This window comes from Novosphingobium mississippiense, assembly GCF_044029535.1.
Lineage (GTDB): Bacteria > Pseudomonadota > Alphaproteobacteria > Sphingomonadales > Sphingomonadaceae > Novosphingobium.
On sequence record NZ_CP147001.1, the window covers coordinates 1,649,994 to 1,705,410 of the forward strand.

Sequence of the window (55,417 nt, forward strand, 5' to 3'; positions counted from 1 at the left end):
ATAGAACCGCTCGCCTCTATCCTCCCCCGTCCAATAGGACGCCCACCGTACCCTCATTGTCGTGCATTGCGGCACCATCACTTCGGCCGGCAAAGCAGCAAGTTGCCTGTCCTGCTCCGATGTTCGCTGGCAGCCGGACAGGAATAAGCCAATCAGCAGCAGCGAAGCACGGATCAATGATCCCGCTCAACGATGTAACGTGCCACCGCCCTCAGCAGATCGGCCTCCTTGCCGTGCTGGGCCAGATGGCCGATGGCCTGCTCGACCAGCATACGCGCCTGTTCGCGGGCACGTTCCGGACCCAGCAGTGAGACGAAAGTCTCCTTGCCGGCCGCTGCATCCTTGCCGACGGCCTTGCCGGCGACTTCGGCATTGCCCTCATGATCGATGAGATCGTCGGCAATCTGGAAGGCCAGCCCGATGTCGCGCGCGTATCCGCGAAGGTGTGTGCGGCCTTCTGGCGGAATACGCCCGAGGATCGCGCCCATTTCCACCGACGCCGCCAGCAATGCGCCCGTCTTAAGCTGTTGAAGTCGAGTGACCGTCTGCAAATCGAACTCGCTGCTCTCGGCAACGAGGTCCATCATCTGCCCGCCGGCCATGCCCTGCGCGCCGCTGGCATGGGCCAATGCCTGAACAAGCTCGATACGCGTGAACGGATCGGCGCTGGTGCCCGGATCGCCCAGCACTTCGAATGCGAACGAGAGCAGGGAATCGCCCGCCAGAACGGCCGTCGCTTCATCGTAGGCGATGTGAACGGTGGGCTTCCCGTGGCGCACGGCATCGTCGTCCATGCACGGCAGATCGTCATGGATCAGCGAATAGGCGTGGATCGATTCGACGGCGATGGCCGCGCGAATCGCCGCTTCGCGAACGACGCCGTACATTTCCGCGACCCCGGTCAGCAGCAGCGGCCGCAGCCGCTTGCCACCGCCGATCGCCGCATAGCGCATGGCCTCGACCAGGCGGCTGCGTGCATCGTCCGGCACCGGCAGCAATGCATCGAATGCGCGGTCGATCTCGTCCGCAATCCTCGCCAGCCCTTCGGCCAGCAGCGGGTCGCTCACCACGACCTCTGTCACGGTATCAGCGATCCGCCGCGTCGAACGGCTGAACGCCGGTCGGTACGCCGTCGGGGCCGGCCACAATGCGTTCGATACGGGCCTGCGCGGCATCGAGCCGCTTCTGGCAATGCTGGCGCAACCGTTCACCCTTTTCGTAAAGCGTGATCGAATCCTCAAGCGGCACATCACCGCTTTCAAGCCGCCGCACGATGCCCTCAAGCTCGCGCAGCGCGTCTTCGAAGCTCAGGCTTTCGATGGTTTCTGTATCTTCGACCATCGCCCAGCAATGGGCTTGCCGCACCGGCCGGTCAAGGGAGCAATCGGCGCTTTTCCGGTTTCGTCGCCGATGCTTGTCGGAACGAGCGCCTCCCTACCGGAAAACGCCCCGTTTCCGGGCTATTGCGCCGCCTCATCCTGGTAAATGTAGTCCTTGAAGGTGGCCATCGTGTCGGTCCAGAATTCCAGCGTATCCAGGAACAGTTCCTGGCTCATCCCGCCCTCGTCCAGATCGAGGTCGTACTGAATCACGCAGTCCTTCTCGCTATCCACCAGCGGGGTGACGAAGCGATACTTCTGGGCGAACGTGTTCATCGTATCGAGACTGCAATGCGTCGCCTCGGTCCAGCCGGCATAGAATTGCACGCTGGCACAATCGGCGCCCTCGGTGCAGCCGTAGAACATGATCGTGAAGTTCGACCCCGAAGACGCACTCTTGATCAAGGGATCACCGGTCGAATCCTTGGACAGTTGCGCGCGGTATCCCGCGTCCTGCAATGCCTTCACGATGCTGTCCGGCGACTTGGCGGTCACCATCTGCACTTCGGCCTTCGCGTCCGCAGGGGCTGCCGCCGCCTCTGCAGATCCGGCCGCCGCCAGCCCGAATGCCATGACGAAAGCTGCAATGATTTTTCGCATAAATCCCCTGATTCATTCGGACAATCACAGTTCTTCGTGTGACACATCGCCCCCTTGCCCGAAAGTGAAAGTTCATGTCAGGGTCCGTGCCGTCTAGCGCAGCGCGACGGACATGGCTAAGGGCCACGCATGACCGGAATCACCCCTGACGTCGTCGAGGCGCATGGCCTCAATCCCGAAGAATACGAGCGCGTCCTGAACGCCCTTGGTCGAGAGCCGAACCTTGTCGAACTCGGCATCTTCTCGGTCATGTGGTCGGAGCACTGCTCGTACAAGTCGAGCCGCTTCCACCTGAAGAAGCTGCCGACCAAGGCACCCTGGGTCATCTGCGGCCCCGGCGAGAATGCCGGCGTGATCGACATCGGTGACGGACAGGCCGCCATCTTCAAGATGGAAAGCCACAACCACCCCAGCTACATCGAGCCTTTCCAGGGCGCGGCCACCGGCGTCGGCGGCATCCTGCGCGACGTCTTCACCATGGGCGCCCGCCCGGTCGCCAACATGAACGCACTGCGCTTCGGCCGGCCCGATCACCCGAAGATGAAGCACTTGGTTCAGGGCGTGGTCGAAGGTATCGGCTCCTACGGCAACTGCGTGGGCGTGCCCACCGTCGGCGGCGAGACGAACTTCCACAAGGCCTACGACGGCAACATCCTGGTCAACGCCATGACCGTGGGCGTCGCCGAGACGGACAAGATCTTCTACTCGGCCGCCACGGGCCTCGGTAACCCGATCGTCTACGTCGGTTCCAAGACCGGCCGCGATGGCATCCACGGCGCCACCATGGCCTCTGCCGACTTCGACGAGAAGTCCGAGGAAAAACGCCCGACCGTGCAGGTGGGCGATCCGTTCACCGAAAAGCTGCTGATCGAAGCCTGCCTCGAACTCATGGCCACCGACGCGATCGTCGCGATCCAGGACATGGGCGCAGCCGGCCTCACTTCCTCGTCGGTCGAAATGGCCAGCAAGGGCGGCGCCGGCATTCGCCTGAACATGAACAAGGTGCCCTGCCGCGAAGAGGCGATGACGCCTTACGAGATGATGCTCTCGGAAAGCCAGGAGCGCATGCTGATGGTGCTTCAGCCGGGCAAGGAAGCCATGGCCGAAGCGATCTTCAAGAAGTGGGAACTGGACTTCGCCGTGATCGGCGAAGTGACCGACACCGGCCACATGGTTCTCGAATTCAATGGCGAAGTGGTCTGCGACATCCCGCTCGGCCCGCTGGCCGACGACGCACCGGAATACGAGCGCCCCTACGTCACGGCTGAGGAATACAAGGCCTGGGCCAAGGTTCCGGCCATGGGCGACGTGGCGGAAAGCGTCGACGTGGGTGCCGACCTGCTCAAGCTGATGGGCACGGTAGACCTCGCCTCGCGCAAGTGGATCTGGGAACAGTACGACAGCCAGGTCGGCGGCGACACGATGCAGAAGTCCGGCGGCGACGCGGCCGTGGTGCGCATCCACAATACGCAGAAGGCGCTGGCGATCAGCACCGACTGCTCGCCCCGCTATTGTTATGCAGACCCCTATGAGGGCGGCAAGCAGGCCGTGGCCGAGACCTATCGCAACATCAGCGCAGTCGGCGGCCTTCCGCTCGCCATCACCAACTGCCTGAACTTCGCGAACCCGCAGCGCCCTGAGATCATGGCGCAGATCGTCGGCTGCCTGAACGGCATGGGCGATGCGTGCCGCGCGCTCGACTATCCGATCGTCTCGGGCAACGTCTCGCTCTACAACGAATTGAAGGCCACCGGCGGTGGCTCGGCGATCCTGCCGACCCCGGCCATCGGAGGCGTCGGCCTGCTGGGCGACCACGAGAAGATGGCGACCGTCGCGTTCAAGAACGCCGGCGACGAGGTCTTCGTGCTCGGCGGACAGGGCTCGCACCTCGGCCAGTCGATCTGGCTGCGCGAGATTGCCGGTCAGGAGGCGGGCGAAGCGCCCAAGGTCGACCTCAAGGCCGAAGCCGAGAACGGCGCCTCCATCCGCGACTGGATCGCGGCAGGTAAGGTTTCGGCAGTTCATGACATCAGCGACGGCGGCCTGCTCGTCGCGCTGGCGGAAATGGCTTTGGCCAGCGGCCTTGGCGTCGAACTCGACGCTGCGCTGACCACGGCCGAAGCCTTCGGTGAAGACCAGTCGCGCTATGTCGTCACCGCTCCCGCCGGCACCGCCCTGCCCGGCGCGGTGAAGATCGGCACTGTCGGCGGCACCACGGTCGCCGGGATCGAGATCAGCGCCCTGAAGCAGGCCAACGAAGCCTTCTTCAAGGACTGGATGGAAGCCTGATCCGTCGCATCACCGCGAATGGAACTGGAGAGAGGGCGCCGCTTCGGCGCCCTCTTTTCGTTTGGCGCCCAGCGCTCGCTTGTGGCTCAGCCGCCGCCGGTCGAGGACGCCAGCACGTTCACCGTCAGCGCCAGGATCCCGAGGTTGAACGCGAATGCGAACAGCCCGTGGAACGTCGACACGCGCCGCACGCTCGTTTCGGTGATCTCGATGTCCGCGGTCTGGCAGGTCATGCCGATCACGAAAGCGAAGTTCACGAAGTCCGAAAAGTCCGGCACGCAATCGCCGGGAAAATCCAACCCTTCGTGATCCGCCCCCTCGCTCGCGGTGTAATAGAGGCGGGCGTAGTGGAACGCGTAGATCAGGTTGGCGAAAGTCCAGCACGCCAGCAGCGTCACCACCAGCAGCGCGATTTCTCCGGGCGGCAACTGCTTGTTGTCGAGCACCAGCGTGCCCAGCGCGGCAAGGACCACGGACGTGATCACCGCCGTCAGCATCAGCAGCATGATCTGCCCGGCGTCGTCGCGCCGGGCCTGGCGCCGCATGATATCGGCATTGCCGTGGCGCCAGAGCGGTACGCAGGACAACACGAAGGCGATCACGCCAATATCGAAGGCAGTAATCACACCCTCGACCTTCGGCAGCACCTGCAACAGCGGCAGCACCGCGATCGCCATCACGCCAAGGAACAGCAGATAGCGGGGATGCGACAGCCGGTTGAAGATCGTATCCCGCTCACCGGCCATTCGCATTTCCCCCATATCAGGCGTCACATCAGACGCGGACCCACTCCTGCTCGTCGATGCCGAGCAGGCGCAGCACGCTGGTCAGGTCACCCCGGTCGATCCAGCCGTTGGCCGCTGCGCGGGCCTTGGGCTTGGCGTGGTAGGCGATGCCGTAAGTGGCTGCTTCCAACATGGGAATATCATTGGCACCGTCGCCGGTTGCAAGGCTGGTAACATTTCCGCCCAGCGCCTCGATTTCCGCCAGCAGGGTGGCCTTCTTGACGGCGCTGTCGACGATCGGGCCGTCCAGGCCGCCCGTCAGCCTGCCATCCTCGACCGCAAGGCGGTTGCCTACGACGTATTCGAAGCCAAGCTGCGCGGCGACGGGATCGGCGAAGTGGTGGAAACCGCCGGTTACCAGCACGGTGCGGCAGCCGAACTTCTTCAGCGTCTCCACCAGCGTGCGCGCGCCGGGCATCGGACGGATGCGGCTGGCCAGGCATTCCTCGATGGCATCGACCGAAAGGCCCTTCAGCAGCCCCACGCGTTCACGCAGCGCCTGCTCGAAATCGAGTTCGCCCTGCATCGCCCGCTCGGTGATCTCGGCAATGCGCTCCTTCAGGCCGGCGAAGTCGCCCAGCTCGTCGATGCATTCCTGCCCGATCATGGTCGAATCCATGTCGGAGATGAACAGGCCGGGGATCGTCGGCTCATGATCGCAGACAAGCCCGTCGGTCGGCGCGAAATGGTCGTCCAACGCCTTGCGCAGCGCCGCCGCATCGTCGTCCGGAGAGGCGATCTGCATGGTCCGTTCACAGAAATCGAGCATGGCCGCCGAGGCGAGGCGCACGCCGCTTTCTGCCATTTCGGCCCGGGCCGCATCGATTCTTGCCGAGAGGTGGTCGGGTTCTGCTATCAGCCGCGCAATGAGCACTGCGAATTCCCTTGAAGCTGCGTATGAAAATTCCACTGGCGAGCCTGCACACGACAGCAGGCCACCGCTCGCGCTCATTGCAGGGCCGACCGCGAGCGGCAAGAGCGATTGTGCCGTAAGGCTCGGGCAGGAGCTTGAACGGCGCGGCCGTCGCGCGATCGTCGTCAATGCCGACAGCTCGCAAGTCTACGCCGATCTGGCCGTCTTGAGCGCCCGCCCCTTGCCCGATGAAATGGGCGGGATCGAGCATCGCCTGTTCGGCGCGTGGGACGGCGCGACCAGTTGTTCCGCCGCCGATTGGGCCAAGGCGGCGCGCGAAACCATCGCCGAGGTCCATGCCGTAGGTGCCGTGCCGATCCTGGTCGGCGGCACTGGCCTCTATATCCGGACCCTGCTGGACGGGATCGCCCCGGTTCCGGAAATCGATCCGACCGTGCGGGAGGCGGTGCGCGCCCTGCCCGTCGCCGAAGCCTACGCTGCGCTCCAGATCGAAGATCCCGAGCGCGCCGCCCGCCTCGCCCCGGCCAACTCGGCGCGCATTGCCCGCGCGCTGGAAGTCGTTCGCTCCACCGACAAGCCGCTCGCGCACTGGCAGGCGGAACTGACCGGCGGCATCGGCCACACACTCTCGCTGTTTCCGGTCGTGCTCCTGCCCGAACGGCAGGCGCTCTATCGCCGCTGCGACTTGCGGTTCGACCGCATGATCGAACGCGGCGCACTGGGCGAAGTGGAGGCGCTGCTCGCCCGCAATCTCGACCCGGACCTGCCGGTAATGCGCGCTATCGGCGTGCCCGAGCTGGCCGGAGTCGTGCGCGGCGAATGGGATCTGGACCACGCCGTCGCCCGCGGCTCTCAGGCCACGCGGAATTACGCCAAGCGCCAGTTCACCTGGCTCCGCCACCAGCCTCCGCAAGATTGGGTCAGGCTTGAGTACGAAAATTTCGATCAAAAAACCCTTGACGATAGATTATTTCAGATTATGGGGTTGACGTAACATTTTCGTCCCCCTAGAGGCCGCATCGTCCTGCCGTGGAAGTGATGCAGGCGGAGAGGGAGACCCGGCACGGCGTCCGTCGTGTCGGGTCGGTTTCATTATAGTGCGCGAAAATGCGGACTATGTGTTGTGTCATGCGGCAAAGAGCGTATCGAGCCGCAACATTCGAAGGCGCCCTACCCCCGGGGTCTGCCGAGAGTCGTAAAGGAACGTATTGTGACTGAAGAGCGCAGCGGCGCGAACATCCTGGTCGAAAGCCTGGTCAAGCAGGGAGTCGAATTCGTATTCGGTTACCCTGGCGGCGCCGTGCTACCGATCTACGATGCCCTCTTCGGTGACGAGCGACTTAGGCACATCCTCGTACGTCACGAGGCTGGTGCGGCTCACGCGGCCGAGGGTTATGCGCGTTCCACCGGAAAGCCGGGCGTCGTGCTGGTCACGTCCGGCCCGGGTGCGACCAATGCCGTCACCGGCATTGCCGACGCCTTCATGGATTCGATTCCGCTGGTCGTCATCACCGGACAGGTCCCCACCGGCCTGATCGGTTCGGACGCCTTCCAGGAAGCGGACACCGTCGGCATCTCGCGCCATTGCACCAAGCACAACTATCTCGTGAAGGATCCGGCAGACCTTGCCGCGATCATCGACGAGGCGTTCGAGATCGCCACCACCGGCCGCCCCGGCCCGGTGCTGATCGACATCCCCAAGGACGTCCAGATCGCGATGGCGCCCTGGCACGAAGGCCCGATCCAGCGCCGCAAGCGCTACGATCCGCGCACCGAAGGCACGTCGGACGAGATCGCGCAGGCGGTCGACCTGATCGCCAAGGCCAAGGCGCCGGTGCTCTACACCGGTGGCGGCGTGATCAACTCGGGCCCGCGCGCCACCGCGCTGCTGCGTGAACTTCAGGAAAAGACCGGCGCACCGGTTACCTCCACGCTGATGGGCCTGGGCGCCTTCCCGGCCGACCATGCGGACTGGCTGGGCATGCTGGGCATGCACGGCACCTACGAAGCCAATCTGGCGATGAACCAGGCGGATCTCGTGATCTGCGTCGGCGCCCGCTTCGACGATCGCGTGACCGGCCGCCTCGATGCCTTCGCGCCGAATTCGAAGAAGATCCACATCGACATCGATCGCGCCTCGATCAACAAGACCGTGCGCGTGGACCTGCCGATCATCGGCGACTGCGCCACCGTGCTCGACCAGATCCTGACGCTCTGGGGCAATCGCAAGCCGCAGGACCTTGCCCCGTGGAAGGCCCGCGTCGCAACCTGGCGTGAGAAGAAGAGCCTCTCGTTCCCCGAGAACCGCAACGCGATCATGCCGCAGCTGGCGATCCAGCGCCTGTTCGAATTGAGCAAGGACAAGGATCCCATCATCTCTACCGAGGTGGGCCAGCACCAGATGTGGGCGGCGCAGCACTTCCACTTCTTCGGTCCGAACAAGTGGCTGACCTCGGGTGGTCTCGGCACGATGGGCTATGGCCTGCCCGCCGCGATCGGCGCGCAGCTGGGCAACCCGGACAGCCTGGTCATCGACATTGCGGGCGACGCCTCGATCCAGATGAACATCCAGGAACTGGGCACCGCCACGCAGTATCGCCTGCCGGTGAAGATCTTCATCCTCAACAACGAGTGGATGGGGATGGTTCGCCAGTGGCAGGAACTCACGTACGAGAGCCGTTACTCGCAGTCCTATTCGGACAGCCTGCCGGACTTCGTGAAGCTGGCCGAGGCCTATGGCTGGAAGGGCATCCGCATCGAGAACGAAAGCGAACTCGATGCCGGTATCCAGGCGATGATCGACTATGACGGCCCCGTCATCGTGGACTGCCTTGTCGCCAAGGAGTCCAATTGCTTCCCGATGATCCCCTCGGGCGCGTCGCATGTCGAGATGATCCTCTACGGCGATACCGTCGCCGGTACGATGGACGATGCCGCCAAGGCGCTGGTCTGAGACTGCGAGAGATCAGAGAACAATCATGATGCACATCAAGCATGAAGCCGAGGAACGGCACGTCCTGACCGTGACGGTCGACAACGAGGCCGGCATTCTCGCCAAGATAGCGGGCCTGTTCACCGCGCGTGGCTACAACATCGACAGCCTTACCGTGGCCGACATTACCGAGAACCACTCGGTAAGCCGCATCACCATCGTGACGCATGGCCCGCCCAGCCAGATCGACCAGATCCACGCCCAGCTTGAGCGTCTGGTGCCGGTCCACAAGGTGACCGACCTTACCGAAGTCGGCCCCTACGTGCAGCGCGAACTGGCGCTGATCAAGGTGACGGGCGTGGGTGAAAAGCGGGTGGAAGCACTGCGCATCGCCGACGTGTTCCGCGCCCGCCCGGTGGACACCACCACCGGCAGCTTCATCTTCGAACTGACCGGCGCACCGGACAAGATCGACAGCTTCGTGGCGCTGATGCGTGAGCTTGGCCTGGTGGAAGTCGGCCGCACCGGCATCGTTGCCATGATCCGCGGCCCCGAAGGGGCCTGACGGAAAAATCCCATCCAGCCCCTGAAAGATTGGGGCGCTGGAACTGAACCACGCGCCGCAAGGCGCACTTCAAATCCGGCCCAGCCCCTCAAACGAACGAGCGGCCGGGTCCTCGAAAGGATAGTACGATGAAGGTCTATTACGACGCCGATTGCGACATCAACCTGATCACCAGCAAGAAGGTCGCGATCCTCGGCTACGGCAGCCAGGGCCACGCCCACGCGCAGAACCTGCGCGATTCGGGCGTCAAGGAAGTGGCCATCGCGCTGCGTCCGGGTTCGCCCTCTGCCAAGAAGGCCGAAGGCGCCGGCTTCAAGGTGCTTGCCAACGCCGAAGCGGCCGCATGGGCCGACGTTCTCATGATCCTGGCTCCCGACGAGCATCAGGCCGCGATCTACGCCACCGACATCCATGAAAACCTGAAGCCCGGCGCCGCGCTGGCCTTCGCCCACGGCCTGAACGTCCACTTCGGCCTGATCGAACCCCGCGCCGACATCGACGTGATCATGATCGCGCCGAAGGGCCCGGGCCACACCGTTCGCGGCGAATACGTGAAGGGCGGCGGCGTGCCCTGCCTCGTCGCGATCCACCAGGACGTGACCGGCAACGCGCAGGACGTGGCGCTGGCTTACGCTTCGGGCGTCGGCGGCGGCCGTTCGGGCATCATCGAAACCAACTTCCGCGAGGAATGCGAAACCGACCTGTTCGGTGAGCAGGCCGTGCTCTGCGGCGGCACCACCGCGCTGGTCCAGGCCGGCTTCGAAACGCTGGTGGAAGCCGGCTACGCGCCGGAAATGGCCTACTTCGAATGCCTTCACGAGTTGAAGCTGATCGTCGACCTGATGTATGAAGGCGGCATCGCCAACATGCGCTACTCGATCTCGAACACCGCCGAATACGGCGACATCAAGACCGGCCCGCGCATCATCACCGAAGAAACCAAGAAGGAAATGAAGCGCGTGCTGGAAGACATCCAGTCGGGCCGTTTCGTGAAGGACTTCGTGCTGGACAACCGCGCCGGCCAGCCGGAACTGAAGGCTTCGCGCATCGCCGCCAAGCGTCACCCGATCGAGGAAACCGGCTCGAAGCTGCGCGCCATGATGCCCTGGATCGGCGCCAACGCGCTGGTGGACAAGGAAAAGAACTGATCGCCATTACGCATTTTCGCGTTTGACGGAAATCGGGAGGCGGCGCAGAAATGCGCCGCCTCTTTTCCTTTTGGGAGCAGCCTCCATGCGCCGTTCGCACATCGCCCTTGCCCTTGCCGCCACAGCCGCCATCGCAACCACCGCCGCCGCGCCCATCATCGCCCAGCCCGGCCCCGGCGGACCCGGCGGCCGCATGGAAATGCTCCACGGCTCCGGCACCCCGGCCGACGTGAAGGCCGGCACTTACGCCGTCGAACCCGCGCATACGCAGGTCACCTTCAGCGTCTCGCACATGGGCATCTCGCCCTTCGCCGGCACGTTCTCCGGCGCCAGCGGTTCGATGACGCTCGATCCCAAGAACCTGGCCGCCACCAAGCTGAACGTCACCATCCCGATCGCCTCGGTTCAGACGACCAGTTCCAAGCTTTCGGAAGAACTGGTCAGCGCCGATTGGCTGGACGCCGCCAAGTTCCCCACCGCCACCTTCGTCGCCACTTCGGTCACCCCGCGCGGGCCTGACTCGGCCGCGATCGACGGCACCCTGACGCTGCACGGCGTCAGCAAGCCGATCACGATCATGGCCCATTTCTTCGGCGCCGCCGCGAACCCGATGAGCAAGAAGGATTCGGTCGGCTTCCTGGCCCGCGCCATGATCAAGCGTTCGGACTTCGGCGTGACCAAGTATGTGCCGGTGGTTTCCGACGAGACGGTGCTGGTGATCAACGCCGCCTTCGAAAAACAGTGAACGAACTGCGGGATTGCGACGCATGAATTGACGCGGCGCAATGTAGACGTCTCATTTCACGATGATAGATTGCCTCCATGGTCACCACGACCATGGAGGTTTTCTTATGCGCAACTTCGTGCGGGCGGTCAGCATCGTCGGCGCCCTGACCGCCATCGTCGCCACGCCGCCCCTGCTTGCCCAGACCAGCCAGCGCGTCGCTTTTGCTCGTGGGAACGACAATGCCTCCGTCAAGGGCACCGTCACCGGCAATCAGTATCGCGACTACTTGCTGGGTGCGAAAGCGGGTCAGAAGCTGTCCGTCTCGATCACGTCAAAAGGCGCCATGTTCAATATCCTCCCCCCGGGCAGCACCGGAGAGGCGATCTACAACGGCGCGATGAACGGCGCCGATGCCACGAACATCAAGCTGCCGAAGACGGGCGACTATCGCATCCGCGTCTACCTGATGGGCAATGCAAAGGATGCCAAGCGCACGGTTTCCTATCAGCTTTCGATGACCGTGATGTGATGGAGGACATAATGGAGACTGGCATGAAGCGCACATTCCTCCCGATCCTGGCCGGCAGCCTTGCCTTGGCAGTCCTGACGGCCTGCGCCAGCTCGGGCACCAGCACGGGCACCAGCTCGGGCACCGACAAGGTGGCCGACGCAGCGCCCCCTCCCCCCTCGATGGAGCCGAATTGCGGCGCCGACCAGCTCAGCGCCTACGTCGGCCAACCCGCCAGCGACGAAGTGATCGCCGCGATCACCCAGTGGCGCGGCGACAAGCCGATGCGCGTCCTCAAGCCCGGCATGGCCGTCACCATGGACTATCGCCCGGACCGGCTGAACGTGCAGGTGGGCGATGACGGCAAGATCAAGGGCTTCAACTGCACCTGATTTTCATCAGCTGATTTCCGGCGGCCGTCTTGATCCGGCCCCCAGCCTCATCCAAGCACCGGCGCTGGAAATCAGCAGGGGCCACCAATGACCGAAGCCAACGACATCGAACGGGAAGACAGCCTGACGCGGGTAGAGGCGTTTTCCGACGGCGTTCTGGCGATCATCATCACCATCATGGTGCTGGAACTGAAGACGCCCGTGTCCGAAGGACTGTCGGCCCTCTGGCCGCTATGGCCGATTTTCATCGCCTATGTGCTGAGCTATGCCTACGTCGCGATCTACTGGGTGAACCACCACCGCCTGCTCAGCCATGCCCGCGTGGTAACCAGCGGATTGTTGTGGTCGAACATGCTGCTGCTGTTCACGCTATCGCTGATACCCTTCTCGACCGCCTATCTGGGCGAGCATCATTTCAGCCGCGAAGCGACGCTGCTCTATCTGGTGACGATGATCGCGCCGGCCCTCGCCTACGTCCTGCTGCAGGGGCGGATCGCCAGCACCGGCGCGCAGACCTCGGCAAGCCGCCGCTATCACAAGGCCTCTCACCGCAAGGGTCTGGCCGCAGCCTTCGTCTATGCCGCCGGGCTTCCGCTTACCTTCCTGTCGCCATGGTTGGGCGTAGGCTGCGCGGCGCTGGTCGCGGTGTTCTGGATGCTGCCGTGGAGCGGACTCGACCGGCTGTTCCTGGATCGCCATCCCCCGCAACAGCCCTGAAGCGCGGCACCGAAGCGCCATCGGCAAGTTTGTTGCGCGGCGAACCCGAACGATCGCAAAAGGATGCGCCTTTTCCCTTTACAAGCATCCGCCCAATGCGCATAGGCACGGCCATGACCCTTCGTCTTGGCCTTACCCTGCGACTTACACGCCCTTGGGCGTGACTTGACGCGTCGGTCCTGCGGCGCGCTCGGCGCTCAAGGGGACCCTGCCAGACCGGGCCGAAATTACGGCCCTTCCAGACGAAGACGTAAATCCGAGCGAGACTACCCATGACCATGCTGAAAGACCCTTCGGTCAAGTACCGCCCTTTCCCGCAGATCGACCTGCCGAACCGCCAGTGGCCCTCGCAGGTCATCACGAAGGCGCCGCGCTGGCTCTCCACCGACCTGCGTGACGGCAATCAGGCACTGATCGATCCGATGGGTGCGGAGAAGAAGAACCGCTTCTTCGACCTGCTGGTCAAAGTGGGCATCAAGGAAATCGAGGTCGGTTTTCCGAGCGCCGGCGCCACCGAATACGATTTCATTCGCGGACTGGTCGATAACGACCGCATTCCCGAAGACGTACTGGTCCAGGTGCTGACCCAGTCGCGCGAAGACCTGATCAGCCGCTCTTTCGAAAGCCTGGCCGGTGTCCATTCGGCGATCGTCCATCTCTACAACGCCGTATCGCCGCTGTGGCGCACGGTGGTGTTCGGCATGGAGCCGCACGAGATCAAGGGTATCGCAACGGGCGGTGCCAAGATCCTGCGTGATCAGGCCGCGAAGTATCCGCAGACCAAGTGGCAGTTCGAATACTCGCCCGAAACGTTCTCGACCGCCGAACTCGATTTCTCGATCGAGGTTTGCGAAGCGGTGATGGAGATTCTCCAGCCCACGCCGGAAAACCCGATCATCCTGAACCTGCCGGCCACGGTGGAGGCGGCAACGCCCAACGTCTATGCCGACCAGATCGAATATTTCTGCCGCAACCTGCCGAACCGTGAATCGGCCGTGATCTCGCTGCACACCCACAACGACCGCGGCACCGGCGTCGCCGCCGCCGAACTGGGCCTGATGGCCGGCGCGGACCGCGTCGAAGGCTGCCTGTTCGGCAATGGCGAACGTACCGGCAACTGCTGCCTGGTGACCGTGGCGCTGAACATGTACACGCAGGGCATCGACCCGGAACTGGACTTCTCGGACATCGACGAAGTGATCCAGACGGTGGAATACTGCAACCAGCTGAAGGTGGCAGAGCGTCATCCCTATGGCGGTGAACTGGTCTTCACGGCCTTCTCCGGCAGCCATCAGGACGCGATCAAGAAGGGCTTCGCCGCGCAGGAAAAGCGCAATGACGAACTCTGGGCCGTACCCTACCTGCCGATCGACCCGGCCGATCTGGGCCGCGATTACGAGGCGGTGATCCGCGTCAACTCGCAGTCCGGCAAGGGCGGATTCGCCTGGGTGATCGAACAGGACCAGGGCCTGAAGCTGCCCAAGCGGATGCAGGCGCACTTCTCCAAGCACGTGCAGAACCTGGCCGACGAACTGGGCCGGGAACTGCAGGCTTCGGACATCTGGGAAGTGTTCAAGCAAGCCTACCGCCTCGACGATCCACAGCACTTCGCTCTGATCGATTACGAGGAAGCCAAGCGCCCTGACGGCACCCGCGTGTTCGCCGGCAAGATCGGCGTGGACGGCAAGGAGCAGACCGTTTCGGGACGCGGCAACGGCCTGATCTCCTCGGTCACCGCGACGCTGGCCGAAAGCTTCGGCGTCACCCTCGAAGTGCGCGACTATGCCGAGCATTCGATGGGCAAAAGCTCCGACGCTCGCGCCGCAGCCTATGTGGAATGCGTGACGCCGGACGGCCGAACGATCTGGGGCGTGGGCATCGACGAGGACGTGGCCACGGCCTCCGTCCGGGCCGTGCTCAGCGCTGCCAACGAAGCGCGAATCTGATCTTCACCGATCGCCGGGGGCGCAATTCGTCCCCGGCGATCGGCATTGCCTACAAAGACAATCGCACGGCTGACCACGCTGCTTACACGGCTGGTCTGGCAATCATGGCTTAACCATGCCTTTTGGGGTTTCATTCAGAACTGCAGTCAATCTACCCCGAAAAACGTAGCAATACCGGGTGCCTATGCAGTTCTATCTTGCAACCTCCTTCATCTTTCCCCGCTCCCTGCGACTGAGGCTTTTCACCCTCTGCTTCGTCGCCACGCATCTGCCGTTGATCGGTTACTGCATCTGGGGATTTTCGACCGGGCGCATCGCCCTTGCCGAATTCGTGCTGCTGACACTGGCGACCGTCGCCGGAACCGCGTTGGCACTGTTCGGCATCGGCGCGCTGCTCAATCCGATCCACGCCCTTGCGGCCGCACTCACCAACGAGGAAGAGCCCACCCCGCTCAACGAGGTGGGCGATGTGATCCAGACGCTCTATGCCGGCGTCCACCGCGCCGCCACGGTCGCCAGCACGCAGATGAAAGACCTGAGCATCGCGGCGCTCGAAGATCCGCTGACCGGCATTGCCAACCGCCGCGGATTTCTCGACCAACTCGCCGCGCTCGCGCCAGATCAGCGCAAGGGCTGCCTGGCGATCGTCGACATCGACTTCTTCAAGCAGGTGAATGACCGCCTGGGCCACGATCAGGGCGATCGCGTGCTCTGCGCCTTTGCCGATCGCCTGTCCTCGCAGATCCGCCGCGTGGACGCAGTCGCGCGCTGGGGTGGAGAGGAATTCGCGATCCTGTTCCGCGACAGTCTTGAGGAAGAGGCCGACTGGATCCTCTCCCGGATCGCCGCGCAAATGCGTCAGGATCCCATCGGCGATGTGGACGGGCGCCAGATCACCTTCTCGGCCGGGCTTTGCCGTTGGGATGGCGGCGACATCGAAACCGCCATCCATCTTGCCGATCAGGCCCTCTACGATGCCAAGCGCGCAGGACGGGATCGCATCTGCCGTGCCGATCACAGCCGAACCGGCATCGCGGGCTGACATCGACGGACATGAAAAAAGGGCGGCTCGATGGCCGCCCTTTTCGTATCTGCATGCCGTGCCGGCCGGAAATCAGTCGCCCGTCAGGATGCGGTCGACCAGTTCCTTCACGGTCGGCGTGAAGCCGTTGGAATAGAACGGATCCTGCTTGAACTTGTAGGCCGCGTGGCCGGCAAACATCAGGTTCTGATCGACGGGACCGCCATGGGCGATGTCCTGAAGCGTCTTCTGGATGCAGAAGCTGCGCGGATCGGCAAGGCGCCCCGTGGTGTAGTCGTCATGATCCTTCCACGACGAGAAACCGCAGTGCGACAGGCAGCCCATGCAGTCGGCCTGGTCCTGACGGATCTCGTCACGCTCGGCCGGGTTCACGAAGATGATCGTGTCGTCGGGCGTGCGCAGACCATCGGTGTAGCCCTGCGCAGACCAAGAGCGGGCGCGCTCCAGATCCTTGGGCGCGACCCAGAAGTTCTTGCCCTTCACGCCGACGTCAAGGCGCACGGTATGTTCGCCCGCCTCGACCTTCGAATAGGGAATCTGGCGCTCCGAACGGGCTTCCAGATTGCGCAGGAACGGGTTGCGCACGGCCGAGGAATAGAACCCGGTCGGCGAGAAGCGGTGGAGCAGAACGTCGCCCGGCTCCAGCGTGCGCAGATGCTCCTTCCACGCCATCGGGATCGGGCTTTCCTTCGTCAGCAGCGGGCGGGTGCCGTACTGGAAGGCGATCGAGCCGAGTTCCGGATTGTCGATCCAGTTCTCCCAGTCGCGCAGATACCAGACGCCGCCGGCCATCACGATCGGCACCGCGTCCGAAATGCCTTCCGCGCGCATGGTTTCGCGCAGGGCCTTGACGCGGGGGTACGGGTCTTCCGGCTTCAGTGGGTCTTCAGCGTTCGACAGGCCGTTGTGGCCGCCGGCCAGCCAGGGGTCTTCATAGACCACCGCCGCCATCAGGTCCGAAACCTTGTGGTACGCACGCTTCCAGAGCGCGCGGAAAGCACGCGCGGAGCTGACGATCGGCAGGTAGTTGACGTTGAAACGCGCCGCGATCTCGGACAGCTTGTAGGGCATGCCCGCGCCGCAGGTGACACCGGCAACCATGCCCTTGGTCTTTTCCAGAACGCCTTCCAGCACGGCCTGCGCGCCGCCCATTTCCCACAGCACGTTGATGTTGATTGCGCCGTTGCCGTTGGAGATTTCATGCGCGCGGCGCACCTGCTCCACCGCGCCGTCGATGGCGTAGTCGATCAGTTCCTGGTGGCGTTCCTTGCGGGTGAGCGCGCGGTAGATCTGGGGGACGATCTTGCCTTCCGCATCATAGCTGTCCGCATTGACGGCACTGACGGTGCCGATGCCGCCGGCCGCCGCCCAGGCGCCCGAGCTCATGTGGTTGGTCGCGGCAACGCCCTTGCCACCCTCGACGAGCGGCCAGACTTCGCGTCCACCATAGACAATCGGCTTGAGACCCTTGAAACCCATCTTCTCTTTCAACTTTCCCCCGGCGTGGCGGGTCGATCAGACCTGCCTTATACGCCCTGTGTTACTGACGCTCACCTGTTTTGCGTCGTGGATTTGCCGGATAGTCGACACGGCACGATACTGGCCGGATCGGGCCGCTCCCCGGTGGCTTCGAACTGGGCGAAATAGCCTTGGAGCTCCGGCTTACGGACAAATTCCGTCAAGCGAAAGCCCACTGCGCCAAATTCGCAGAAAAGCAATTGCGGCGGAATGCCGTGGCGATCGCTCGCCCGATCGGCCTCCACCACCACGACCTTCCCGCCGGGCCGCAGCGAAGATCGCATGTGCCATAGGAAGGCGTAAGGTTCGGTCACTTCGTGATAGACGTGGACCAGGAACACCCGGTCGAAACTGTTTTCGGGCAGGCTGGGATCGTCCACCTTGCCCAGCTTGATCGAAACGTTGTCCAGCTGCTCACGCAGCACGCGCTGGCCCAACCGTTCGTTCGCGGCGCGGTCGATGTCCTCGGCCAGCACCCTGCCCTTGGCACCCACGCGCTTGGCAAGGCGCACCGTATAGTACCCCTCGCCCGCGCCGATATCGGCCACAGTCGTGCCCGGTTCGATCTTGGCCAGATCCATGACCACTTCCGCTTCATGCAGGGAGTCGCGCTGGATTTCGCTGCCGAAATCGACATCGCTGGCCTTGGAAACCGGGCGATCCGCTACCGGAAAGGCGCGCGCCGTTTCCGGGCGGCCGTCATCCGGCGCCTTCTGGTGGCACGCGCCAACAGCCAGCACCAATGCCAGCGTGACGGTCCGTCGGAAAGTGAAGCGGGGCAAACCCATGCGGCCCTTTAGCGGTTCGGCCCGCGCTTGGCAAAACACTCTGCCGCAAGCGCCGGGCCTGTCCCGCCATGGATCAGTCGACGTCTTCGACTTCGACCTTTTCACCCGTTACGCGCTGCGAAAGCGCGGCGGCCATGAAGGGGTCGAGCGCGCCGTCGAGCACGTCACCGGGCGCTGTCGAGACGACGCCGGTGCGCAGGTCCTTCACCTGCTGATAGGGCTGCAGAACGTAGGAACGGATCTGGTGCCCCCAGCCGATATCGCTCTTCGAGGCGTGTTCCGCGCTTGCCGCTTCCTCGCGCTTGCGCATTTCTTCCTCGAACAGGCGCGCCTTCAGCATGCCCATGGCGATTTCGCGGTTCTTGTGCTGCGAACGGTCGATCTGGCTCGCCACGACGATGCCCGAAGGCGCGTGGGTGATACGCACCGCCGAGTCCGTGGTGTTGACGTGCTGACCACCGGCACCCGACGCGCGATAGGTATCGATCTTCAGGTCGGCCGGGTTGATATCGATCTCGAAGCTATCGTCGATCACCGGGTAGACCCAGACCGACGAGAAGCTGGTATGGCGGCGGGCCGAGCTGTCGTAGGGGCTGATGCGGACCAGGCGGTGGACGCCGCTTTCGGTCTTGGCATAGCCGTAGGCGTTCTCGCCCTTGATCAGCAAGGTGCAGCTCTTGATGCCGGCGGCTTCACCGGCGTGATAGTCCACCAGTTCCACCTTGTATCCGTGCCGCTCCGCCCAGCGCGTGTACATGCGCTGCAGCATTTCGGCCCAATCCTGGCTCTCGGTGCCGCCGGCGCCGGCGTGGACTTCGAGGTAGGTGTCATTGGCGTCCGCCTCACCCGAAAGCAGCGCGGTGACCTTGTCGTGATCGGCGCGTTCGGCAAGGGCGGCCAGCGCGGTGATACCTTCGTTGATGGTATCCTCGTCGCCTTCCATCTCGCCCAGTTCGACGAACTCGATGGCGTCCTGCATCTCGCGGCTGATTTCGTTCACCGCGCCGATGGAGGCTTCAAGGCGGCGACGTTCCTTCATCACCGCTTCGGCTTCCTTGGGCTTGTCCCACAGCGTGGGATCTTCGACGCGCGCGTTCAGCTCGTCAAAGCGACGCAGCGCGCGATCCCAGTCAAGGAACTTGCGGACCAGCGCGAGGGCCTTCTCGATACGCGCAATGTGGGCCTGCCCTTCGGCACGCATGACTTCAAACTCCCAAGAAACGCCGCAGGCACGCCCAAGGCACGAATGCCGCGCATAGCGCAGTGGCGACGTAAGTAAAGCACGCGCGACTGCCAAGGGCAGAGGAACCGCGTGGGAAGCGGCGCTATTACCTGCTGATGGGGGTGGAGTTCAAGGCTGGAATGAAGTTGCCAGTGTTGTGAATGCCCACTCCGCTGAGACTAGGCAGGCAAGCTGCCAAGTCTCACTGCCCCTCCCGCTTGCGGGAGGGGGGTATCAGCGCAGCGATTGGGCGTGGCTCTGATCCCCCTCCCGCAAGCGGGAGGGGCAGCGAGACTTGCTGAACGCAGTGAAGCCAGTCGCAGCGGGGTGGGCCCGCCGCGCAACGTCGAAGTCAGCCCTTAAGCTTCTTCACCGCCTCAAGCGTCAGCTTAACGTGATCGCGATAGTCGAGATCGGAATGCACCATGACAATCTTGCCATCCTGCGCGATCACATAGCTGGTACGATCGGTCATCCCGGCCGGCGCGCCTTCGCGCTTCAGGGCGACGTCATAGGCCTTGATCACCGCAGGCGTAGCGACGGCAACCGCAAACTTGTCTCGGCAAGCCTCGGTCGAGAATTTCTGGAGCGTGGGCAGGTCATCGTTCGACATGCCGACAACGGTCGCGCCCAGCTTGGCGAAATCGTCGGTCGCATCGGCGAAGGCATGCGCTTCAAGCGTGCAGCCCTGCGTGAAAGCCTTGGGATAGAAGTAGAGGACGACCGGCCCCTTCTTCAGCGCCGCCTTCAGGTCGAAGGCCATGACCTTGCCGCCCTTCGCGCCCTGCGTCGAAAACGCAGGGGCCTTGGCGCCAACCGGCAACGCCGCATCGGCGGCCGCGGCAGTGAAAGCGAGAGCCAGAGCGGCGGCGAGAGCGGGAAGAGTCTTGCGCATGGGCCGCAATCTGAACCTAGTAAGGGGGCCTGTCCAGCCCCCTTCCAGCGTCGGCAATCGGCTGAATTTAGCGGAACTTATTCGATGTAGCCGAGCACGGTTCCAACTTCGTAGGTTTCACCGATAGCCGCCATGATCTTCAGCGTGCCCGATGCAGGCGCTTCCACTTCGTTGGTGGACTTGTCGGCTTCCAGAGAGAACAGCGGCTGGCCTTCGGCTACCTGGTCCCCATCGTTGGCGAGCCACTCTGCGATCTGGCCCTCTTGCATCGAGAAACCGATCTTGGGGAGCAGGATTTCAACGGCCATGGTCTTTCTCGATCCTTGTGCAAATGTCTTTGCCGTTGCCTATCGCGCGTCCGCGCACCGGCATAGGGCCGAGAGCGTGGGCGCGTGCAGGTTTCGCCGGTACGATCACATCGCCAGCGCCGCGTTTTCTCGCGCACAGTCCGGCACGGCCAGCGAAGCGTGCTTTTCCGCCAGTTCGGCGCGGGCGGCAGCAACATCGGCCGCAAAAGCGGGTTCCGCGTTGAGGCGGGCGAAGACGGTGGCCGCAACGATGCGCCCTTCCTCGATATCGCTCAGCCAGTGGACGTTACAGATCCGCCGACTCTCTCCGAAGGCACGACCGCGCGCCACCAATTCACCGGCGCGATCGGGCACAAGATCGGCCAGGATCAGCCCCATGCCGAAGCCGATGGCGCTATGGCCCGATGGGTAGGACCCATCCTTGCGCAGCATCGCCTCCTGATCGGGTGTGCAGGTCGCCTTGCCGTTCTCCATGAAAGGACGCGCGCGCTGGTAGCGGTTCTTGGTGGGATAGCTGGCCAGGCCGAAGTCCATCATCGCCTTCAGCAGCAGCGCCTGCGTCTTGGGCGTCGTATCCGCGCCGATGCGGAAGCCGGCGGCGCAGGAGAAGGTGTCGGTCACCTTCGGCGTGAACAGATCGGCATCGATCTTCGCCTGTTCCCAGCGCGGCGTGCCCTGCATCGCGATGGCCGCTGCTGCCGCCTCCTCGTCACGCGCCTTGGCCGCAGAGCCGGGCGCGGGCGGCGCGGGATTGTAGAGCAGGCTGTTCGGCGCGCCCCCGCGGGGCAGATAGCTGCCATGGCTCATGATGGAGGCCATGGCCGCCCTGGTTGCATCCGAGGGCGTCGTCACGGGGGCCGCTGCGGGAGGTGCAACTTGCGCCTGCCCTATCGCCACGCCGGCGGCGCCCGCCGCCACGACAATCGCCCCGCAGATGCTCGCTGCAAGCCTTGCGCCCTTCATCGCCGATCTCCCTTTTCCTGCTATTCACGCATTTTTCCGAGTGAATAGCAGGATTGCAGGGCGCGGCCATCGCGCAAGCGCTGAATGAAGACCGGTATCGCCGGGGCAATTGCCTCAGGCCGGTACCTTGCCGTCCTCATGCGCCATCCAGTGGACGAAACGATGAAGCGGATACATCGCATCGTGCGGATTGCCGATCGTGGAAGGCCCTGCCTCGCCCAGATGGACCACGCGCTGCGCGCCGCCCGCCGCCAGCCGGTCGCGATAGTCGGCCATGCGGTCGAAGGGGTAGAAACCCACCGTCTGGGTAGCGACGTTGATCCACTTCACCGCTTCATCAAGGCTGTCCACGCGCACGACATTGGCGGTCTTGTTGATCGGGTGGAAATCGACCGGCTCCTCGGATCGGATGACAAGACCCTTGCCGTCGGTCCGCCCCCAGACGCCGTATTCGTCGTCCATCAAGGTCATCGTATCGACCGCCTCGCGCATGTCGCGGTCGAGCGGGCGCACGTCACCGCTCTCCGCCGCGCGGCGGGCGATATGGTGGTGGAGGCGTTCGCAGAAGCGGTCCACTTCCTCCTCACTGCCCTCCACGAACTGGAACCGACTGGCGACGCAGGCCTCCTGGTTCAGCGTCATGACGTCAGCCGAGCAGAGGTCGGCAACGCGGTCCACGGTCGCCTCGTCCACCAGCCCTTCGCGCCCGACCATCGAGATGGAGGTCTTGGGATCGAACGAAACGAGCTGAAATCCCGGACCCAAATACTTGATAACATTGTTGATCGCATCGCCACCACCCCAGGCGACGATCTTGTCGAAGTACTGCGGGCGATAGAGCACGCGCTCGGTCGCATCGTCACCGCCGCGCCAGTAGACGGCCGACATCGAGCGGACGATCGGATGGTTCGGATCGATATCCGCCATGGTCCGCAAGATCGCGACCATGGTGAAGGGATCGGCGCTGCTCATCTTGAACAGGTTCACGCCCTTCACCATCGATCCCTGCGCCACCGACTTCACCGCCACGCCTGGTGAATTGCCCGGAAGCACATGGATCAGGCGCGGCGCGAAAGCGCGCACGAAGCTCTTGCGACCAGTGAAATCCTGCTTCGGCACCCACTCATCGAGCGCGCGCGGATCGGGGAAGTTCTGCTCCACCTCCGCCATCAGCACGCGCTTGTCGAGATAGGCGGCGGCATGGCGCGCGGTGTTCTCGACGACGGCTCGCGGCAGGATATGCGTACGGCACATCCGCTCGATGCATTCCTGCATGTGATCGTTGTCGGAAGCGGTCAGGCGCTGACCGGTCTCGACGAGGAAATCGATGATTTCCGCCAGCGGCACGTTCAGCAGCGGCGGTACTTCGGTGCGTGGCGGCACCGCGCGGTCGAAGGGTATCCTAGGTGTCGCGAAGGTAACGCCAAGGTCACGCGACTTCTGGATCACGTCGGTGCCGTGCAGCACCTCACCACGCAGGAAGAACGGGGCCGAAACGAGTTCTTCATTTTCAGTAACTTGCGCCACAGAGTTCATGCTACACCTCGCACGTAAGCGTCCACCGTACCCGCGCAACCGATCTTGTCGTCACCTTCCAGATCCGCGTAACGCACGATGTTGTCACGGATCGAAGGACCATGGTTGCCGCATTTGCAGGGGCTGTAATCCAGTGAGATCTTGTCGCCGGTGATCACCCCGCCCCAACGCCCGTCGAGCGAGAGATCGAAGAACGCCGCGCGACCTTCCATTTCACCTGAAGTGTGATCGAGAGCGTTGTCGCCAGACTTGTCGAGCAGCACCGGCACGATCCACGGCGGCACGTGATAGCGCCCGCCCTCGCGGCACTTCGGCATGCCGGAATTGAGTTCCTGCATCGAGTAATTCTGGAAGTGGCGATCCTCAGGTATGTTGAAGGTATCGAACACATACTCCTGATAATCATCAGGAAGTTGCGCGCGCTTCAGCCCCCCACCAACGTAGATCGAATTATCCGGATCGAAGTCGGCCCGGCCATATCCGGCATCACGCACCGCCTTGGCGACCTGCCACAGCCCGCTCCACAGGCCCGAAAGCTGGAGCTTGCGATGGCGGTTCTCGATGATGAATTGCGCCGTCGCCGGGATGGCATCGGCCACCGCCTTGGCGCGGGCGGCAGACGTTTCCTCGAACGCGGCAATCTCATCCGGGCGCGCGGTGCCATCGGCGATCTTCTTGCGCATCACCACCATGGAGGTCAGCGAACCCACGGTGATCGGCGGCACCGGATAGTGCCAGCGCGGTGCGGAAGGATCGGCGAAAGCCTCATACTGCGCCTGAGCAATCGTCGCGTTCTTGGGCACGGTGGCCACCGGCGCACAGCCGACGATCACGCGATCCTGCGCCGGAACCACGCCGGAGCCCCAGGAAAAGACGTTGACCGTATCGACCTTCGACCAGTCCATGTCCTTCTGCGAGGCGATCAGCATGGCCGACTTGCCGGTGGTACCGCTGGAGCACGAGATGAAGTGCCCCAGCGCCGCCAGCCGCTCGATCCATTCATCGATACCTTCGACATTTTCGAGGTTCAGCCCCTCGATCGGATAGGGCGAAATCGTGCCGAGCCACTTGGTCAGCCGATCCCAGCGCTCCTCCATCAGGAAGCTCTCAGGATACGACTTGTACGCGGTGTGCGGGAACAACAGCGGCACGATGTCAGCGATGGACCCGATCTTATCGATCCCGGCGTCACGGGCCCGCAGGCTGAGCAGCTTGATGCGATCCTTGCGCTCCTGAAACCGCTCGTCGAGCGCGGCCACCTGCGTTTCGCGCAGTTCATCGGCGCTGAAACTGAAACGCTGCGGATCGGCGACCAGCGCCATGAGCTTGTCGGCGGCTTCACCCATTCGATCTCTCCCAAATCCGTGCCGGTCAAAGCACGCGACTGGACGCCCGGCTTCGACTCGATTAATGGCAACTTGTGCGTATCATTATTCACGATTCTCTTGGCAGGGCAAGCGAGATCGGTTCCTATGGCGCGATGAGCGAGCCAGCCGACGTGATCGACACCCCAGCCCCATCAGCCCCCACCCACGGGGCCAGCGTCCGCGCCGGCCGGCCGACGCGCGAACAGGCGCGCGCGCGACACGAACAGTTGCTGGACTGCGCGTTCGAGAACTTTCTGGACAAGGGCTATGAGCCGACCACGATCGAGGGGATCGCCGCCGAAGTCTCCATGACCAAGCGCACGGTCTATGCCCGCTATCCGGAGAAGGCGGCCCTCTTCCGCGCTGCCCTGCGTCGGGGAACGGAACGCCGCGCCGCCAGCCTCGAACGGATCGAGGCAACACGAACGGGGAATCTGGAAGCCACGCTGGTCAATATCGCCATGCTGCGCATCGAACTGGCCGGCACGGAGGAAGGCGTGAAGATGCAGCGCCTGATCAATACCGAGGCTTACCGCTTCCCGGATATCTTCCAGACCTATTACGAGATCGCCGCGCTGCCGACGGTGGAGTTCCTGGCCGGTATTCTGGCCGAAGAAACCGCCGCCGGGCGGCTTGCGGTGGATGATCCGATGCTGGCGGCCAACGTCTTCATGAGCATGGTGGTCAGCGGCCCGGTGCGCTTCCTCGTTTCCGGCAATGCACTGAGCGCGGCGGATGTGCGCACGCGCGTCGATTTCGCGGTGCGGCTGTTCCTCAAGGGGGCGGAGCCGCGCTGACGACACACGAATAGAATGGGAGAGAAGCAAAGATGTCCGGAAACACGGATCCGATCCAGCCGCCGAAACGCCAGCGCTGCGTCGTAATTACCGGGGCCAGTTCGGGGATCGGGCGCGCGAGTGCTGACGCTTTCGCGCGCATGGGCTGGCACGTCATCGGCACTGGGAGAGACGAGGATCGGTGTCGGGATGCCGCCGGCCAAATCGCGGCGGTGGCCGCCAATGGCGGCTGCGTGGACTTCCTGCGTGGCGATTTCACCGAAATGCGCGACGTGCTTCGTGTCGCCCACGAGATCGGCGAATTGACGGACCGCGTCGATGTGCTGATCAACAACGCCGGCGGCGTGCGCGACGGGCAATATCGCACTTCCGAAGGGCTGGAGGCGACATTCGCCGCCAATCACCTTGCGCCATTCCTGCTGACCCGCGAACTGATGCCCCTGCTGGAACGCGCCGCCGGCGAAAGCCCGCCGGGGCTGGTGCGGGTGATCGCCGTATCCTCCGCCGGGCACGCAGCCTGCCAGGGGATGCGCTGGTACGACCTCAACATGGACACCGCTTTCGACGCCAACGCCGCTTATTGCCAGGCAAAGCTGGCGAACCTGCTGTTCGCGCGCGAACTGGACCGGCACGTGCGCGATCGGGGCGTGATCTCGCTGGCGATGCACCCGGGCCGCGTCGCCTCCAACTTCGCCAGCCATGCGGACGAAAAGATGCAAGCGTGGATGGCCGCGAACGAGAGCGTTCCGCCCGAACAGCCCGCTCGCACCTTGGTCTGGCTGGCCACGGCCGTGGAACTGGGCGGCATGGGCGGCCGCTATTTCCATGAACTGGCGGAAGAGCAGCCGGCACTGCAGGCGCAGGACGATACAGCCGCAGCAAAGCTATGGACCGAAAGCGAAAAGATGCTCGATCGCATTCTTGCTGTCGCGCACTGACCATCGCAACGAAATCGTCGCGCTACAAGGATCGCCCCCGGGTCACTCTCGCGCTTGACCGGAGTGTCTCGTGCGCCTCAAGGAACGCCTCCGCCTTCAAGGAGTTCGACAGGATGACCGCCACTCTCAATGATCGCACCAGTGACAGGCCCCGTCGGAGTGCGCTCTACCTTCCGGCCTCCAACGAACGGGCCATCGCCAAGGCGCGCACCCTGCCCTGCGATGTGGTGATCCTGGACCTTGAGGACGCCGTGGCGCCCGAGGCCAAGGATGCCGCGCGCGAAGCGGCAGTGAAGGCGGTTGCCGAAGGCGGATTTGGCCACCGCGAAGTGGTGATCCGCGCCAACGGGCTCGACACCGAATGGGGCGCGGCCGATCTTGCCGCCATCGCCGGATCGCAGGCGGACGCCGTGCTCGTTCCGAAAGTGAATGGGCCGGAAGACATCGAACGCTACAACCAAGCGCTGGCCGGCGCCGCGCCGGACATGCGCCTGTGGGCGATGATCGAGACTTGCGCGAGCGTGGGCAACCTGCCCGCCATCGCCGCCATGGCCAAGACGACCCGGCTGTCGCTCTGGATCATGGGCACCAACGATCTTGCAAAGGAAATGCGTGCCCAGCTTACCCCGTGTCGCACGCCTTTCCTGCCCTTCCTGTCGATGGCGGTGGCGGCAGCCCGCACCCACGGCGTGAGCATCCTCGACGGCGTGTGCAACGAGTTCCGCGATCTCGACGCGTTCGAGGCGGAAGCGCGGCAGGGCCTGATGTTCGGCTTCGACGGGAAGAGCCTGATCCATCCCGCGCAGGTCGAACCCTGCAATGCAGTGTTTTCACCGTGCGAGGCCGATCTCGCGTGGGCGCGAACGGTGATAGAGGCCTTCGCGCTGCCGGAAAACCAGGGCAAGGGCGCAATCCGCGTGGATGGCAAGATGACCGAACTGCTCCATCTCGATCAGGCGCAGCGGCTCGTGGCCGTGGCGGAGCAGATTACAGCGGCAAGCTGACGTAAAAAGGGGCGGAAAAATCATCAGCCCCTTCCCGTAAGTCTTACTCTCCGTGCGCCGGAACCTTGGCAATCTCGCCCGGTTCGTTGGCAACCACCTTCAGCACAGCGGTCCATGCATCGACGTTCTGCTGAAGCGCGGCGGGATCGACCTTGTCCAGCGTGTCGTCCGGCGTGTGGTGCAGATCGAAGTAATGCATGCCGTCCTGCCCCAGGTCGATCACGGCCAGATTCTGCGCCTGGATGATACCGGACACGTCCTCGCCGCCATCGGCCGCACCTTCGTGCGGGGTGATGCCCATCGGCCAGAGCGCGGCCTTCACCTTGTCCACCATCGCCTGGTTCTGCGGCGCGGTGCTGAACTTCACCTGCCACACCTTGTCGGCGCCGAAGTCGCTCTCCATCGCCAGCGCATGCGGTTCGGAACCATGCATCCGCACATAGGCGGCGTTGCCGCCATCGCTGAGGCCCATTTCCTCGTTACCGGCCCAGAGTACGCGGATCGTGCGCAGCGGCTGACCATCCTTCTGCGCGGCCAGCGCGGCAGCCGTCACGATCGCGCAGCCGGAAGCGTCGTCGATCGCGCCGGTGCCAAGGTCCCAGGAATCGAGATGGCAGGCCACCACGATCTTCGGCAGCGAGGGATCACGGCCCGGCAGTTCGGCGATCACGTTGCCTGAAGGCGCGTTGGGGAACGGCTTGCCCGCCAGCGTCAGGTCCAGCTTCATCGGCTGCCCACGCTTGGCGATACGTGCGATCAGGTCGGCATCGGGGTTCGAGACGGCGCCGGCCGGGATGGCGTTCACGCCCTTGGGAAACATGGTCGTGCCGGTGTGCGGATTGCGATGGCTGTCCGTCCCCGCCGAGCGAATGACGATTGCCGCCGCACCCTTTTGCGAGGCGATGGCAGGCCCCTTGCGGCGCACGTCGCCATAGGGGCCGTAACCCGAACCGTCCTGTGCGGGCCGCATGGCGTGATCGACGAAGGCGATCTTGCCCTTCAGCGATCCGTCCGGCGCGGCACGCAGTGCGTCCAGCGTCGGGAAATAGACCATGTCCGCCTTCAGGCCACCCACCGGGGTCGGCACCGACATGCCCAGCGCCGCAATCGCCAGCGGCTGCGAATAGGGTGCGGTCAGCACCGCCTTTTCGTCACCGCGCGTCCAGGCGAGCGTGGTGAACGGCTCCACCTTCACGTTCTGGAAGCCCAGCGCCTTCAGCTTGGCATCCGCCCATGCCCGCGCGCGGCCTTCTGCCGGTGAGCCGGCGATGCGCGGGCCGATCTCGGTGGTCAAACCCTCGACGATATCCCAGGCGACGCCCGAACCCTCTACCGGTGTGGCGAATGCAGGAGCAGCGACGAGCGCGGCGGCGGAAGCGGCAAGAAGCGCCGCGCGGGTGAATGAGCGTTGCATCTCAACTGGCTAGCGCGCCCATCGGGTTCTGCCAACGGGCCCGTAGGAAAAATTGGAAGGGACCAGAACCTGCCGGGCGCCTGCCCGGAATCTGCCCAAAACATGGACACCCGGACCGCCGATCCACGCTCTTGAAAAACGGCGGATGCAGCCCGATTTCAGGGTTTCGTGTCGGGCGGGCCGTCACATGAGGCCGCCGCCCGCCCCTGCCCTTGGCAACGCGTGCCCGCACCTGTAGAGCGGCGCGCAAGACACCCGACATTTCGATCTTACAGACTTTCCATCCAGAGGAATCCGATGGCCGCGCAATACGCCTTCGTCATGAAGAGCATGACCAAGACCTTCCCCGGCGCCCAGAAGCCGGTGCTGAACGACATCAACCTGCAGTTCTATCAGGGTGCCAAGATCGGCATCGTCGGCCCGAACGGCGCCGGTAAGTCGACCCTGATCAAGATCATGGCCGGCATCGACACCGATTTCACCGGCGAAGCCTGGGCGGGTGAGAACATCACCGTCGGCTATCTGGAGCAGGAACCGGAACTCGATCCGACCAAGACCGTGCTCGAAAACGTCAAGGACGGCGCCCGCGCGACCGCCGACATGGTCGACCGCTTCAATGCGATCGGCATGGAAATGGGCGAGGAAGACGCCGATTTCGAAGCGCTCGGCGCCGAGATGAGCGAACTGCAGGACAAGATCGACGCGGTCGATGGCTGGACGCTCGACAACCAGCTTGAAATCGCGATGGAAGCGCTGCGCTGCCCGCCGGGCGACTGGCCCGTGGACAAGCTTTCGGGCGGTGAAAAGCGCCGCGTGGCACTGACCCGCCTGCTGATCCAGAAGCCGTCGATCCTGCTGCTCGACGAACCGACCAACCACCTTGACGCCGAATCCGTCGAATGGCTGGAAAACCACCTGAAGGAATACGCGGGCGCGGTGCTGATGATCACCCACGACCGCTACTTCCTCGACCACGTGGTGGACTGGATCCTCGAACTCGACCGCGGAAAGTACTTCCCGTACGAAGGCAACTACTCCACCTACCTGGAGAAGAAAGCCAAGCGCATGGAGCAGGAGGACCGCGAGGAATCCGGCCGCCAGAAGGCGCTCAAGGACGAGCTGGAGTGGATGCGGCAGACCCCCGCCGCCCGCCAGACCAAGTCGAAGGCGCGTATCCGCAAGTTCGAACAGCTTCAGGAAGCCCAGGCCGGTCGCAAGCCCGGCAAGGCCCAGATCGTCATCCAGGTGCCTGAGCGTCTGGGCGGCAAGGTGATCGAGGTGAAGAACATCTCGAAGGCCTTCGGCGACAAGCTGCTGTTCGAAGACCTGTCCTTCATCCTGCCGCCGGGCGGCATCGTCGGCGTCATCGGCCCGAACGGCGCCGGCAAGTCCACGCTGTTCAAGATGCTCACCGGCAAGGAAACCCCGGACGAGGGTTCGATCGACATCGGTTCGACCGTGCACCTGGGCTTCGTGGACCAGAGCCGCGACCATCTGGACCCCAAGAAGAACGTCTGGGAGGAAATCTCCGACGGGCTCGACTACATGAAGGTCAACGGCCACGACATGTCGACCCGCGCTTATGTGGGCGCGTTCAACTTCAAGGGCGCCGACCAGCAGAAGAACGTCGGCAAGCTGTCGGGCGGTGAACGCAACCGCGTCCACATGGCCAAGATGCTGAAGGAGGGTGGCAACGTCCTCCTGCTCGACGAACCGACCAACGACCTTGACGTCGAAACGCTGGGCGCGCTGGAAGAAGCCATCGAAAACTTCGCCGGCTGCGCCGTGGTCATCAGCCACGACCGCTTCTTCCTTGACCGTCTGGCGACTCACATCCTGGCGTTCGAAGGCAACAGCCACGTCGAATGGTTCGAAGGCAACTTCGAAGCTTACGAAGAAGACAAGCGCCGCCGCCTTGGCGATGCGGCCGATCGTCCCACCCGCCTTGCCTACAAGAAGCTGACCCGCTGATCCTGGCGATTTAGCTTACGGAACAAGGCCGTCGTCCGGAAAGCCGGGCGGCGGCCTTGTTCATTTTAAAATGCGTCAATATGAACAAATGGCAACAACGCGGTTCACGGATTCGACAGCACGTCTCCTATATCCAATGTCTTAGGATAAGCCGCGAAGGGGTGCGGCAAGTCCGGTTTGGAGACCGGAAATGAATACGAAGGGTACGACACTGAAGACGAAGTTCCTCAAGAGCGCGGGTGTAGCGGGGGCCATGGCGGCGGCGCTCACGTCGCTTGCGGCCCCTGCGATGGCCGATGATCGTCCGCGTCAAGGCGCCCGGCCGGAAACGAACGGCCGCGAAGGGCGCAGCCCGCCCCAGCAGCGCCCCGCGCCGCAGCAGCAGTTCCGCCCGCAGATGCAGCCGCAGGGCCGTCCGCAAGGCATGCCCCAGGGCCAGCCGCAAATGCCGTCTCAGGCCGAGGCGCGGCCGGCCCATGCATGGTCGGGATCGCGGCCGCAGGCCCCTCAGCAGGCTCAGCCGCAGAATCGTCCGGACTGGAACGGCAATCGTGGCAACGGCAACCAGCGCCCGCCCCAGAATCAGAGCTGGGGTGGACGCCCGCCGCAGCAGCAGGATAACCGTGGCCAGAATGACCGTGGTCCCGATCGCCGACCGGACTGGGCGCAGAACGGCAACCGGCCTGGTGGCCCCAACCCCGGCCAACCGCCGCAAGGCGGATACAACCAAGGTCGCCCGCCGCAGGGTGGCCCCGACCGCAATCGCCCATCGTGGCAGGGCAACAATCCCTCCTGGAAGGGCAGCCAGCCGAACGACCATCGCTGGTCCAACGACGACCGTCGCGGGAACAGCAATGACAACCGCCGGTGGAGCAACGACGACAACCGTCGGTGGACCAACGACTGGCGTCAGGACCGCCGCTACGACTGGCGCGATTATCGAGACAGCCACCGCGACGTCTATCGTGGCCGGCCGTACTATTCGCCCTATCGCGGCTATGCCTATCGCCGCGTAAGCATCGGTTTCACGCTGGGATCGCTGTTCTACGGCAGTTCGTACTGGCTGGACGATCCGTGGATGTACCGCCTGCCGCCCGTCTACGGCCCCTATCGCTGGGTCCGCTACTATGACGACGTGATGCTGGTGGACGTCTACACCGGCCAGGTGGTCGATGTGATCTACGACTTCTTCTGGTAACACCTTGATGCCCCCTGAAACTTCGGTTTCGGGGGGCATTTTCGCGGCGGATTGATCTTGCCGGCGGCTTGGTTAGTCTACCCGTCGATGCGGGGAGACAGACATCCTGACAGTGAAGCACTTGCGCGGATCGGCGCCGGCGTTCGCGACCGCCTTGCACGCATGGAAGCGGTCCATCGCGCGCCCGTCGATACCGCCGAAATCTACACCGTCGACAACTTCATACCGGCCGCCGTCTGCCGCTGCCTGACGGGCCTGATCGACGATGTCGCCAGCCCTTCCCGCCTGGTGGAAGAGGATGACTGGGCCGGTTATCGCACCAGCTATTCGGGCGATATCGATCCCGCCAACGCGATCGTCCGCGCGCTGGAGCAGGATCTCAACCGGCTGACCGGGCTGGACACTGCCCGCAGCGAATGCGCGCAGGGCCAGCGCTATCTCTGCGGCGAATATTATCACGAGCACTGCGACTGGTTCGATACCAGCGCCGATTACTGGCACCATGAGGATTGCAATGGCGGCCAGCGAAGCTGGACGGCGATGATCTACCTCAACGCCGTGGAGGAAGGCGGCTATACCGACTTCACGAAGCTGGGCCTGCGCGTCCGCCCCCAGCCCGGCACCCTGCTGCTCTGGAACAATGCCTGCCCCGATGGCTCGCCCAACCCGTGGACCCTGCACGCCGCCCGCCCGGTGGAGCGCGGCGTGAAGTACGTGGTCACCAAGTGGTATCGCGCGCGGAACTGGCAGTGAGCGCGCGTCAGCACTCCTCGCCGTCTTCGGCGGCCTGCCGCGTTTCCAGATATTCGAACAGATGATCGAAGCGGCGGTGCAGCCGGATGATTTCCAGCTGCGTGCGCAAGTTCACTTCGTAATCGTGCCGCGCGGTGATCCGGTCCTTATCCGCCTGCCGGTTCTGGCTCATCATGATGACCGGCGCCTGGATCGCCGCCAGCATCGAGAGCATCAGGTTCAGGAAGATGTAGGGATAGGCATCGAAGGGCTTGATCCCCATTGCCTGAAGCACGCTGGAATTCAGCAGCATCCAGACGAACAGCACCACCGCAAAGGCAACGATGAAACCCCAGCTGCCGCCGATCGCCGCCACCTTGTCGGCAAGGCGATCGCCGTGGGAGGCGTGCAAGGCGGCCAGTTCGTCGGCATCGGGGCCAACCAGCGTGCCCGACGCGATGCGGTCGAGCACGTGCTGGTCTTCGGGATCGAGTTCGGTCAGCTTTCGCCCGAGAAGCTCTTCGGCGAGTTCCTCGGGCGTTCGCGGATTTTTGCGCATTCTCGCCCCTGATCGTGGTGTTATGCGGCCGAAAGGGCCTCCGCGATCAGTTTGCGCGTTTCGGGCACGCCGTAAAGGGCAATGAAGCTGCCCATGCGCGGGCCCTGCGGCGAACCGAGCAGCGTTTCGTAAAGCGCCTTGAACCAGTCGCGCAGTGTCTCGAAGCCATAGGCCTCGTTCTTGCCGATCTCGTAGACGGCGTTCTGCAGCGTTTCAGCGGAAGCACCCGCTCCGGCCTTTTCCAGTTCTGCATCCAGCACCTTCAGCGCTTCGGCCTCGTTGGCGCTCGGCGCGCGGCGCTTCAGGGTCGGCGCGATGAAGTCGCGGTTGGTGGCCAGCGCGGCGCGGACCATCTCGCCCAGTTCGGGGTGCGCTTCAGGCCGGGCGTCCTCGATATAGTTGCCGAGGTAGGACCAGACCTGCTCCGCCGTCGCATCCGCGCCCAGCACGCCGACGAGGTTGAGCAGCAGCGAGAACGTCACCGGCACGGTGTCGCCCGCGCCCGCCCCCGTTCCGCTGGCGCGCAGCAGGTGCCAGACGGGGTTGCCAAGCTGCTTGTCGATCGCCTGATCGGCCAGATTGCCGCGGAACTGCCAATATTCGTCCACCGCCTTGGGGATCACGCCGACGTGAAGCTGCTTGGCGCTCTTGGGCTCGCGGAACAGGTAGAAGCCCAGCGATTCCTCGGTGCCGTAAGTCAGCCACTGCTCGATGGTGAGGCCGTTACCCTTGGACTTGGAGATCTTCTCGCCATTCTCGTCCAGGAACAGTTCGTAGATCAGGCCTTCGGGCTTACGACCGCCCAGCACCTGCACGATCTTGCCCGACTGGGTGACCGAATCGGTCAGATCCTTGCCGCACATTTCGTAGTCGACACCCAGCGCATACCAGCGCATCGCCCAGTCGACCTTCCACTGCAGCTTGGCCTTGCCGCCAAACACCGTCTGTTCGACGACCGAGCCATCCTCATCGGTGAAGCGGATCATGCCGGTGGCGGCATCGAGCACTTCGACCGGAACCTGAAGCACCACGCCGCTGGTGGGCGAGACCGGCAGCACCGGCGAATAGGTCTTGCGGCGTTCCTCACGCAGCGTGGGCAGCATGATGTCGAGGATGCCCTGGTTGCATTCCAGCACGCGGGTCAGCGCGGCATCGAAGGCACCCGAATTGTAGCGATCGCTGGCCGAAACGAATTCATAGTCGAAACCGAAACGGTCCAGGAAATCGCGCAGCATCGCATTGTTGTGATGCGCGAAGCTTTCATGGGTGCCGAAAGGATCGGGAATGCGGCTGAGCGGCTTGCCGAGATTGGCGGCCAGCACTTCGGCGTTCGGAATATTGTCCGGCACCTTGCGCAACCCGTCCATGTCGTCCGAGAACGCGACGAGGCGCGTCGGCGCGCCGCCGGTCAGTGCCTCATAGGCGCGGCGGACCAGCGTGGTGCGCAGCACCTCCTGGAACGTGCCGATATGCGGCAGGCCCGAGGGACCGTAGCCCGTCTCGAACAGCACCGGCGCGTTATCGGGTTTACCGTTCGGGTAACGCTTGAGCAGCTTCTGGGCCTCCTGGAAGGGCCAGGCCTTGGACACGCGTGCGGCTTCGATCAGGGCTTGTTCAGTCATGGGCGCGCTATGACGCGAAATCGCCGCATTTCGCAAGCGCGAAGCTTAGCGGGGAACCACTCCAGCGGGGACTCGTTGTGAATCCCTAGGTCGCAAGAGGACGAGTTAGAGCCGTGAAATACGTCGACACCCTGCAAAGGCAGCTTGAAAGCATGGCCGATGGCTTCGTGCAGGCCCTGCCCAGCCTCGTGATCGCGCTGATGGTGCTGATCGCCACTTGGGCCGTCGCTCGCTTTGCCGTGCGCATTGCTGACAAGCTGACCGGACGCACCAGCATCCGCAACGATCTCAAGCAGTTGTTCGATACACTCGTCCGCCTGCTGGTCTGGATTTTCGGCTCGCTGATCGCGCTGACGGTGGCGGTGCCCAGCTTCACGCCCGCTGGCGCCTTTGCCGGCCTTGGCGTCGGCGCGCTGGCCATCGGCTTCGCGTTCCAGGACATCTTCGAGAACTTCCTGGCCGGCGTGCTGATCATGCTGCGGGACAAGATGAACATCGGCGATTCGATCGACTGCAACAAGATCCAGGGCAAAGTGGAGCGCATCACGCTGCGCGAAACGCATATCCGCCAGTTCACCGGCGAACTGACCGTCGTGCCCAATTCGATGCTGTTCAAGAACCCCGTGCGTATCCTCAACGACGAGCCCGTGCGCCGTGACGAACTGGTCGTCGGCATTTCCTACGACGCCGATCTGGACCGCGCCGAGACCCTGCTGCGCGAAGCCGTGAAGGGCGTTGAAGGCGTGGATGCCAACAAGACCGTGCTGGTCGTGGCACAGTCCTTCAATTCCAGCTCGATCGATTTCCTGATCCAGTGGTGGGCCGACACCAGCCCGCGCGACATGCGTCTTACCAAAAGCGATGCGATCAAGGCGATCAAGACCGCGCTGGATGGAGAGGGTATCGAGATTCCCTATCCCTACGTCACCAACACTTTCAAGGAAGCGCTGCCCATCGACCGCGCGCCTGCTTCGCAAAGCAAGCGCGCCGCGTAATCCGCGCGTTTTCTCTACGGAAAACGACAACGGCCCGCTCTCCATTCGAAGAGCGGGCCGATGCTTTACCCGGATCAGTGGATCACTGGGCCGCAGTTTCCTGCCACTGCCAATCATAGACCAGCGGTGCCTCGCGAAAAGCGAAGCGGTCGATATGGCGGGCGACCACATCGGTCAGTTGCTCCACATTCTCCCGATCCTCGCCGGTGATGGCGATGGCAATGCCCACATCATCGGCTGCCATCGTCGCCACCGCGGTGGGGAAAGTCACCGTGCCGGTGCTCCCTTCCACCTTGGTTTCCAGCTTGTGGCTCCAGTGCTTGCAAAGTTGCAGCACGTACTTGGCCCCATTGGGCGTGGCGACTTGCGCCGCGATCGTGTGGCTCAACCTTCGATCCTTTCGATCTTGCGGGTGGCTTCGTCCAGCGCATCGGCAATCTGCAGGATCACTTCGCGATTGCCGCCGTCCTTCGAAAGCCGGTCGTGCATCGCCGTGCGCAGCGCATGGATCGCGCGGCGGACGGGAGCGGGATCGACCTTGTCGCGTGCCTCGGCCAGCGCCGACAGACGGGCCTTCAGTTCCACGGCCTTTTCGGCATCGGTTTCGGCCTGGGCACGGCCTTCCTCGGTCGCCTGGTACGACTTGCGCGCGCCTTCCTCGGCCTGTGCGGCAATCAGGCCCGCCTCTTCCATGTAGGTGAGCGCGGGATAGACCACACCCGGGCTGGGCGCATAGTCGCCGCCCGAAAGCGTCTCGATCTCACGGATCAGTTCATAGCCGTGGCGCGGTGCCTCGACGATCAGGGCAAGCAGCAGGGTCTGAAGCTCGGCCTGATCGAACAGGCGCTTGCGACGCCCGCCGCCCATGCGCCCGCCCCCGGGGCCGAAGCCACCGAAACCGCCGCCAAAGCCGCCACCGAAGCCTTCGCCCCGGCCGCCACGACCACGCCCACGGCCGCCGGGAAAGCCTTCGCCGAAATCGTCGCCATCACGGCCGAACGGGCCACGCTCCATGCCGAACCCGCCGCGACCGCGCATGCCGCGCGGACCGAAACGGCCACGCCCAAAGCCCTCGCCCTCAAAATCTTCGCGGCCGCCGTTACGTTCGGGTCCGCGTTCGCACCCACGGCCATGGCCGCGCCTGTGGTGGAAGTTCATCATTGTCATCTCTCTGTGTGTTTTCATGATGGCTACAAGATATATCTTAAAACGAACTTCGCAAGAGACAAAAATATATCTTGATGCATTTTTCGATGAAGCAACGGGATTCTGACGAAAGCCGCCGTCACACGGTTTCCCTTGCCGCCCGCCGCGCCTAAGAGGTCACCATGCCCGCCCTCTCCCTACCCGCGCTTCATGCCAGCCACGCCGGCTCCTGGCTTCGAGAGGGTGCCGGCGCGACTCGTCCCGTATCGAAAGGCGAAGCGGTCACGGCGGCTGCCGATACGCCGCTACTGATCCTGAATGCGCCGCTGGTGGCGACGCGCCTGGGCTATCCCGACCTGTCCGGGCTGGACCTGCTGGAACTCTTCGCCTTCGTGCACCCGGCGCGTTTCGTGGTGCCGACGCCCAAGGGCCTTGCCCACGCGCTCGACCTTGAAGAACCCACCGGTGATGCCGACGTGCCCCGCCTGCTGCAGGAAGCGGCCGGCGCACTTCTGGAGACTTGCGAAAGCCCCACCTGGGCCGAACGCGAAGGCGCATGGACCGGGCTGCAATCGCTGATCCGCATGCGCTGGCCATGGTCCACCCTGCTCAGCGGCCGCATTGCCAAGCCCCAACAGGCCGAACGCTGGCTGTTCACCCGCCTTCCCGAGTGGGAGGAAAGCCCCGAAGCGCCGCAACCCCGGCAGGTCACGCTGCAACCCGCGGAAGTGCTGCAACGCCTTGCCAAACTGACCGGCAGCAGCGCCGAACAGCGCCAGAGCCAGCGCGCCTATGCGGTGGAGGCGTCGGAGGCCTTCGCCCCGCGTGAGGCGCGCGGACGGCCGCATGTGGTTCTGGCGCAGGCCGGCACCGGCATCGGCAAGACGCTGGGCTATCTCGCGCCGGCTTCGCTGTGGGCGGAACAATCGGGCGGCACCGTCTGGGTCTCGACTTATACCAAGGCCCTGCAACGCCAGCTCCGCAAGGAAAGCCGCCGCGCCTGGCCGGAGTATCGCCCGGATGGCAGCCAGCCCGTGGTGGTGCGCAAGGGGCGCGAAAACTACCTCTGCCTGCTGAACCTGGAAGACGCGCTGCAAGGCGGGTTTGCCGGCCGCGCCGCGATCATGGCGCAACTGGTCGCGCGATGGGCCGCCTATTCGCAGGATGGCGACATGATCGGCGGCGATCTGCCCGGTTGGTTGGGCACGCTGTTCCGCCAGCGCGGGATCACGGCCCTTACCGACCGGCGCGGCGAATGCGTCTATGCCGGCTGCCCCCATTTCCGGAAGTGCTTCATCGAGCGCGCCACGCGGGCCAGCGTCGGGGCCGATCTGGTGATCGGCAATCACGCACTGGTCATGATCAACGCCGCGCGCGGCCGCGATCAGGCCTCGCGCCCGACCCGCGTGGTGTTCGACGAAGGCCATCACGTTTTCGATGCCGCCAATTCGACCTTCGCGGCCGCGCTTACCGGGGCGGAGGCCATCGAACTGCGCCGCTGGGTGATCGGCCCGGAAAAGAACGCACGCGGCCGCCGACGCGGCCTGTCCGCGCGCCTTGCCGATGTCGCCAGCTATGATGAAGCCGGCGCCAAGGCGATCACCGCCGCGGTGGCCGCCGCCGAGGCCCTGCCCGGCGACAGCTGGATGCAGCGCATCGTCGAAGGCGCGCCTTCGGGTCCGCTGGAGGAACTGTTCGCCGCCGTTCGCGCCACCGTCTACGCCCGCGACGAAAGCGGTGGGCAGGAAGCGGGCTATGGCCTGGAAACAGAGGCCGCCGGCCTTGACGGCGCTTTCGTGGAAGCGTCCGAAGCCGCGCGAGAGGCACTGGCGGAATTGCGCCAACCGCTGATGCGCCTCAGCCTGCGACTGGAAGCGCTGCTGGAAGACGGGCCGGACTGGCTGGATGGCCCCGGCCGCGCCCGCATCGAAGGCGCGCGCCATTCGCTGGGCTGGCGAATCGACCTGCTGGCAGCGTGGGAAGCCTTGCTGGCTCGCCTCGCCGGTCCCGCCGATCCCGAATATGTCGACTGGCTCGCCCTCGAACGTTCCGAGGCGCGCGAATTCGATACCGGCATCCATCGCCACTGGCTGGATCCGATGAAACCCTTCGCCAGCGTCGTGCTGGAACCTGCTCACGGGGTCGTCATGACTTCGGCCACGCTGCGCGATGGCGACACTTGGGATCAGGCGATCAAGCGTTCCGGCACGCCCTATATCGACGTGGCGCCCAAGCTTTCCGAGCATCTGAGCCCGTTCGACTATGCCGCACAGGCCGAAGTGTTGATCGTCAACGATGTGCCGCGCGGCGATATTCCGGCGCTGGCCGGGGCCTACGGGCGACTGATCGAGGCATCGGGCGGCGGCGTACTGGGCCTTTTCACCGCGATCCGCCGCCTGCGCGCAGTCCATGGCCGCATCGCCGACCGCCTCGCACGCGGCGGGCTGCCGCTCTATGCCCAGCATGTCGATCCGATCGACACCGGCACCCTGGTCGACATCTTCCGCGACGATCCCAAGGCATCGCTGCTGGGCACCGATGCCTTGCGCGACGGTGTGGACGTGCCCGGCCACTCGCTGCGTCTTGTCGTCATGGAGCAAGTCCCATGGCCGCGACCGACAATTCTACATCGCGCGCGCCGCGTTGCCGGTGGCGGTTCGACCTATGACGACAGCCTGATCCGCGCCAAGCTGGCGCAGGCCTTCGGTCGCCTGATCCGCAGCCGCAACGATCACGGGCACTTCGTCGTGCTGTCTTCCGCGTTCCCCTCGCGCCTGCTCAGTGCCTTCCCGCAAGGGACCCCCGTGCGTCGCATTTCGCTGGAGGAGGCCTTGCATCGCGTGGCGGCAAGTGTTTCAGGGGAAACCGTGAAGGACGGCGATCCCGCCCGCCCCCCAGTGTGAGCGCAGCATCCGCATGAAGACTCTCGGCATTTTCAGGCACGCCAAGTCCGACTGGAACGATGCACGCCTGCGCGACTTCGACCGCCCGCTGAACAAGCGCGGCCGCAAGGGCGCGGCGCTGATGGGCCTGCATATCCGCGATCACAAGGTGAAGTGGAACCGCATCCTGGCCTCCCCCGCCGTGCGCGCGGCGCAGACCATCGAACTGGCGGAAGAAGCAGCCGGCGAATCGCCGCCGATCACCTGGGACCGCCGCCTCTATCTCGCCAGTTCAGCCACATTGATCGATGTACTGCGCGAACAGAAAGGCGATCCGCGCACGATCATGCTGGTGGGCCACAACCCGGGCCTGGAAGATGTGATCTTCGACCTCGTGCCCGATGACGGATCCAGCCCGATGCGCGACGTGGTGGAGGAGAAATTCCCCACCGCCGCTTTCGCGGTAATCGAACTGGATATCGAATCGTGGAGCGATCTTGCCGATGGCCGCGGGCGGCTCGTCCATCTGACCCGCCCACGTGACCTGGACCCGGAACTGGGCCCGCAAATCGAAAGTTGACGGTAAACGGCGCGCGCCGGGCAGACCGTCAAGCGGCCTAGAGTGCCTCCGCCAATCGCGCGCGGATCGCGCGTAGACGATCGATGATCTCACTGTCGAAAGCGGCCATCGCCACGGATTGCGCGAGCACCACGGCCGGAGGTGCCGGCATTGCAGGCGCATCGGATTGCGCCTCGATCGCCTGACGCGCACCGCGCAGGGTATAGCCCTCGCGATGGACGAGACGGTCGATTTCGGCAATCAGCGCAACGTCTTCCGGACGGTAATAGCGGCGCCCGCCGGCACGCTTGATCGGCTGAAGCGCAGGAAACTGCTCTTCCCAATACCGCAGGACATGCTGCCGGACGCCAAGCGCCTTGGTAACCTCGCCGATGGTGCGGAGCGCTTGCGCGTCCTTTCCATCGTCGAAATGGGCGTCTGAACGGGATTTCCCCGTGCTGCCGGACATCAAACTGGCTCCTTTGGGCGTTGCCGCCCCGCAGGAGCGGCCTGAATCACAATTCCGCGATGCGATCCTTGAGCATCTGGCTGGCGCGGAATGTCATGACCCGGCGCGGGGTAATGGGCACTTCCACCCCCGTCTTCGGGTTGCGTCCCACACGTTCGCCCTTGTCTCGCAACAGGAAAGTACCGAAGCCGGAGATCTTCACGTTCTCCCCCTCGGTAAGTGCTTCCGACATGTGCTGCAGAATGGCTTCCACCATGCCAAGCGACTCGGACCTGGAAAGGCCAAGCCGCCGGTGAATGGCTTCGGCGATTTCAGCTCTCGTCAGTGTTTCTGTGGAGCGCATCAAAACCGCATCCCCTTCGAGCCCTAACCCCCATTACGATAATATGAAAAAATGAGGGAAAAGCAATGCTCGAGGCAGTAAACAAACCGATAGTGCCAAGGGCCACGCAAATTCACATGCGAACGAGGCTGGCACCCCAGGTAAAGCCGCCGCCCATCGCTTCGAGCACGACCAGATCGCCCTGCTTGATTCGGCCATCCCGAACGGCCTGATCAAGCGCCAGCGGAACCGAAGCGGCCGAAGTATTCGCATGCTGGCCCACGGTCTTCACGACCTTTTCTGCCGGCATGTTGAGCTTCTTCGCCGTGGCATCAAGGATGCGGGCATTGGCCTGGTGCGGCACCAGCCAGTCGATATCTTGCGCGGAATGGCCGGTTTCTGCCAGCACTTCTTCAAGCACTTCGGCCAGGTTGACCACGGCGTGGCGGAATACTTCACGGCCCTTCATGCGCAGCTTGCCCACGGTGCCGGTGGTCGAAGGACCGCCGTCGACATAGAGCAACTGGTTGTGCGCACCGTCGGCATGAAGCCGGGTGGCAAGGATGCCGCGCTGCGAGGCGCCTTCCTGCTCCTGCGCTTCCAGCACGATCGCACCGGCGCCGTCGCCGAACAGCACGCAAGTCGTGCGGTCTTCCCAGTCGAGAATGCGGCTGAAGGTTTCTGACCCGATCACCAGCGCGCGCTGGGCCATGCCCGAACGCAGCATCGAATCGGCCACGCCCACGGCGTAGAGAAAGCCCGAGCAGACTGCGGCCACGTCGAAGGCGATACCGCCACGGCAGCCCAGATTGGCCTGAACCAGGGTGGCAGTGGCCGGGAAGGTCTGGTCCGGCGTAGCGGTAGCAAGGACGATCAGGTCGATCGAAGATGCCTCGATACCCGCGGCCTCGATCGCCTTGCGGGCGGCATCGGTGGCCAGGCTGGAGGTGGTTTCGTCGTCCGCTGCGATGTGGCGGTTGGAAATCCCGGTACGCTCGACGATCCACTCGTCGCTCGTATCGACCTTTTCCGCCAGTTCGGCGTTGCTGACCGCACGGCGCGGCAGGGCAGAGCCCGTACCGACGATGACCGAACGACGCATCAGGCGCTCTCTTCCTGGACGCGCGGTTTGCGCAAGGAGGCACCGCCCATGCGGGCAAGGTCAGCGGAGATCCGCTCGGTCACGTTTTCCTCCAGGAGCCGCGCGGTAACCGCCACGGCATTCGCGACGCCGGCAGCATTCGCACTGCCATGGCTTTTCACGACGATACCGTTCAGACCCAGGAAAACCGCGCCATTATGATTATTGGGATCGAGATGGTGCTTCAGCAGTTCGGTTGCCGGCTTCGAGATCAGGAACCCGATCTTCGATCGCAACGAACTGGAAAAACCGCGGCGCAGCAGGTCCGCCACGAAACGCGCCGTGCCTTCCACCGCTTTCAGCGCGACATTGCCCGAAAAGCCATCGGTAACGACGACATCCATGTCGCCGCTTCCCAGCTTGTCGGCCTCGGTAAATCCGTCGAAGGACATCGACAGATCGCCCGCAGCCGCCTTCAGCATCGACGCCGCATCGCGCAGCATGTCGGTGCCCTTGGTCTCTTCGGAACCGATATTCAGCAGACGCACGCGCGGCTGCTCGCGACCCGTGGCGACGCGGGCATAGGCAGCGCCCATGATCGCGAACTGCACCAGGTTGCGCGCATCGCACTCGGCATTGGCGCCAAGGTCGAGCATCACGATGTCGTTGTCGCCCAGCGTTGGCAGCAAGGCAGCCAATGCAGGCCGGTCGATACCGGGCATCGTGCGCAAGGCCAGCTTGGAAATCGCCATCAGCGCACCGGTATTGCCGGCACTGACGGCGGCGCCGGCATCACCTGCCTTCACCGCCTCGATAGCGCGTCCCATCGAGGTGCCCTTGGCCCGGCGCAAGGCCTGGCTGGGCTTATCCTCGCCACTGATAACGCCCTCCGTATGGAGGATCTCGGAGCTGGCCCTGAGGTTGGGATGATTTTCCAGCGCGGTTTTGATCCGCGCCTCATCCCCCACCAACAGGAACTTGAAACGTTCATGACGACGGCGCGCGAGCGCAGCGCCTTCAATCATGACGCGCACGCCCTCGTCGCCGCCCATCGCATCGATCGCGATACGCGGCAGACTCATGGCACTCTCCGAGACTCGTTCGTGGTCTTAGACTTCGACCGCGACGATCTCACGACCGTTGTAGTGGCCGCAAGCGTTGCAGAGGTTGTGCGGACGCTTCAGTTCGCCACAGTTCGGGCATTCGTGGAAAGCCTCGACCTTCAGCGCGTCATGGCTGCGGCGCATGCCACGGCGGGAAGGGGTGGTCTTTCTCTTAGGGACAGCCATTTCGGCACCTGTTCCTGGAATAAATGAATGTCAAAAACGCCGCCGAGACCGTCATTACCCGGACCGGCGGCTTGCGAAGGCGCGCCTATAACCGATTTCTGACGAGTTGCAACCCGTTCCTCCCCGTCGCATGAACGCGAAACATTCAAGTTCCCGGGAACGGAGAGAAACCCCGCATGATTCTTCAGACGACATTGTGCCTGGCAGCCGCGGCCGCCGTCATCACCTTCTGGCATATAGTACGTATCGGGCAAGTTCGCACCAAGGCAAAGGTGCTGCACGGCGATGGCGGCAACGTGCTGCTCAGCCGCCGGATGCGCGCGCAGCTCAATTTCGTGGAAAGCACGCCCTTCGTGCTGATCCTGGTCGCGGCAATCGAAATGACCGCCAAGGCCGGTGCCTGGCTGGCCATCGTCGGGTCGATCTTCATGCTGGGGCGCGTACTGCACGCCTTCGGGATGGATTCGGACCGCCCTCACCCGCTGCGCATGGCCGGCACGATCATCACCATTCTGACGCTGCTGGGCCTCGCCGTGGTGGCGGTGCTGATCGCGCCGGGGCGCTTCTGATTCTTTTATAGGTGTGGCAGGCACCGGCCCTTTCGACCGGTGCCTACCACGCTTCAGGCCACGCTTCAGGCCATGGTTCAGGTCGGGCTTCAGGCCGGCAGGCCACGCTCCAGCGCGGCGTCGCCGACGAAGGGATTGCTCCGGCGCTCATCACCGAACGTGCTGATCGGACCGTGGCCGGGCACGAACGTCACATCGTCACCCAGCGGCCAGAGGCCCTGCGTGATCGAATTCACCAGATCCTCCAGATTGCCGCGCGGGAAATCCCAGCGGCCAATGCCGCCGTTGAACAGCACGTCACCCACCATGGCGAACTTGCTGGGGGCATGATGGAAAACTACGTGCCCCGGCGTGTGCCCCGGGCAGTGCACCACATCCAGCTCAAGCTCACCCACCGTCACCTTGTCGCCATTTTCCAGCCAGCGATCGGGCTCGAACGTGTGCGCTTCCATGTTCCAGCGCGGGCCATCGTCATTGAGTTTGGCGATCCAGAAGCGGTCTTCCTGCTGCGGCCCCTCGATCGGCACGCCCATTTCCCTGGCGAAGACGCCGGCCATGCCACAGTGGTCCAGATGCCCGTGGGTGATCAGGATCTTCTCCAGCGTCACCCCCGTCTTCTCCAGCGCCTGGCGCAGCTTGGGCAGATCGCCGCCAGGATCGACGAAGGCCCCGCGCATCGTCTTGGTGCACCATATCAGGGAGCAATTCTGCTGCAGCGGCGTGACGGGAATGATTCCCACGCGCATCGGGCGTTCGTCGGTGTTCTCGGTCATGCCCCGGAAATGGCGGCAAGCCGGCCCGAATGCAACGCTTCCGGATGAGCCGTCAGATCCGGCCACCCTTCCAGACGGCGCGCCCGATCACGATCACTTCATCCAGCCCGCACTCGATCGGACGGTAGGCCGGATTATCGCTGATGAGGGTAATGCGCTCCGCCCCCAGCACGCCAAGCCGCTTGACCAGCACGGCATCGTCTAGCCGCACGACATGGATCCCCTCGCGCAGCGGCTGCCAATTGCTGTCGACCAGGATTTCGTCGCCGTGGCGCAGAGTCGGCTCCATCGAATCACCGGTGACGGTAATCGCCGAAAGCGTGTCAGGCCGCAGCCCCATCGATCGCAGCCAGCGGTCGGAGAAGCGCAGCGTTCCAAAAACCTCCTCCGCCCCCGCGTGAGAACCCGGGCCGGCCGACGCGCCCACCGTCAGCCGCGGAACATCCATCCAACCGCCCGCATCGCGATATTTTTCCTTAACCTTACCCAGCTCTCCTTCATCCACGCCAAAGAAGCGGGCCAACGTGCCGCGATCGGCCTCTTCCAGTTTCCGGGGGCTGCCCTTCTTGATGAACTGCTGGAGATAACTCGCATTTTTGCCGATCATGCGGGACAATGCAGAGAGGCTTACTCCCCGCCCATCGGCGAGTTCCAGCAGGCGAGCACGGGCATCAGCGGTTTCCACAATGTAATCCTATGCGAAGGAAATTTCCTAGACAAGTAGGATTTCAGTTGGAACATTTAGGGAACATATCCACACCCCGATAGGAGGACACCCGAAAAATGCTCCTGCGCCAGATCGAAAATTTCCTGAAAATCACGCACATGCCCTGCACCAAGTTCGGCCGACTCGCCGCGCACGATCCGCGTTTCGTCGGGGATCTGCGCAATGGCCGCGTGCCGCGCGAGGGCACGGCCGCCCGCGTCGAAAACTTCATGACCGCCTATCTGGAGACCGGCCGTGCGCGCTGATCCTGCCGATAAAGCATCGCCGCGCGACGCCGCGCGTATCGCCGTCCGGCAGGCATTCGGCTCCGAACGGCGCGCACGCGGACCGTGGCTGGCCCTGCTGTCGGAAGTTCTGACGCTGGCGGGGCCGCAGGCCGAATTCCGCCATCATGCCGAACGACCGTGGAGCAGCGCGACCTTTTCCGGATCGCGCCACACCATCGCGCTGGAATTCACCGGGCAACCGGCGGTCGACGCGGCCGAAGCACTGATCGCCGCCCTGCCCGATCACGAATTCGCGATTCCCGGGCAACTGGTGGCCGACGCCACGATCGCCTCGGTCGGCCATGAGACCGGGCCGCCGCCGCGCATGATCGTGGAAGTGGAACTGCTGCTGCTCGACGAAAGCTGAGTCTCAGTACCCTTGGGACAGGTCGACCACGTGCGCGAGCGACTCACCGCGCACGAATCGCCCAAGATTATCCAGAAACCGCGCCGCCCCCCGCTGAAACAGCGCATCCTGCGCCCGGCCGGACAAATGCATGGAAACATGCACATTCTCGCGCGACCAAAGGGGGTGGTCGGCGGGAAGCGGCTCGGGATCGGTAACGTCCAGGAACGCTCCGCCCAGGTGCCCCGAATCGATCGCCGCCAGCAGCGCATCCTGATCGATCACCGTGCCCCGCGCAAAGTTGAGCAGCACCGCCCCAGGCTTCATCGCCGCAAGCTCCGCCGATCCGAACATGCGATAGGTCTCGGGGGTCGAGGGTACGATCACGATCACCCAATCGAACCGCCCCAGCGCGGCGCGCCATTCGTCCGGCCCAAGTTCGTTCGCGCCGGCACGGCGGCGCGCCACGGTCACCTCGGCCCCGAACACCCGCAGGATTTCGGTGATCCGCCCGCCAATTTCCCCAGCGCCCAGCACAAGTACTTTCGAATCGAGCAGTTCCGCCTTGCCCGGCGGTTCAGCCAGCCATTCGTGTCGATCCTGCGCACGCACCACCTGGCGCCAGCCCTTGGCCGTAGTCAGCATCCCCATCACCGCATATTCGGCCACGCTCTGCGCATGGATGCCTGCCCCGTTGGTGAGGGTGACACCGCGGTCACGAAACAGGTCGAGCGGCAGCCAGTCCACGCCGGACGACATCGCCATGTACCAGCGCAGCTTCTCCATACGGGCAATCGCTTCCGCCGCCAGCGCCGGGCGCACCGGATCCAGCCACGCCAGATCGGCCCGCGGCGCCTTGGTCAACAGATCCTCCTCGCCATCCCACCACAGTGGCTCCACCCCGTCCGGCAGCTTGCCTTCAAGCAGCGCGCGCGATTGGGCATTGATCAGGGCAATGGTCATTGACAGGCTCCGGAACGGCGTAACAACTTGAACCGGGATGAAATTGGCAGGGGGAGCGGACATGGCAAGCCGGGAATGGGTATTCGCGGTTGCGTTTCTGGGATCGATCATCCCGGCAGGCGCAATGGCGCAGGACGAAGGCTCGCAGGAAGTGGTGGTCACGGCCACGCGGCGCGAGGCGGACGACTACGCGGCGGAGATGCCCGCCGTCGGCCTGCGCCGCAAAGCGGACTTCGCGGTGGTGGCAGTCACCGTTTCCGGTGACAGCCGCGACAAGGCGCAACGGGAAAGCGAAATCTACGACATGATCCGGGCCGCCATCGCAGCGGCGCCGCGCTCCGGCGTGCAACTGGCCTACGGAGAGCGGACGCTGCAACCGCTCACCCCGCAGAATTATCGGGAACTTTCGCTCAGCAACGATTCGCGGCCGGACAGCCAGCGGACGAGCTTCCTGGTGAAAGTGCCGCTGGCGGGATCGATGGACGCGCAAGGCGCCCAGGCCGCGATCACCGGCTACGTCAAATCGGTGAAGCCAGTGGGCCGCGCACTGCTGACGGAGAGCAACGACCTCTCGCTGTCGGTCGTCGCCCCCGACCAGTATCGCGGCCAGATCGCCGATGCCATCGCCACCGATGCCAAGGCCATGGCGGCCCGCCTTGGCGACGGCTACGGCGTGGAGATCGAAGGCCTCAACCGCCCGGTCGAATGGGCACGCTCGGGGCTTTCGGAAGTGCTGCTGTACATGCCGTACAAGCTGACGGTCGTGCCCAAGCGTTAGTTAGAGCGTTTTTTAATCGGGTGGAATCACCTGATGACTCGGAAAACGCGGTAACCAAAATCTTAGAGCCGTTGATCCGATGCAATCGGATCAACGGCTCTAGAACGTCAGCCCAGCTTCCATTCCCAGCCGAGCGGATCGCCGTCCATCGCCTCCACCCCCTTGGCGGCGAGTTCATCGCGCAGGGCATCGGACGTGGCGAAGTCCTTCTCCGCTCGGGCAGCCTTCCGGCGGACGAGCACGTCTTCGATCTCTGCCTCGGTGATCTCGGCCGTTTTCGGGCGGAGGCGCAAGTCGGCACGGCCGGTGCCAAACAGGTCGAGGCCGAGCACCGCGTCCATCCGCTCCACCACAGCGCGCTTCACCGAAGGATCGACCTTCTTGGCGGCCAACACATCCTCCAGCGCCGTCAGCGCGACCGCGGTGTTGAGGTCGTCCCCGATCGCCTTCTCGAACGTTTCGAGCATCGGCACGAGCTTGGGGTGGTTGGGATCGCCCGCTTCCACGTCGCCCAGACGCTCCACCACCATGATCATGCGCTTAAGGCGCACCAGCGCGGCGGCCAGCCCCTCCCACGAGAATTCCAGCTCCGATCGGTAGTGCGCCTGAAGGCACATCATGCGGTAGCCCAGCGGGTGGTAGCCCTTGTCGATCAGCAGTTGCAGCCGCAGGAACTCGCCCGAGGACTTGCTCATCTTGCCGGAACGCTCGACGAGGAAATTGTTGTGCATCCACACGTTGGCGCCCGAATTTGCAGGCACGTCTAGGCCGCAAGCGTCTTCGGGCTGGCAGCAGAACGCCTGGTTCTGCGCAATCTCGTTGGGGTGGTGGATCTCGCGGTGGTCGATGCCGCCGGTGTGGATGTCGAACGGGAAGCCGAGCAGATCGCCCGACATTACCGAGCATTCGAGATGCCAACCGGGGGCGCCCTTGCCCCACGGCGAATCCCATTCCATCTGCCGCTTTTCGCCAGCAGGCGTCTTGCGCCAGATCGCGAAGTCGGCGGCGTTGCGCTTGCCCTCTACCGTTTCGATGCGCCCCCCCAGAACATTGGCGCCCTCATCGGTCACGGCGCGCGCAAGACGGCCATAGTCGGCGACGGTGGACACGTCGAAATAGAGGCCGCTTTCCAGTTCGTAGCAATGATTTGGCGCGATCTTCTCGGCAAATTCGATCATCTGCGGAACGTAATCCGTCGCGATCGACCACTTGGCCGGCTGACGGATGTTCAGCGCCTTGATGTCCGCCCAATACGCCTGCGTGTAATGCGCGGCGATGTCCCAGATCGACTGCGCCTGGGTCCGCGCCATCTTCTCCATCTTGTCCTCACCCGCATCGGCATCGTCGGTCAGGTGGCCGACATCGGTGATGTTGATGACATGGGTAAGCTTGTATCCCGCATGGCTGAGCGTCCGGCCCAGAATGTCCGCGAAGACGTAGGCGCGCATGTTGCCGATGTGGGGGTAATTGTAGACCGTCGGCCCGCAGGTATAGACCCGCGCCTCGCCGGCGTGGACGGGCTGGAACGGTTCCAGCTGGCGGGTCAGGCTGTTGAACAGCGCCAAAGGCATTGGGCTTGTCTTGGGTTCGGTCATGACGCAGGGCAATTAGGCAGGAGCCGGGCGCAGTCAAGCCACGCCCGGCATTCCTGTCATTCGAAACCGACGAACTTCACCTGCTCGTCCAGCGCAACGCGCGGGCGGTCGAAGCCGTTTACCGGCACATCGAGGCGCTTGCCGATCGAAAGGCCGCAGAACAGCAGATGCGTCTCGTCCGACACGCCGATGTGATCCTTGATAAGCCGGGCGTAGAGGCCCATCCATTCCTGCGGGCAGGAATCGAGCCCTTCTTCGCGCAGCAGCAGCATGATCGTCTGCAGCCACATGCCCACGTCCGACCACTGCGGCGACCCCATGAAGCGCTCGAAATAGCAGACCAGCAGCGCGGGTGCGCCGAACGAGGTGACGTTCTGGTTCATGAACGCCTTGCGGCCTTCGCTGTCATCACGGGCGATGCCCATCGCGCCGTACATGAAGCCGCCCAGTTCCTGAAGGCGTGCCGCGTGGCGGGGCGACTGCATCGGTGCGGACCAGTTGTATTCTTCCGGATCTTGCGGCTGGCTGGCCAGCATCTTGTCCTGAAGCGCCTTCAACGGTTCGCCGGTCAGCACGGTCGCTTCCCAGGGCTGGAAGTTGCAGCCCGAAGGTGCCATGCGCGCCTTGTCGAGCACGCGGCGCAGCACGTCGAGGCTCACCGGCTCGTCGCTGAAGGCGCGGATCGAGCGGCGGCTGAGGACGGCGTCGGTAACGTTCATGAAATTCCCTTCGTTGGCGGGGGTTTGCAACCCGGCGCCGAACTTGGGGCCGGTCGGCCTATATTCAATACCGACCGGTAGAAAAATCACTCTTCCTCGAAAAGCCCCGCCAACTGCTCGATCATCGTGCCGCCCAACTGCTCGGCATCCATGATCGTCACGGCGCGGCGGTAATAGCGCGTCACGTCGTGGCCGATGCCGATGGCGACGAGTTGGACCGGGCTCTTTGCCTCGATCCATTCGATCACACGGCGCAGGTGCGCCTCAAGGTAGCCGGCGGAGTTCACCGAAAGCGTTGAATCGTCCACCGGCGCGCCGTCGGAAATCACCATCAGGATGCGGCGATCCTCCTGCCGGGCGAGCATGCGGTTGTGCGCCCAGAGCAGCGCCTCCCCGTCGATGTTCTCCTTCAGCAGCCCCTCGCGCATCATCAGGCCAAGGTTCTTGCGCGCGCGGCGCCAGGGCTCGTCCGCCTTCTTGTAGACGATGTGGCGCAGGTCGTTGAGGCGGCCCGGATGGGCGGGACGGCCACTGGCCAGCCATGCCTCGCGGCTCTGCCCGCCCTTCCACGCGCGGGTGGTGAAGCCCAGGATTTCCACCTTCACGCCGCAGCGTTCCAGCGTGCGCGCCAGCACGTCCGCGCTGATCGCCGCGATAGAGATCGGCCGCCCGCGCATCGATCCGGAGTTGTCGAGCAGCAGCGTGACGACGGTGTCCTTGAACTCGACATCGCGCTCGATCTTGTAGGACAGCGACTGGCCGGGCGAGACGACCACGCGCGCCAGTCGCGCGGCGTCGAGCATACCTTCTTCCTGGTCGAAGTCCCACGAACGGTTCTGCTGCGCCATCAGGCGCCGCTGGAGGCGGTTGGCAAGGCGGGTGACGACACCCTGAAGCCCCTTCAACTGCGCATCGAGATAAGCGCGCAGGCGGGTGAGTTCTTCCTCATCACAAAGGTCCGCCGCGCCGACCACTTCGTCGAACGCCTCGGTAAAGACCTTGTAGTCGAAGCTGTCGGGAATATCGGTCCACGGGCGGTTCGGACGGACGGGGAGCATCCCCTCATCGCCCTCGTCACCTTCCTGCCCCTCGTCCATGTCCTCAGGGTTTTCACCCTCGGCTTCGCTTTCGCCCTGATCCTCGCCCTTGGAAGGTTCGGCAGCGGCTTCGGCGGGTTGCTCTTCGCGCCCGCTTTCGTCGCCGGTCTCGTCTTCCTCGGTCTGCTCGTCGCCATCCATCTCATCGGCGTCTTCGGGCGGCAGGTCCACTTCGTCGGCCTGCGTCATCTCAAGGTGGGCGAGCATGTCGAGCGAGAGCTTCTGGAAGGCCTTCTGGTCCTCCAGCAGTCCGGCCAGCGCGTCGAAATCGTCGCCCGCCTTCGATTCGATCCAGCGGCGGACCATCTGCACGCCCTCATGCGCCACGTCGGGCACGGGCTGGCCGGTCAGACGCTCGCGCAGCAGCAGTGCCAGCGCGGTCGGCACCGGCACCTTGTCCGGCGCATCGGCGCGGGAGATCGGGTCGCTGGCGATGCGGGCCTCCAGCGAGGCGTCCAGATTGTCGCGCATGCCGGCATAGGCATTGGCGCCCAGCGCCTCGTACCGCACCATCTCCACCGCGTCGTAACAGGCGCGTGCCGAGGGTTCGGAGGGCGCATTGCGACGGTGCAGCGCCTCGTTGTGGTGGCGCAGCTTCAGCGCGAAACTGTCGGAAAATCCGCGCGCCTGCATGGCGGCGGCGCGGGGCACGGAGCGGCCCGGCATCGGGATGCGGAAGGTGCCCCCGGTGGCGCTGGGGGCATCGGCGGTCCAGTTGACCTCTACTTCGGCATCGTGGGCGATGGCGCGCGCGGCGCCGGTCAGCGCAAACTTGAAGCGGTCGACAGGTGTTTCATCGGACATGATCGCTCAATGGCGACATCGCCGCGCAGGTGCAAGACGCAGCAATGTAAAACGCCGGAGGCGCGATGCGGCTCCGGCGTTTCATTTTCCGAGCTTGCGCCGGCCCACCCCGCTGCGACTAGCCGGCAAGTCTCGCGGCCCTCCCGCTGGCGGGAGGGCAGAATTGCGCCACGCCTAAGCGTTGCGCTGGCACTCCCCTCCCGCATGCGGGAGGGGTTGGGGGTGGGCCTTAACTTGAATTTAGAGCGACTGGCCGGTCTTGGCCCAGTCGGCCATGAAGCCTTCGATGCCCTTGTCGGTCAGCACGTGCTTGACCAGGTTCTTGATGACCGCCGGCGGCATCGTCGCCACGTCCGCACCGATGCGGGCGCATTCCAGAACGTGCACGGGGTGGCGGATCGAAGCGGCGAGGATCTCGGTCTCGAACGCGTAGTTGTCGTAGATCAGGCGGATGTCGCGGATCAGGTCCATGCCATCGAAGCCGTTGTCGTCATGACGGCCCACGAAGGGCGAGATGAACGACGCGCCGGCCTTGGCGGCGAGCAGCGCCTGGTTGGCCGAGAAGCACAGCGTGACGTTCACCATGGTGCCGTCGCTGGTCAGCGCCTTGCAGGTCTTCAGGCCGTCAAAGGTCAGCGGCACCTTGATGCAGACGTTGTTGGCGATCTTGCGGAGGATTTCGGCCTCACGCATCATGCCTGCGTGGTCGAGCGCGACGACTTCGGCGCTGACCGGACCATCGGTGAGACCGCAGATTTCCTTGGTAACTTCGATGAAGTCACGGCCGGATTTGGCGATCAGCGAGGGGTTGGTGGTCACGCCGTCAAGCAGGCCGGTGGCGGCAAGCTCAGCGATTTCGGCAGTGTCGGCGGTGTCGACGAAGAACTTCATGGCGGGGTTCCTGTAATGGCTATCGCCACCGGAAAGCACCTGCCCGGGGCGAATCTGGCGCCCCTATAGGCAAGCACGGCCTTTCTGGATACCCCGCCCGAACCTCAGCCAGCCTTGAATATGCCCATCAGCAAGGGATCGTTGGTCTGCGACGGGTCCTGCCGGATCGACGCCTCTGCCGAGCCGATCTCGTACCAGATTGAATTGTCGGCCTCGAGCGCCAAGGCATGTGCCGCGTCCGTGATCGTCACCCCCTTCAGCGAGGCGATCGCCTTGGACAATGTGGGATCGGTGGTCTGCTGCATGGCAGCCTCGATCCCCGGCATCATCGCGTTGACGAGGGCCGGCCCCATCGAATTGCGCAGAAGCGTGGTCGCCTCGGTCTTGCCCCCGCGCAGCACGCCGGCGGGGTCGGGGATAGCGACCTGCTTGGTGGCCTGCGCCACCAGGGGCGCTGCCGCGCCCGCGCTCTTGCCGGCGATCGTGTTGAGCTGGTGCTGAAGCTCCAGCTTGAACTTGGGATCGCGCAGGCTGGGCGATGACGTCCTGCCCGTGCGCGTGAACAGCACCGGCAGCGGAATGCGCGCGACAGGGCTGGTCCAGAAGCCATCGGGCTGCACCAGCCAGGTGAACGCGCGTTCGGAGGAGAAGCGCATCAGGCGGCGCACCGGCTCTGCATCGGTGGCGCTGCCGCCGGTAAGTGCACTGCCGATCCCGCTCGTCGCACAGCCGGAAAGCACCAGCGCCCCCATGGCCACCAGCCCGCCCAGCACCGTGCGGCGGGCCATCACATAATCGTCCTGCTGCCCGACAGATTCAGGCGATCCCCAATTCACCATCATCATCTCCTTCACGTGCCCTTACCTCAATGCCTATATGCATTTCAGATGAAACGCATTCGAATCCTTGTCTTCAATGCCGCGCTGGGCGTGCTCGACTACCGCGTGCCCGAGGGTAAGCAGGTCGAATACGGATCCGTGGTGATCGCGCCGCTCGGCCCCCGTCAGGTTTTGGGGATCGTGTGGGAAGCGGAACGCCTGAGCGCGCAAGAAGTGCCTGAAAGCAAACTCAGACCGATTCTGGAAGTGCTGCCGGTGCCCCCTATCCCCGAGCGGCTGCGCCGGTTGATCGAGTGGACTGCGGACTATTATTGCGCCTCGCTCTCCTCGGTGGCGCGCATGTCGCTGGGATCGATGGCGGCATTGCGCGGCGGCGGCACGACCACGGAGTACCGGCTGACGGGCGAGGAACCGGCCCGCCTCACCCCGCAACGCGCGGCGGCGCTGGATGCGCTGCAGGGCGAACAGGCCTCTATCAAGGAACTGGCGGAACTCGCCTCGGTATCCGAAGGCGTGCTGCGCGGCATGGTCGGCGCCGGATTGCTGGAACCGGTGGTGGTCGACCTCGACCGCCCCTACCCGCGCGCCAATCCGCAATTCGCGGTGCCGGAACTGTCCGAAGGCCAGCAAGCGGCGGCAGACACTTTCGTGGAGGCAGTGCAGACGCACAAGTTCGCGCCCTTCCTGCTCGATGGCGTCACTGGATCGGGCAAGACGGAGACCTACTTCGAAGCCGTGGCCGAAGCGCTGCGCCGCAACCGGCAGGTGCTGGTGCTGCTGCCGGAGATCGCGCTGACCGAAAACTTCCTGCGCCGCTTCGAACATCGCTTCGGGGTGCCACCGATCCTCTGGCACTCCTCATTGAAATCCAGCGAGCGCCGCCGCGCATGGCGTGCGATCGTCCAAGGACAGGCTCAGGTCATTGTAGGTGCCCGCTCGGCCCTGTTCCTGCCCTACGCGAACCTCGGCCTGATCGTGGTGGACGAGGCGCACGAAATCTCGTTCAAGCAGGACGACGGCGTGCGCTACAATGCCCGCGACGTGGCGGTGATGCGCGCCAAGTTCGAAGCGTTTCCCGTGATCCTCGCCAGCGCGACGCCGGCACTGGAAACAATGCAACTGGCCGAAGCCGGGGTCTACAGGAAGATCGACCTGCCCGCCCGCTTCGGCGGCGCGCAATTACCCGACATCCAGATCGTGGACTTGCGCAAGGAGGCGCCGGAGCGCGGCAAGTGGCTTGCTCCGCGTCTTGTCGAGGAGATGAAGGCCCGCCTTGAGCGCGGCGAACAATCGCTGCTGTTCCTCAACCGCCGTGGCTATGCACCACTGACATTATGCCGCCACTGCGGATATCGCTTCCAGTGCCCAAACTGCACGGCCTGGCTGGTGGAGCACCGCTTCTCGAAGCGGCTCGCCTGCCATCACTGCGGTCATGAAGTGCCGGTGCCGGAGGCATGTCCGGAATGCGGTACCGGCGACTGCCTGGTCGCCTGCGGGCCGGGCGTGGAGCGGATTGCCGACGAAGTGGCGGAAATCCTGCCCGAAGCGCGCGTCGCGCTGGTCACGTCGGA

Annotated in this window: 57 protein-coding genes (2 of these 57 only partly in view); 25 read left to right on the top strand and 32 right to left on the bottom strand. The window is 64.2% G+C overall.

Annotated elements, in window-relative coordinates; translation table 11 throughout:
- From WBP06_RS07730 to WBP06_RS07745, 4 genes are all read right to left on the bottom strand, one after another.
- A protein-coding gene (locus WBP06_RS07730) for a hypothetical protein (RefSeq protein WP_395333479.1) crosses the window boundary here: on the bottom strand, positions 1-177 show its beginning. 228 nt of this gene lie to the left of the window's left edge; the window shows 177 of its 405 coding nt (coding positions 1-177); the start codon lies at positions 175-177; its stop codon lies beyond the left edge, outside the window.
- Positions 174-1,082 (bottom strand): polyprenyl synthetase family protein, encoded by a 909-nt coding sequence (locus WBP06_RS07735; protein ID WP_395333481.1) that lies wholly within the window; start codon positions 1,080-1,082, stop codon positions 174-176. Before WBP06_RS07735 ends, WBP06_RS07730 begins: the two co-directional genes overlap by 4 nt.
- Before the next feature lie 4 nt (positions 1,083-1,086).
- Positions 1,087-1,341, bottom strand: coding sequence for an exodeoxyribonuclease VII small subunit (locus WBP06_RS07740; RefSeq protein ID WP_395333483.1), 255 nt, complete (start codon positions 1,339-1,341; stop codon positions 1,087-1,089).
- A gap of 119 nt (positions 1,342-1,460) precedes the next feature.
- Positions 1,461-1,952 (bottom strand): YbjN domain-containing protein, encoded by a 492-nt coding sequence (locus WBP06_RS07745; RefSeq protein WP_395333485.1) that lies wholly within the window; start codon positions 1,950-1,952, stop codon positions 1,461-1,463.
- A gap of 156 nt (positions 1,953-2,108) precedes the next feature.
- Here WBP06_RS07745 and purL point away from each other — a divergent pair, with 156 nt between their 5' ends.
- Positions 2,109-4,268, top strand: coding sequence for a phosphoribosylformylglycinamidine synthase subunit PurL (purL, locus tag WBP06_RS07750; RefSeq protein WP_395333487.1), 2,160 nt, complete (start codon positions 2,109-2,111; stop codon positions 4,266-4,268).
- An 86-nt stretch (positions 4,269-4,354) separates the two neighbouring features.
- Here the strand turns inward: purL and WBP06_RS07755 are convergent, their stop codons facing one another.
- Positions 4,355-5,014, bottom strand: coding sequence for a DUF1345 domain-containing protein (locus WBP06_RS07755; protein ID WP_395333489.1), 660 nt, complete (start codon positions 5,012-5,014; stop codon positions 4,355-4,357).
- A gap of 28 nt (positions 5,015-5,042) precedes the next feature.
- Positions 5,043-5,927, bottom strand: a complete 885-nt coding sequence (gene serB / locus WBP06_RS07760) for a phosphoserine phosphatase SerB (protein WP_395333491.1) — start codon at positions 5,925-5,927, stop codon at positions 5,043-5,045.
- Between serB and miaA the strand changes: the two genes are divergently transcribed.
- The 10 genes from miaA (at position 5,920) to WBP06_RS07810 (ending at position 15,904) form a co-directional block, all read left to right on the top strand.
- Entirely contained in the window at positions 5,920-6,921 is a 1,002-nt protein-coding gene (miaA, locus tag WBP06_RS07765) for a tRNA (adenosine(37)-N6)-dimethylallyltransferase MiaA (RefSeq protein ID WP_395333493.1), read from the top strand. The two genes, serB and miaA, sit on opposite strands and share 8 nt — an antisense overlap.
- 216 nt (positions 6,922-7,137) lie before the next feature.
- The gene (ilvB, locus tag WBP06_RS07770; RefSeq protein ID WP_395333495.1) at positions 7,138-8,880 is read left to right on the top strand and encodes a biosynthetic-type acetolactate synthase large subunit; all 1,743 of its coding nucleotides are present in this window, start codon (positions 7,138-7,140) and stop codon (positions 8,878-8,880) included.
- A 25-nt stretch (positions 8,881-8,905) separates the two neighbouring features.
- A complete protein-coding gene (ilvN, locus tag WBP06_RS07775) occupies positions 8,906-9,424 on the top strand; it encodes an acetolactate synthase small subunit (RefSeq protein ID WP_395333497.1) in 519 nt (172 codons plus the stop codon).
- A gap of 128 nt (positions 9,425-9,552) precedes the next feature.
- Positions 9,553-10,572 carry a ketol-acid reductoisomerase gene (ilvC, locus tag WBP06_RS07780; protein WP_395333500.1) on the top strand — a complete coding sequence of 340 codons (1,020 nt, stop codon included), beginning with the start codon at positions 9,553-9,555 and terminating at the stop codon, positions 10,570-10,572.
- Positions 10,573-10,657: 85 nt separating this feature from the next.
- Complete coding sequence (locus tag WBP06_RS07785; protein ID WP_395333502.1) at positions 10,658-11,317, top strand: YceI family protein; 660 nt, start codon at positions 10,658-10,660, stop codon at positions 11,315-11,317.
- Between the two features lie 106 nt (positions 11,318-11,423).
- The gene (locus WBP06_RS07790; protein WP_395333504.1) at positions 11,424-11,828 is read left to right on the top strand and encodes a hypothetical protein; all 405 of its coding nucleotides are present in this window, start codon (positions 11,424-11,426) and stop codon (positions 11,826-11,828) included.
- A 23-nt stretch (positions 11,829-11,851) separates the two neighbouring features.
- Entirely contained in the window at positions 11,852-12,199 is a 348-nt protein-coding gene (locus WBP06_RS07795; RefSeq protein ID WP_395333506.1) for an I78 family peptidase inhibitor, read from the top strand.
- Positions 12,200-12,286: 87 nt separating this feature from the next.
- Positions 12,287-12,916 (top strand): TMEM175 family protein, encoded by a 630-nt coding sequence (locus WBP06_RS07800; protein WP_395333508.1) that lies wholly within the window; start codon positions 12,287-12,289, stop codon positions 12,914-12,916.
- A gap of 272 nt (positions 12,917-13,188) precedes the next feature.
- Positions 13,189-14,862, top strand: a complete 1,674-nt coding sequence (leuA, locus tag WBP06_RS07805; RefSeq protein WP_395333510.1) for a 2-isopropylmalate synthase — start codon at positions 13,189-13,191, stop codon at positions 14,860-14,862.
- A gap of 184 nt (positions 14,863-15,046) precedes the next feature.
- Positions 15,047-15,904: a GGDEF domain-containing protein gene (locus tag WBP06_RS07810; protein ID WP_395333512.1), complete on the top strand. Its 858-nt coding sequence runs from the start codon at positions 15,047-15,049 to the stop codon at positions 15,902-15,904.
- Between the two features lie 72 nt (positions 15,905-15,976).
- On the opposite strand, the gene WBP06_RS07815 is transcribed toward WBP06_RS07810, so the two are convergent.
- The 8 genes from WBP06_RS07815 to WBP06_RS07850 form a co-directional block, all read right to left on the bottom strand.
- Positions 15,977-17,383: an NAD(P)H-dependent flavin oxidoreductase gene (locus WBP06_RS07815; protein WP_395333514.1), complete on the bottom strand. Its 1,407-nt coding sequence runs from the start codon at positions 17,381-17,383 to the stop codon at positions 15,977-15,979.
- Positions 17,384-17,454: 71 nt separating this feature from the next.
- Positions 17,455-18,210, bottom strand: coding sequence for a class I SAM-dependent methyltransferase (locus WBP06_RS07820; RefSeq protein ID WP_395333516.1), 756 nt, complete (start codon positions 18,208-18,210; stop codon positions 17,455-17,457).
- Positions 18,211-18,283: 73 nt separating this feature from the next.
- Entirely contained in the window at positions 18,284-19,411 is a 1,128-nt protein-coding gene (gene prfB / locus WBP06_RS07825; protein WP_395333519.1) for a peptide chain release factor 2, read from the bottom strand.
- A gap of 373 nt (positions 19,412-19,784) precedes the next feature.
- The gene (locus tag WBP06_RS07830; protein ID WP_395333521.1) at positions 19,785-20,327 is read right to left on the bottom strand and encodes a peroxiredoxin; all 543 of its coding nucleotides are present in this window, start codon (positions 20,325-20,327) and stop codon (positions 19,785-19,787) included.
- A 77-nt stretch (positions 20,328-20,404) separates the two neighbouring features.
- Positions 20,405-20,635: a biotin/lipoyl-containing protein gene (locus WBP06_RS07835; RefSeq protein WP_395333523.1), complete on the bottom strand. Its 231-nt coding sequence runs from the start codon at positions 20,633-20,635 to the stop codon at positions 20,405-20,407.
- A gap of 105 nt (positions 20,636-20,740) precedes the next feature.
- The gene (locus WBP06_RS07840) at positions 20,741-21,598 is read right to left on the bottom strand and encodes a phosphatase PAP2 family protein (protein WP_395333525.1); all 858 of its coding nucleotides are present in this window, start codon (positions 21,596-21,598) and stop codon (positions 20,741-20,743) included.
- 114 nt (positions 21,599-21,712) lie between these two features.
- Positions 21,713-23,134: an acyl-CoA reductase gene (locus tag WBP06_RS07845; protein WP_395333527.1), complete on the bottom strand. Its 1,422-nt coding sequence runs from the start codon at positions 23,132-23,134 to the stop codon at positions 21,713-21,715.
- Positions 23,131-24,480, bottom strand: coding sequence for a hypothetical protein (locus WBP06_RS07850; protein ID WP_395333529.1), 1,350 nt, complete (start codon positions 24,478-24,480; stop codon positions 23,131-23,133). Before WBP06_RS07850 ends, WBP06_RS07845 begins: the two co-directional genes overlap by 4 nt.
- Positions 24,481-24,614: 134 nt before the next feature.
- On the opposite strand from WBP06_RS07850, the gene WBP06_RS07855 reads away from it, so the two are divergent.
- The 3 genes from WBP06_RS07855 (at position 24,615) to WBP06_RS07865 (ending at position 27,240) form a co-directional block, all read left to right on the top strand.
- Positions 24,615-25,298 carry a TetR/AcrR family transcriptional regulator gene (locus tag WBP06_RS07855; RefSeq protein ID WP_395333531.1) on the top strand — a complete coding sequence of 228 codons (684 nt, stop codon included), beginning with the start codon at positions 24,615-24,617 and terminating at the stop codon, positions 25,296-25,298.
- A gap of 32 nt (positions 25,299-25,330) precedes the next feature.
- Complete coding sequence (locus WBP06_RS07860; RefSeq protein WP_395333533.1) at positions 25,331-26,236, top strand: SDR family NAD(P)-dependent oxidoreductase; 906 nt, start codon at positions 25,331-25,333, stop codon at positions 26,234-26,236.
- 113 nt (positions 26,237-26,349) lie between these two features.
- Positions 26,350-27,240 (top strand): HpcH/HpaI aldolase/citrate lyase family protein, encoded by an 891-nt coding sequence (locus WBP06_RS07865; RefSeq protein ID WP_395333535.1) that lies wholly within the window; start codon positions 26,350-26,352, stop codon positions 27,238-27,240.
- 43 nt (positions 27,241-27,283) lie between these two features.
- On the opposite strand, the gene WBP06_RS07870 is transcribed toward WBP06_RS07865, so the two are convergent.
- Positions 27,284-28,654, bottom strand: a complete 1,371-nt coding sequence (locus tag WBP06_RS07870) for a M20/M25/M40 family metallo-hydrolase (protein ID WP_395333537.1) — start codon at positions 28,652-28,654, stop codon at positions 27,284-27,286.
- Between the two features lie 297 nt (positions 28,655-28,951).
- Here WBP06_RS07870 and ettA point away from each other — a divergent pair, with 297 nt between their 5' ends.
- The 3 genes from ettA to WBP06_RS07885 all read left to right on the top strand — a co-directional run bounded on the left by ettA (position 28,952) and on the right by WBP06_RS07885 (position 32,576).
- Positions 28,952-30,625 carry an energy-dependent translational throttle protein EttA gene (gene ettA / locus WBP06_RS07875; protein ID WP_395333540.1) on the top strand — a complete coding sequence of 558 codons (1,674 nt, stop codon included), beginning with the start codon at positions 28,952-28,954 and terminating at the stop codon, positions 30,623-30,625.
- Between the two features lie 190 nt (positions 30,626-30,815).
- Positions 30,816-31,823: an RcnB family protein gene (locus tag WBP06_RS07880; RefSeq protein ID WP_395333542.1), complete on the top strand. Its 1,008-nt coding sequence runs from the start codon at positions 30,816-30,818 to the stop codon at positions 31,821-31,823.
- An 87-nt stretch (positions 31,824-31,910) separates the two neighbouring features.
- On the top strand, positions 31,911-32,576 hold the full coding sequence (locus WBP06_RS07885; protein WP_395333545.1) for a prolyl hydroxylase family protein: 666 nt from the start codon (positions 31,911-31,913) through the stop codon (positions 32,574-32,576).
- A 7-nt stretch (positions 32,577-32,583) separates the two neighbouring features.
- Here the strand turns inward: WBP06_RS07885 and WBP06_RS07890 are convergent, their stop codons facing one another.
- Both WBP06_RS07890 and WBP06_RS07895 read right to left on the bottom strand, forming a co-directional pair.
- Complete coding sequence (locus tag WBP06_RS07890) at positions 32,584-33,114, bottom strand: DUF1003 domain-containing protein (RefSeq protein WP_395333547.1); 531 nt, start codon at positions 33,112-33,114, stop codon at positions 32,584-32,586.
- Positions 33,115-33,134: 20 nt separating this feature from the next.
- On the bottom strand, positions 33,135-34,736 hold the full coding sequence (locus WBP06_RS07895) for a lysine--tRNA ligase (protein ID WP_395333549.1): 1,602 nt from the start codon (positions 34,734-34,736) through the stop codon (positions 33,135-33,137).
- 113 nt (positions 34,737-34,849) lie between these two features.
- On the opposite strand from WBP06_RS07895, the gene WBP06_RS07900 reads away from it, so the two are divergent.
- Entirely contained in the window at positions 34,850-35,731 is an 882-nt protein-coding gene (locus WBP06_RS07900; RefSeq protein WP_395333551.1) for a mechanosensitive ion channel family protein, read from the top strand.
- A gap of 82 nt (positions 35,732-35,813) precedes the next feature.
- On the opposite strand, the gene WBP06_RS07905 is transcribed toward WBP06_RS07900, so the two are convergent.
- Complete coding sequence (locus tag WBP06_RS07905; protein WP_395333553.1) at positions 35,814-36,119, bottom strand: DUF2218 domain-containing protein; 306 nt, start codon at positions 36,117-36,119, stop codon at positions 35,814-35,816.
- Complete coding sequence (locus WBP06_RS07910) at positions 36,116-36,892, bottom strand: PadR family transcriptional regulator (RefSeq protein ID WP_395333555.1); 777 nt, start codon at positions 36,890-36,892, stop codon at positions 36,116-36,118. Before WBP06_RS07910 ends, WBP06_RS07905 begins: the two co-directional genes overlap by 4 nt.
- 167 nt (positions 36,893-37,059) lie before the next feature.
- On the opposite strand from WBP06_RS07910, the gene WBP06_RS07915 reads away from it, so the two are divergent.
- Together WBP06_RS07915 and WBP06_RS07920 are read left to right on the top strand one after the other, a co-directional pair.
- The gene (locus tag WBP06_RS07915) at positions 37,060-39,780 is read left to right on the top strand and encodes an ATP-dependent DNA helicase (protein ID WP_395333557.1); all 2,721 of its coding nucleotides are present in this window, start codon (positions 37,060-37,062) and stop codon (positions 39,778-39,780) included.
- A 13-nt stretch (positions 39,781-39,793) separates the two neighbouring features.
- Entirely contained in the window at positions 39,794-40,339 is a 546-nt protein-coding gene (locus WBP06_RS07920) for a SixA phosphatase family protein (RefSeq protein ID WP_395333559.1), read from the top strand.
- 37 nt (positions 40,340-40,376) lie between these two features.
- On the opposite strand, the gene WBP06_RS07925 is transcribed toward WBP06_RS07920, so the two are convergent.
- The 5 genes from WBP06_RS07925 to rpmF form a co-directional block, all read right to left on the bottom strand.
- Entirely contained in the window at positions 40,377-40,787 is a 411-nt protein-coding gene (locus WBP06_RS07925) for a MerR family transcriptional regulator (protein WP_395333561.1), read from the bottom strand.
- Between the two features lie 46 nt (positions 40,788-40,833).
- On the bottom strand, positions 40,834-41,130 hold the full coding sequence (locus WBP06_RS07930) for an integration host factor subunit alpha (protein ID WP_395333562.1): 297 nt from the start codon (positions 41,128-41,130) through the stop codon (positions 40,834-40,836).
- 112 nt (positions 41,131-41,242) lie between these two features.
- Positions 41,243-42,211, bottom strand: a complete 969-nt coding sequence (locus WBP06_RS07935; protein ID WP_395333564.1) for a beta-ketoacyl-ACP synthase III — start codon at positions 42,209-42,211, stop codon at positions 41,243-41,245.
- On the bottom strand, positions 42,211-43,272 hold the full coding sequence (plsX, locus tag WBP06_RS07940) for a phosphate acyltransferase PlsX (protein WP_395333566.1): 1,062 nt from the start codon (positions 43,270-43,272) through the stop codon (positions 42,211-42,213). The genes WBP06_RS07935 and plsX overlap by 1 nt, the downstream gene beginning before the upstream one ends.
- Before the next feature lie 27 nt (positions 43,273-43,299).
- A complete protein-coding gene (gene rpmF / locus WBP06_RS07945; protein ID WP_031342399.1) occupies positions 43,300-43,479 on the bottom strand; it encodes a 50S ribosomal protein L32 in 180 nt (59 codons plus the stop codon).
- Between the two features lie 176 nt (positions 43,480-43,655).
- Here rpmF and WBP06_RS07950 point away from each other — a divergent pair, with 176 nt between their 5' ends.
- Positions 43,656-44,048, top strand: coding sequence for an MAPEG family protein (locus tag WBP06_RS07950; protein ID WP_395333569.1), 393 nt, complete (start codon positions 43,656-43,658; stop codon positions 44,046-44,048).
- 89 nt (positions 44,049-44,137) lie between these two features.
- Here WBP06_RS07950 and WBP06_RS07955 read toward each other — a convergent pair whose 3' ends face one another.
- A complete protein-coding gene (locus WBP06_RS07955; protein ID WP_395333571.1) occupies positions 44,138-44,821 on the bottom strand; it encodes an MBL fold metallo-hydrolase in 684 nt (227 codons plus the stop codon).
- Positions 44,822-44,873: 52 nt separating this feature from the next.
- Positions 44,874-45,506, bottom strand: a complete 633-nt coding sequence (locus WBP06_RS07960) for a helix-turn-helix transcriptional regulator (RefSeq protein WP_395333573.1) — start codon at positions 45,504-45,506, stop codon at positions 44,874-44,876.
- Between the two features lie 98 nt (positions 45,507-45,604).
- Here WBP06_RS07960 and WBP06_RS07965 point away from each other — a divergent pair, with 98 nt between their 5' ends.
- Together WBP06_RS07965 and WBP06_RS07970 are read left to right on the top strand one after the other, a co-directional pair.
- Entirely contained in the window at positions 45,605-45,793 is a 189-nt protein-coding gene (locus WBP06_RS07965) for a hypothetical protein (RefSeq protein WP_395333575.1), read from the top strand.
- Positions 45,783-46,181 (top strand): hypothetical protein, encoded by a 399-nt coding sequence (locus WBP06_RS07970; protein WP_395333577.1) that lies wholly within the window; start codon positions 45,783-45,785, stop codon positions 46,179-46,181. The genes WBP06_RS07965 and WBP06_RS07970 overlap by 11 nt, the downstream gene beginning before the upstream one ends.
- A 3-nt stretch (positions 46,182-46,184) precedes the next feature.
- Here the strand turns inward: WBP06_RS07970 and WBP06_RS07975 are convergent, their stop codons facing one another.
- Entirely contained in the window at positions 46,185-47,123 is a 939-nt protein-coding gene (locus WBP06_RS07975; protein WP_395333579.1) for a D-2-hydroxyacid dehydrogenase, read from the bottom strand.
- Positions 47,124-47,184: 61 nt separating this feature from the next.
- On the opposite strand from WBP06_RS07975, the gene WBP06_RS07980 reads away from it, so the two are divergent.
- Positions 47,185-47,901, top strand: a complete 717-nt coding sequence (locus WBP06_RS07980) for a TonB-dependent receptor (protein ID WP_395333581.1) — start codon at positions 47,185-47,187, stop codon at positions 47,899-47,901.
- A gap of 107 nt (positions 47,902-48,008) precedes the next feature.
- Here WBP06_RS07980 and cysS read toward each other — a convergent pair whose 3' ends face one another.
- From cysS to WBP06_RS08005, 5 genes are all read right to left on the bottom strand, one after another.
- A complete protein-coding gene (gene cysS, locus WBP06_RS07985) occupies positions 48,009-49,472 on the bottom strand; it encodes a cysteine--tRNA ligase (protein WP_395333583.1) in 1,464 nt (487 codons plus the stop codon).
- Positions 49,473-49,552: 80 nt separating this feature from the next.
- Positions 49,553-50,215 carry a nitroreductase gene (locus WBP06_RS07990; protein ID WP_395333585.1) on the bottom strand — a complete coding sequence of 221 codons (663 nt, stop codon included), beginning with the start codon at positions 50,213-50,215 and terminating at the stop codon, positions 49,553-49,555.
- An 86-nt stretch (positions 50,216-50,301) separates the two neighbouring features.
- Positions 50,302-52,116 carry a cobaltochelatase subunit CobT gene (gene cobT / locus WBP06_RS07995; protein ID WP_395333587.1) on the bottom strand — a complete coding sequence of 605 codons (1,815 nt, stop codon included), beginning with the start codon at positions 52,114-52,116 and terminating at the stop codon, positions 50,302-50,304.
- A 240-nt stretch (positions 52,117-52,356) separates the two neighbouring features.
- Positions 52,357-53,007 carry a fructose-6-phosphate aldolase gene (fsa, locus tag WBP06_RS08000; protein ID WP_395333589.1) on the bottom strand — a complete coding sequence of 217 codons (651 nt, stop codon included), beginning with the start codon at positions 53,005-53,007 and terminating at the stop codon, positions 52,357-52,359.
- Between the two features lie 104 nt (positions 53,008-53,111).
- Entirely contained in the window at positions 53,112-53,852 is a 741-nt protein-coding gene (locus WBP06_RS08005; RefSeq protein ID WP_395334084.1) for a DUF4197 domain-containing protein, read from the bottom strand.
- Positions 53,853-53,894: 42 nt separating this feature from the next.
- Here WBP06_RS08005 and WBP06_RS08010 point away from each other — a divergent pair, with 42 nt between their 5' ends.
- Positions 53,895-55,417, top strand: partial view of a primosomal protein N' gene (locus WBP06_RS08010; protein ID WP_395333591.1) — the 5' portion only. The gene runs 643 nt beyond the window's last position; 1,523 of the gene's 2,166 nt are visible here — the first part of the coding sequence; its start codon is at positions 53,895-53,897; its stop codon lies off the right edge, out of view.

Excerpts from the sequence above, each read along its gene's own strand:
- WBP06_RS07740 (WP_395333483.1), bottom strand. The coding sequence starts at position 1,341 with ATGGTCGAAGATACAGAAACCATCGAAAGCCTGAGCTTCGAAGACGCG.
- WBP06_RS07745 (WP_395333485.1), bottom strand. The coding sequence starts at position 1,952 with ATGGCATTCGGGCTGGCGGCGGCCGGATCTGCAGAGGCGGCGGCAGCC.
- purL (WP_395333487.1), top strand. The coding sequence starts at position 2,109 with ATGACCGGAATCACCCCTGACGTCGTCGAGGCGCATGGCCTCAATCCC.
- WBP06_RS07755 (WP_395333489.1), bottom strand. The coding sequence starts at position 5,014 with ATGGCCGGTGAGCGGGATACGATCTTCAACCGGCTGTCGCATCCCCGC.
- miaA (WP_395333493.1), top strand. The coding sequence starts at position 5,920 with ATGAGCACTGCGAATTCCCTTGAAGCTGCGTATGAAAATTCCACTGGC.
- ilvN (WP_395333497.1), top strand. The coding sequence starts at position 8,906 with ATGATGCACATCAAGCATGAAGCCGAGGAACGGCACGTCCTGACCGTG.
- ilvC (WP_395333500.1), top strand. The coding sequence starts at position 9,553 with ATGAAGGTCTATTACGACGCCGATTGCGACATCAACCTGATCACCAGC.
- WBP06_RS07785 (WP_395333502.1), top strand. The coding sequence starts at position 10,658 with ATGCGCCGTTCGCACATCGCCCTTGCCCTTGCCGCCACAGCCGCCATC.
- WBP06_RS07790 (WP_395333504.1), top strand. The coding sequence starts at position 11,424 with ATGCGCAACTTCGTGCGGGCGGTCAGCATCGTCGGCGCCCTGACCGCC.
- WBP06_RS07795 (WP_395333506.1), top strand. The coding sequence starts at position 11,852 with ATGAAGCGCACATTCCTCCCGATCCTGGCCGGCAGCCTTGCCTTGGCA.
- WBP06_RS07800 (WP_395333508.1), top strand. The coding sequence starts at position 12,287 with ATGACCGAAGCCAACGACATCGAACGGGAAGACAGCCTGACGCGGGTA.
- leuA (WP_395333510.1), top strand. The coding sequence starts at position 13,189 with ATGACCATGCTGAAAGACCCTTCGGTCAAGTACCGCCCTTTCCCGCAG.
- WBP06_RS07810 (WP_395333512.1), top strand. The coding sequence starts at position 15,047 with ATGCAGTTCTATCTTGCAACCTCCTTCATCTTTCCCCGCTCCCTGCGA.
- WBP06_RS07815 (WP_395333514.1), bottom strand. The coding sequence starts at position 17,383 with ATGGGTTTCAAGGGTCTCAAGCCGATTGTCTATGGTGGACGCGAAGTC.
- WBP06_RS07820 (WP_395333516.1), bottom strand. The coding sequence starts at position 18,210 with ATGGGTTTGCCCCGCTTCACTTTCCGACGGACCGTCACGCTGGCATTG.
- prfB (WP_395333519.1), bottom strand. The coding sequence starts at position 19,411 with ATGCGTGCCGAAGGGCAGGCCCACATTGCGCGTATCGAGAAGGCCCTC.
- WBP06_RS07830 (WP_395333521.1), bottom strand. The coding sequence starts at position 20,327 with ATGCGCAAGACTCTTCCCGCTCTCGCCGCCGCTCTGGCTCTCGCTTTC.
- WBP06_RS07835 (WP_395333523.1), bottom strand. The coding sequence starts at position 20,635 with ATGGCCGTTGAAATCCTGCTCCCCAAGATCGGTTTCTCGATGCAAGAG.
- WBP06_RS07840 (WP_395333525.1), bottom strand. The coding sequence starts at position 21,598 with ATGAAGGGCGCAAGGCTTGCAGCGAGCATCTGCGGGGCGATTGTCGTG.
- WBP06_RS07845 (WP_395333527.1), bottom strand. The coding sequence starts at position 23,134 with ATGAACTCTGTGGCGCAAGTTACTGAAAATGAAGAACTCGTTTCGGCC.
- WBP06_RS07850 (WP_395333529.1), bottom strand. The coding sequence starts at position 24,480 with ATGGGTGAAGCCGCCGACAAGCTCATGGCGCTGGTCGCCGATCCGCAG.
- WBP06_RS07855 (WP_395333531.1), top strand. The coding sequence starts at position 24,615 with ATGAGCGAGCCAGCCGACGTGATCGACACCCCAGCCCCATCAGCCCCC.
- WBP06_RS07860 (WP_395333533.1), top strand. The coding sequence starts at position 25,331 with ATGTCCGGAAACACGGATCCGATCCAGCCGCCGAAACGCCAGCGCTGC.
- WBP06_RS07865 (WP_395333535.1), top strand. The coding sequence starts at position 26,350 with ATGACCGCCACTCTCAATGATCGCACCAGTGACAGGCCCCGTCGGAGT.
- WBP06_RS07870 (WP_395333537.1), bottom strand. The coding sequence starts at position 28,654 with ATGCAACGCTCATTCACCCGCGCGGCGCTTCTTGCCGCTTCCGCCGCC.
- ettA (WP_395333540.1), top strand. The coding sequence starts at position 28,952 with ATGGCCGCGCAATACGCCTTCGTCATGAAGAGCATGACCAAGACCTTC.
- WBP06_RS07880 (WP_395333542.1), top strand. The coding sequence starts at position 30,816 with ATGAATACGAAGGGTACGACACTGAAGACGAAGTTCCTCAAGAGCGCG.
- WBP06_RS07885 (WP_395333545.1), top strand. The coding sequence starts at position 31,911 with ATGCGGGGAGACAGACATCCTGACAGTGAAGCACTTGCGCGGATCGGC.
- WBP06_RS07890 (WP_395333547.1), bottom strand. The coding sequence starts at position 33,114 with ATGCGCAAAAATCCGCGAACGCCCGAGGAACTCGCCGAAGAGCTTCTC.
- WBP06_RS07895 (WP_395333549.1), bottom strand. The coding sequence starts at position 34,736 with ATGACTGAACAAGCCCTGATCGAAGCCGCACGCGTGTCCAAGGCCTGG.
- WBP06_RS07910 (WP_395333555.1), bottom strand. The coding sequence starts at position 36,892 with ATGATGAACTTCCACCACAGGCGCGGCCATGGCCGTGGGTGCGAACGC.
- WBP06_RS07915 (WP_395333557.1), top strand. The coding sequence starts at position 37,060 with ATGCCCGCCCTCTCCCTACCCGCGCTTCATGCCAGCCACGCCGGCTCC.
- WBP06_RS07920 (WP_395333559.1), top strand. The coding sequence starts at position 39,794 with ATGAAGACTCTCGGCATTTTCAGGCACGCCAAGTCCGACTGGAACGAT.
- WBP06_RS07925 (WP_395333561.1), bottom strand. The coding sequence starts at position 40,787 with ATGTCCGGCAGCACGGGGAAATCCCGTTCAGACGCCCATTTCGACGAT.
- WBP06_RS07930 (WP_395333562.1), bottom strand. The coding sequence starts at position 41,130 with ATGCGCTCCACAGAAACACTGACGAGAGCTGAAATCGCCGAAGCCATT.
- WBP06_RS07935 (WP_395333564.1), bottom strand. The coding sequence starts at position 42,211 with ATGCGTCGTTCGGTCATCGTCGGTACGGGCTCTGCCCTGCCGCGCCGT.
- plsX (WP_395333566.1), bottom strand. The coding sequence starts at position 43,272 with ATGAGTCTGCCGCGTATCGCGATCGATGCGATGGGCGGCGACGAGGGC.
- rpmF (WP_031342399.1), bottom strand. The coding sequence starts at position 43,479 with ATGGCTGTCCCTAAGAGAAAGACCACCCCTTCCCGCCGTGGCATGCGC.
- WBP06_RS07950 (WP_395333569.1), top strand. The coding sequence starts at position 43,656 with ATGATTCTTCAGACGACATTGTGCCTGGCAGCCGCGGCCGCCGTCATC.
- WBP06_RS07955 (WP_395333571.1), bottom strand. The coding sequence starts at position 44,821 with ATGACCGAGAACACCGACGAACGCCCGATGCGCGTGGGAATCATTCCC.
- WBP06_RS07965 (WP_395333575.1), top strand. The coding sequence starts at position 45,605 with ATGCTCCTGCGCCAGATCGAAAATTTCCTGAAAATCACGCACATGCCC.
- WBP06_RS07975 (WP_395333579.1), bottom strand. The coding sequence starts at position 47,123 with ATGACCATTGCCCTGATCAATGCCCAATCGCGCGCGCTGCTTGAAGGC.
- WBP06_RS07980 (WP_395333581.1), top strand. The coding sequence starts at position 47,185 with ATGGCAAGCCGGGAATGGGTATTCGCGGTTGCGTTTCTGGGATCGATC.
- cysS (WP_395333583.1), bottom strand. The coding sequence starts at position 49,472 with ATGCCTTTGGCGCTGTTCAACAGCCTGACCCGCCAGCTGGAACCGTTC.
- WBP06_RS07990 (WP_395333585.1), bottom strand. The coding sequence starts at position 50,215 with ATGAACGTTACCGACGCCGTCCTCAGCCGCCGCTCGATCCGCGCCTTC.
- cobT (WP_395333587.1), bottom strand. The coding sequence starts at position 52,116 with ATGTCCGATGAAACACCTGTCGACCGCTTCAAGTTTGCGCTGACCGGC.
- fsa (WP_395333589.1), bottom strand. The coding sequence starts at position 53,007 with ATGAAGTTCTTCGTCGACACCGCCGACACTGCCGAAATCGCTGAGCTT.
- WBP06_RS08005 (WP_395334084.1), bottom strand. The coding sequence starts at position 53,852 with ATGATGATGGTGAATTGGGGATCGCCTGAATCTGTCGGGCAGCAGGAC.